Origin of the sequence: Shimia sp. NS0008-38b (assembly GCF_040370365.1) — a bacterium.
Classification (GTDB): Bacteria; Pseudomonadota; Alphaproteobacteria; order Rhodobacterales; family Rhodobacteraceae; genus Shimia.
Genome location: NZ_BAABWQ010000002.1, coordinates 737,803 through 793,981, shown reverse-complemented (window position 1 = coordinate 793,981; position 56,179 = coordinate 737,803). Strand labels below are relative to the sequence as shown.

The 56,179-nt window shown below is 56.7% G+C and carries 58 protein-coding genes (2 of these 58 running past the window's edge); 31 read left to right on the top strand and 27 right to left on the bottom strand.

Translation table 11 applies throughout. The annotated features are described in order from the left end of the window. The 8 genes from msrA to ABWV47_RS09920 form a co-directional block, all read right to left on the bottom strand. A protein-coding gene (gene msrA, locus ABWV47_RS09955; protein ID WP_353311270.1) for a peptide-methionine (S)-S-oxide reductase MsrA crosses the window boundary here: on the bottom strand, positions 1-237 show its 5' end (the start). Its footprint begins 264 nt before the window's first position; only the first 237 of its 501 coding nucleotides appear in the window; its start codon is at positions 235-237; its stop codon lies beyond the left edge, outside the window. Further along, entirely contained in the window at positions 234-686 is a 453-nt protein-coding gene (gene msrB, locus ABWV47_RS09950) for a peptide-methionine (R)-S-oxide reductase MsrB (RefSeq protein ID WP_353311268.1), read from the bottom strand. Before msrB ends, msrA begins: the two co-directional genes overlap by 4 nt. A 160-nt stretch (positions 687-846) precedes the next feature. Beyond that, positions 847-1,254, bottom strand: a complete 408-nt coding sequence (locus ABWV47_RS09945; RefSeq protein WP_353311266.1) for a thioredoxin family protein — start codon at positions 1,252-1,254, stop codon at positions 847-849. A gap of 17 nt (positions 1,255-1,271) precedes the next feature. Continuing rightward, on the bottom strand, positions 1,272-1,985 hold the full coding sequence (locus tag ABWV47_RS09940; protein WP_353311264.1) for a cytochrome c biogenesis CcdA family protein: 714 nt from the start codon (positions 1,983-1,985) through the stop codon (positions 1,272-1,274). Positions 1,986-2,044: 59 nt separating this feature from the next. Next, entirely contained in the window at positions 2,045-2,917 is an 873-nt protein-coding gene (locus tag ABWV47_RS09935; protein WP_353311262.1) for a DMT family transporter, read from the bottom strand. Positions 2,918-2,988: 71 nt separating this feature from the next. Further along, on the bottom strand, positions 2,989-4,074 hold the full coding sequence (locus tag ABWV47_RS09930; RefSeq protein WP_353311260.1) for a DUF2955 domain-containing protein: 1,086 nt from the start codon (positions 4,072-4,074) through the stop codon (positions 2,989-2,991). Continuing rightward, on the bottom strand, positions 4,064-5,128 hold the full coding sequence (locus ABWV47_RS09925; protein WP_353311258.1) for an HlyD family secretion protein: 1,065 nt from the start codon (positions 5,126-5,128) through the stop codon (positions 4,064-4,066). Before ABWV47_RS09925 ends, ABWV47_RS09930 begins: the two co-directional genes overlap by 11 nt. Then, positions 5,125-6,207, bottom strand: a complete 1,083-nt coding sequence (locus tag ABWV47_RS09920) for an AI-2E family transporter (protein WP_353311256.1) — start codon at positions 6,205-6,207, stop codon at positions 5,125-5,127. The genes ABWV47_RS09925 and ABWV47_RS09920 overlap by 4 nt, the downstream gene beginning before the upstream one ends. 125 nt (positions 6,208-6,332) lie before the next feature. Here ABWV47_RS09920 and ABWV47_RS09915 point away from each other — a divergent pair, with 125 nt between their 5' ends. The 3 genes from ABWV47_RS09915 (at position 6,333) to ABWV47_RS09905 (ending at position 8,916) form a co-directional block, all read left to right on the top strand. Beyond that, positions 6,333-6,989 carry a potassium channel family protein gene (locus ABWV47_RS09915; RefSeq protein WP_353311254.1) on the top strand — a complete coding sequence of 219 codons (657 nt, stop codon included), beginning with the start codon at positions 6,333-6,335 and terminating at the stop codon, positions 6,987-6,989. Between the two features lie 149 nt (positions 6,990-7,138). Further along, positions 7,139-8,245: a chorismate synthase gene (gene aroC / locus ABWV47_RS09910; RefSeq protein ID WP_353311252.1), complete on the top strand. Its 1,107-nt coding sequence runs from the start codon at positions 7,139-7,141 to the stop codon at positions 8,243-8,245. Continuing rightward, entirely contained in the window at positions 8,245-8,916 is a 672-nt protein-coding gene (locus ABWV47_RS09905; protein WP_353311250.1) for an HD domain-containing protein, read from the top strand. Before aroC ends, ABWV47_RS09905 begins: the two co-directional genes overlap by 1 nt. Here ABWV47_RS09905 and ABWV47_RS09900 read toward each other — a convergent pair whose 3' ends face one another. Both ABWV47_RS09900 and ABWV47_RS09895 read right to left on the bottom strand, forming a co-directional pair. Beyond that, positions 8,917-9,840 (bottom strand): DMT family transporter, encoded by a 924-nt coding sequence (locus ABWV47_RS09900; RefSeq protein WP_353311248.1) that lies wholly within the window; start codon positions 9,838-9,840, stop codon positions 8,917-8,919. Between the two features lie 360 nt (positions 9,841-10,200). Then, positions 10,201-11,070: a branched-chain amino acid aminotransferase gene (locus ABWV47_RS09895; protein WP_353311246.1), complete on the bottom strand. Its 870-nt coding sequence runs from the start codon at positions 11,068-11,070 to the stop codon at positions 10,201-10,203. Positions 11,071-11,248: 178 nt separating this feature from the next. Here ABWV47_RS09895 and ABWV47_RS09890 point away from each other — a divergent pair, with 178 nt between their 5' ends. Genes ABWV47_RS09890 through dxs form a run of 7 tightly spaced genes read left to right on the top strand, consistent with a single transcriptional unit; the run spans position 11,249 to position 17,083 of the window. Next, complete coding sequence (locus ABWV47_RS09890; RefSeq protein ID WP_353311244.1) at positions 11,249-11,746, top strand: MarR family winged helix-turn-helix transcriptional regulator; 498 nt, start codon at positions 11,249-11,251, stop codon at positions 11,744-11,746. A 24-nt stretch (positions 11,747-11,770) separates the two neighbouring features. Next, positions 11,771-12,472, top strand: coding sequence for a response regulator (locus tag ABWV47_RS09885; RefSeq protein ID WP_353311242.1), 702 nt, complete (start codon positions 11,771-11,773; stop codon positions 12,470-12,472). A gap of 54 nt (positions 12,473-12,526) precedes the next feature. Next, positions 12,527-13,024 (top strand): hypothetical protein, encoded by a 498-nt coding sequence (locus ABWV47_RS09880; RefSeq protein ID WP_353311240.1) that lies wholly within the window; start codon positions 12,527-12,529, stop codon positions 13,022-13,024. A gap of 55 nt (positions 13,025-13,079) precedes the next feature. Then, complete coding sequence (locus ABWV47_RS09875; protein ID WP_353311238.1) at positions 13,080-14,015, top strand: histone deacetylase family protein; 936 nt, start codon at positions 13,080-13,082, stop codon at positions 14,013-14,015. Beyond that, entirely contained in the window at positions 14,012-14,254 is a 243-nt protein-coding gene (locus ABWV47_RS09870; RefSeq protein WP_353311236.1) for an exodeoxyribonuclease VII small subunit, read from the top strand. Before ABWV47_RS09875 ends, ABWV47_RS09870 begins: the two co-directional genes overlap by 4 nt. 15 nt (positions 14,255-14,269) lie before the next feature. Next, positions 14,270-15,139, top strand: coding sequence for a polyprenyl synthetase family protein (locus ABWV47_RS09865; RefSeq protein WP_353311234.1), 870 nt, complete (start codon positions 14,270-14,272; stop codon positions 15,137-15,139). Positions 15,140-15,154: 15 nt separating this feature from the next. Then, complete coding sequence (dxs, locus tag ABWV47_RS09860; protein WP_353311232.1) at positions 15,155-17,083, top strand: 1-deoxy-D-xylulose-5-phosphate synthase; 1,929 nt, start codon at positions 15,155-15,157, stop codon at positions 17,081-17,083. Between the two features lie 54 nt (positions 17,084-17,137). On the opposite strand, the gene ABWV47_RS09855 is transcribed toward dxs, so the two are convergent. From ABWV47_RS09855 to ABWV47_RS09835, 5 genes are all read right to left on the bottom strand, one after another. After that, positions 17,138-17,992 carry an SDR family oxidoreductase gene (locus ABWV47_RS09855; RefSeq protein ID WP_353311230.1) on the bottom strand — a complete coding sequence of 285 codons (855 nt, stop codon included), beginning with the start codon at positions 17,990-17,992 and terminating at the stop codon, positions 17,138-17,140. A gap of 46 nt (positions 17,993-18,038) precedes the next feature. After that, on the bottom strand, positions 18,039-18,824 hold the full coding sequence (locus tag ABWV47_RS09850) for a carnitinyl-CoA dehydratase (protein ID WP_353311228.1): 786 nt from the start codon (positions 18,822-18,824) through the stop codon (positions 18,039-18,041). Next, a complete protein-coding gene (locus ABWV47_RS09845) occupies positions 18,821-20,848 on the bottom strand; it encodes an acetate--CoA ligase family protein (RefSeq protein ID WP_353311226.1) in 2,028 nt (675 codons plus the stop codon). Before ABWV47_RS09845 ends, ABWV47_RS09850 begins: the two co-directional genes overlap by 4 nt. A 54-nt stretch (positions 20,849-20,902) precedes the next feature. Next, positions 20,903-21,178: an Rdx family protein gene (locus ABWV47_RS09840; protein WP_353311224.1), complete on the bottom strand. Its 276-nt coding sequence runs from the start codon at positions 21,176-21,178 to the stop codon at positions 20,903-20,905. Positions 21,179-21,274: 96 nt separating this feature from the next. Then, a complete protein-coding gene (locus tag ABWV47_RS09835; protein WP_353311222.1) occupies positions 21,275-22,435 on the bottom strand; it encodes an acyl-CoA dehydrogenase family protein in 1,161 nt (386 codons plus the stop codon). 77 nt (positions 22,436-22,512) lie between these two features. Here ABWV47_RS09835 and ABWV47_RS09830 point away from each other — a divergent pair, with 77 nt between their 5' ends. After that, positions 22,513-23,454 (top strand): GlxA family transcriptional regulator, encoded by a 942-nt coding sequence (locus ABWV47_RS09830; RefSeq protein WP_353311220.1) that lies wholly within the window; start codon positions 22,513-22,515, stop codon positions 23,452-23,454. Between the two features lie 40 nt (positions 23,455-23,494). On the opposite strand, the gene ABWV47_RS09825 is transcribed toward ABWV47_RS09830, so the two are convergent. Then, positions 23,495-24,244 carry a class II aldolase and adducin N-terminal domain-containing protein gene (locus tag ABWV47_RS09825; protein WP_502959693.1) on the bottom strand — a complete coding sequence of 250 codons (750 nt, stop codon included), beginning with the start codon at positions 24,242-24,244 and terminating at the stop codon, positions 23,495-23,497. Between the two features lie 85 nt (positions 24,245-24,329). Next, the gene (locus ABWV47_RS09820; protein ID WP_353311216.1) at positions 24,330-24,761 is read right to left on the bottom strand and encodes a VOC family protein; all 432 of its coding nucleotides are present in this window, start codon (positions 24,759-24,761) and stop codon (positions 24,330-24,332) included. Between the two features lie 72 nt (positions 24,762-24,833). On the opposite strand from ABWV47_RS09820, the gene ade reads away from it, so the two are divergent. From ade to ABWV47_RS09805, 3 genes are all read left to right on the top strand, one after another. Beyond that, entirely contained in the window at positions 24,834-26,642 is a 1,809-nt protein-coding gene (gene ade, locus ABWV47_RS09815; protein WP_353312076.1) for an adenine deaminase, read from the top strand. After that, positions 26,639-28,117: an AMP nucleosidase gene (locus ABWV47_RS09810; protein ID WP_353311214.1), complete on the top strand. Its 1,479-nt coding sequence runs from the start codon at positions 26,639-26,641 to the stop codon at positions 28,115-28,117. Before ade ends, ABWV47_RS09810 begins: the two co-directional genes overlap by 4 nt. Before the next feature lie 131 nt (positions 28,118-28,248). Further along, on the top strand, positions 28,249-28,536 hold the full coding sequence (locus ABWV47_RS09805) for an HU family DNA-binding protein (protein WP_353311212.1): 288 nt from the start codon (positions 28,249-28,251) through the stop codon (positions 28,534-28,536). Positions 28,537-28,606: 70 nt separating this feature from the next. Here the strand turns inward: ABWV47_RS09805 and cysK are convergent, their stop codons facing one another. Further along, entirely contained in the window at positions 28,607-29,671 is a 1,065-nt protein-coding gene (gene cysK, locus ABWV47_RS09800) for a cysteine synthase A (RefSeq protein ID WP_353311210.1), read from the bottom strand. A gap of 397 nt (positions 29,672-30,068) precedes the next feature. On the opposite strand from cysK, the gene ABWV47_RS09795 reads away from it, so the two are divergent. The 3 genes from ABWV47_RS09795 to ABWV47_RS09785 are packed head-to-tail and all read left to right on the top strand — an operon-like array spanning position 30,069 to position 32,295. Further along, entirely contained in the window at positions 30,069-30,773 is a 705-nt protein-coding gene (locus ABWV47_RS09795; protein ID WP_353311208.1) for an ABC transporter permease, read from the top strand. Further along, the gene (locus tag ABWV47_RS09790; RefSeq protein ID WP_353311206.1) at positions 30,767-31,486 is read left to right on the top strand and encodes an ATP-binding cassette domain-containing protein; all 720 of its coding nucleotides are present in this window, start codon (positions 30,767-30,769) and stop codon (positions 31,484-31,486) included. Before ABWV47_RS09795 ends, ABWV47_RS09790 begins: the two co-directional genes overlap by 7 nt. Further along, complete coding sequence (locus ABWV47_RS09785; protein ID WP_353311204.1) at positions 31,483-32,295, top strand: ABC transporter substrate-binding protein; 813 nt, start codon at positions 31,483-31,485, stop codon at positions 32,293-32,295. The genes ABWV47_RS09790 and ABWV47_RS09785 overlap by 4 nt, the downstream gene beginning before the upstream one ends. A gap of 42 nt (positions 32,296-32,337) precedes the next feature. Here ABWV47_RS09785 and ABWV47_RS09780 read toward each other — a convergent pair whose 3' ends face one another. From ABWV47_RS09780 to ABWV47_RS09765, 4 genes are read right to left on the bottom strand one after another with little or no spacing between them, the layout of a single operon-like run. Then, positions 32,338-32,817 carry a DUF6505 family protein gene (locus ABWV47_RS09780; protein ID WP_353311202.1) on the bottom strand — a complete coding sequence of 160 codons (480 nt, stop codon included), beginning with the start codon at positions 32,815-32,817 and terminating at the stop codon, positions 32,338-32,340. Then, positions 32,817-33,542, bottom strand: a complete 726-nt coding sequence (locus ABWV47_RS09775; RefSeq protein ID WP_353311200.1) for a biotin/lipoate--protein ligase family protein — start codon at positions 33,540-33,542, stop codon at positions 32,817-32,819. Before ABWV47_RS09775 ends, ABWV47_RS09780 begins: the two co-directional genes overlap by 1 nt. Next, a complete protein-coding gene (gene apbC / locus ABWV47_RS09770) occupies positions 33,539-34,603 on the bottom strand; it encodes an iron-sulfur cluster carrier protein ApbC (RefSeq protein WP_353311198.1) in 1,065 nt (354 codons plus the stop codon). The genes ABWV47_RS09775 and apbC overlap by 4 nt, the downstream gene beginning before the upstream one ends. Further along, on the bottom strand, positions 34,604-34,804 hold the full coding sequence (locus tag ABWV47_RS09765) for a DUF6494 family protein (RefSeq protein WP_353311196.1): 201 nt from the start codon (positions 34,802-34,804) through the stop codon (positions 34,604-34,606). A 79-nt stretch (positions 34,805-34,883) separates the two neighbouring features. On the opposite strand from ABWV47_RS09765, the gene ABWV47_RS09760 reads away from it, so the two are divergent. Next, positions 34,884-35,648, top strand: a complete 765-nt coding sequence (locus ABWV47_RS09760) for a hypothetical protein (protein WP_353311194.1) — start codon at positions 34,884-34,886, stop codon at positions 35,646-35,648. On the opposite strand, the gene ABWV47_RS09755 is transcribed toward ABWV47_RS09760, so the two are convergent. After that, positions 35,642-37,612, bottom strand: a complete 1,971-nt coding sequence (locus tag ABWV47_RS09755; protein ID WP_353311192.1) for a 4Fe-4S binding protein — start codon at positions 37,610-37,612, stop codon at positions 35,642-35,644. The genes ABWV47_RS09760 and ABWV47_RS09755 overlap by 7 nt on opposite strands. Before the next feature lie 320 nt (positions 37,613-37,932). Here ABWV47_RS09755 and ABWV47_RS09750 point away from each other — a divergent pair, with 320 nt between their 5' ends. The 13 genes from ABWV47_RS09750 (at position 37,933) to ABWV47_RS09690 (ending at position 52,369) form a co-directional block, all read left to right on the top strand. Further along, complete coding sequence (locus tag ABWV47_RS09750) at positions 37,933-38,484, top strand: DUF3305 domain-containing protein (protein WP_353311190.1); 552 nt, start codon at positions 37,933-37,935, stop codon at positions 38,482-38,484. Beyond that, the gene (locus tag ABWV47_RS09745) at positions 38,481-39,128 is read left to right on the top strand and encodes a DUF3306 domain-containing protein (protein ID WP_353311188.1); all 648 of its coding nucleotides are present in this window, start codon (positions 38,481-38,483) and stop codon (positions 39,126-39,128) included. Before ABWV47_RS09750 ends, ABWV47_RS09745 begins: the two co-directional genes overlap by 4 nt. Further along, the gene (locus ABWV47_RS09740) at positions 39,125-39,733 is read left to right on the top strand and encodes a TorD/DmsD family molecular chaperone (protein WP_353311186.1); all 609 of its coding nucleotides are present in this window, start codon (positions 39,125-39,127) and stop codon (positions 39,731-39,733) included. Before ABWV47_RS09745 ends, ABWV47_RS09740 begins: the two co-directional genes overlap by 4 nt. A gap of 50 nt (positions 39,734-39,783) precedes the next feature. After that, positions 39,784-39,975, top strand: coding sequence for a ubiquinol-cytochrome c reductase iron-sulfur subunit N-terminal domain-containing protein (locus tag ABWV47_RS09735; RefSeq protein WP_353311184.1), 192 nt, complete (start codon positions 39,784-39,786; stop codon positions 39,973-39,975). Positions 39,976-40,082: 107 nt separating this feature from the next. Further along, a complete protein-coding gene (locus ABWV47_RS09730; protein WP_353311182.1) occupies positions 40,083-42,977 on the top strand; it encodes a formate dehydrogenase subunit alpha in 2,895 nt (964 codons plus the stop codon). Positions 42,978-42,989: 12 nt separating this feature from the next. After that, entirely contained in the window at positions 42,990-43,583 is a 594-nt protein-coding gene (gene fdh3B, locus ABWV47_RS09725) for a formate dehydrogenase FDH3 subunit beta (RefSeq protein WP_353311180.1), read from the top strand. A 131-nt stretch (positions 43,584-43,714) separates the two neighbouring features. Next, complete coding sequence (locus ABWV47_RS09720) at positions 43,715-44,905, top strand: formate dehydrogenase subunit gamma (protein ID WP_353311178.1); 1,191 nt, start codon at positions 43,715-43,717, stop codon at positions 44,903-44,905. A gap of 2 nt (positions 44,906-44,907) precedes the next feature. Then, positions 44,908-46,206 carry a c-type cytochrome gene (locus tag ABWV47_RS09715; protein ID WP_353311176.1) on the top strand — a complete coding sequence of 433 codons (1,299 nt, stop codon included), beginning with the start codon at positions 44,908-44,910 and terminating at the stop codon, positions 46,204-46,206. 1 nt (position 46,207) lies between these two features. Further along, a complete protein-coding gene (locus ABWV47_RS09710) occupies positions 46,208-46,333 on the top strand; it encodes a hypothetical protein (RefSeq protein ID WP_353311174.1) in 126 nt (41 codons plus the stop codon). Positions 46,334-46,335: 2 nt separating this feature from the next. Next, the gene (locus tag ABWV47_RS09705) at positions 46,336-47,718 is read left to right on the top strand and encodes a sigma-54-dependent transcriptional regulator (RefSeq protein WP_353311172.1); all 1,383 of its coding nucleotides are present in this window, start codon (positions 46,336-46,338) and stop codon (positions 47,716-47,718) included. Further along, positions 47,711-49,726, top strand: a complete 2,016-nt coding sequence (locus tag ABWV47_RS09700; RefSeq protein ID WP_353311170.1) for a sensor histidine kinase — start codon at positions 47,711-47,713, stop codon at positions 49,724-49,726. The genes ABWV47_RS09705 and ABWV47_RS09700 overlap by 8 nt, the downstream gene beginning before the upstream one ends. Before the next feature lie 146 nt (positions 49,727-49,872). Beyond that, positions 49,873-51,585 (top strand): cyclic peptide export ABC transporter, encoded by a 1,713-nt coding sequence (locus ABWV47_RS09695; protein ID WP_353311168.1) that lies wholly within the window; start codon positions 49,873-49,875, stop codon positions 51,583-51,585. Then, positions 51,578-52,369: a hypothetical protein gene (locus ABWV47_RS09690; RefSeq protein WP_353311166.1), complete on the top strand. Its 792-nt coding sequence runs from the start codon at positions 51,578-51,580 to the stop codon at positions 52,367-52,369. The genes ABWV47_RS09695 and ABWV47_RS09690 overlap by 8 nt, the downstream gene beginning before the upstream one ends. On the opposite strand, the gene ABWV47_RS09685 is transcribed toward ABWV47_RS09690, so the two are convergent. The 4 genes from ABWV47_RS09685 to ABWV47_RS09670 all read right to left on the bottom strand — a co-directional run. Further along, positions 52,336-52,956: a CDP-alcohol phosphatidyltransferase family protein gene (locus ABWV47_RS09685; RefSeq protein WP_353311164.1), complete on the bottom strand. Its 621-nt coding sequence runs from the start codon at positions 52,954-52,956 to the stop codon at positions 52,336-52,338. The genes ABWV47_RS09690 and ABWV47_RS09685 overlap by 34 nt on opposite strands. Before the next feature lie 24 nt (positions 52,957-52,980). Then, complete coding sequence (locus tag ABWV47_RS09680; protein WP_353311162.1) at positions 52,981-54,507, bottom strand: xylulokinase; 1,527 nt, start codon at positions 54,505-54,507, stop codon at positions 52,981-52,983. A gap of 94 nt (positions 54,508-54,601) precedes the next feature. Beyond that, a complete protein-coding gene (locus ABWV47_RS09675; RefSeq protein ID WP_353311160.1) occupies positions 54,602-55,735 on the bottom strand; it encodes a glycosyltransferase family 4 protein in 1,134 nt (377 codons plus the stop codon). Further along, positions 55,732-56,179: the final stretch of an LptF/LptG family permease gene (locus ABWV47_RS09670; protein WP_353311158.1), read on the bottom strand. It continues 698 nt past the right edge of the window; 448 of the gene's 1,146 nt are visible here — the last part of the coding sequence; the start codon falls outside the window, past its right edge; it ends in the stop codon at positions 55,732-55,734. Before ABWV47_RS09670 ends, ABWV47_RS09675 begins: the two co-directional genes overlap by 4 nt.

The window sequence follows — 56,179 nt, the reverse complement described above, 5'->3', positions numbered from 1 at the left end:
GGGTGTGGTGGGATCGTGGATCTGAAAAAAGAACTCCAACAGCGTGCGATAGGAGGTTTTCGCCGGATCAAAGGTGATCTCGATGGCCTCGGCATGGGTGCCGTGGTTTTCATAGGTTGCGTTGGGGACGTCGCCGCCGGTGTAGCCCACGCGTGTGGCCAAAACGCCGTCCATTTTGCGGATCAGATCTTCCATGCCCCAAAAACAGCCGCCTGCCAGCACCGCACGTTCGCTCATTGGTCGATTTCCTCTACTTGATCGAGATAGGCGCCATAGCCCTCAGATTCCATATCGGCGCGCGGCACAAACCGCAACGAAGCGGAGTTGATGCAATAGCGCAGCCCCCCGCGGTCTTGTGGACCATCAGGAAAGACATGGCCCAAGTGACTGTCGCCATGCTTTGAGCGCACCTCGGTTCGGATCATGCCAAGCGTGGTGTCACTCAGTTCAGTGACATGTGTGTTTTCAATAGGTTTGGTGAAGCTGGGCCAGCCACAGCCAGATTCATATTTGTCAGAGCTGGCAAACAACGGCTCGCCGGAGACAACATCGACATAGATGCCAACCTCTTTGTTATAGAGCAGTTTACCGGAGCCGGGGCGTTCGGTGCCGCTTTCCTGTGTGACCCAAAACTGTTCGTCGGTCAGCGTGGCGATCACGTCTGGGTCTCGTTTGTAGGTGGTCATGCGCGTCTCCTTGCCTTCGCCCGGTTGGGGCGGGTGGTTTCTTAAAAGGAATATGGGAGCTTACGCGGGTTTGCAAAGGGCAGATCACGCCAGCGTGTGCAATGCAGCGCTGGCGTGTAAAATTCAGTCTCATCTTGGTGTGATCAGAAGATTGAGGTGATTACGATGTGGCTGCGGTCAGCGCCGTGTCCATCAGCCCCTTGATTGTAGATTTGGATGTGCCTGCCACGATGCGGCCAAGCTCTTCGTTGCCTTTGAGCACCACAAGTGTGGAACGTCGTGGGATCTTGAGGTTCCGGGCCAATTCAGATTGGCGGTGCTTGTCCCAATCCACATTGATGAATGTGATGGCGTCGTTGTAGGCAGGGTTTTCTTGTCTCAAGGCGTCGATGACGCGTTCTTGTGCGGCGCAGGTGCCACACCAATCTGCTTTGAAATCAAGGAAGATCGTGTCACCTGCGGCGAGGTGTTTTTTCACAAGGCCCGGGGTGTAGTCGGTGGCGGCGCGTGCGGCAATTGGCGCGATAAGCGTTGCAGCTGCGGCAGTCAGGAATGTTCGGCGGTGCATGTGGGAGCTCCTTTGAGTCACAAAGATACAGACAAATCGACGAGCCAAGCGGGTAAGGCTGTGACCAGCCAGGCTTCGATGATGTGGTGCAGGTTGAAGAAGAGCGCGAGGCCAGTGGCGAGGAACACCACGCCCATGATGGGGCGCGATTTTGCGGCGATGGTGCGCATGGTGGCTTGGTGGCGGCCGATGGCTGAGCGGGCACCGTAGCCAAGGCCAAGGATCAGCGTTGATACACCAGCGGCAAAGGCCACCATGATCAGCGCGGCGAAAGTGAGGTTTTCGCCTTGGCTGGCCAGAGATATGGCTCCGCCAAGGGTTGGGCCAATGCAGGGGGACCAGACGGCGCCAAGCAGCAACCCGCCAAGGAACTGGCCTTGCAAAGTGGAGCGGTCCACCGCGTCAAGCCCGGTGTCTGCTCTGGCCGCGACACCCGCGGTGGCTGTGGAGAAGGCCATCGAAAAGCGCGGGACCAACAGGATTGCGCCAAAGGCGATCATCAGCACCGCCCCCGCTTGAGACAGAGATTCCGGTGTGAGGCCAATGGCATAGCCAAAGGTGGTCACTGCCATACCCAAAATGACAAAGCTGATGCTCATGCCAAGCGCCAGAACGGCCGGACCATGTTTGGAGGCCTGCAGCGCTGTGGCCAATACGATTGGCAACACCGGGACAACGCAGGGGTTGATCAGGGTCAGCAGGCCCGCGCCATATGCAAAGATAAATTCCATGCCCCTTTGTGCCAAATCAGGGGCAGCCTGTCATTTCACACTGCAGTGACAGCGGATCACTAGGCTGTGTTGGATTGTTTCGAAAGCTGAACCGCGAGGATGCCTGCACAGATCACAGCAACGCCAATGATATCGGTCAAACGCAGGGCTTCCCCGAGGATCAAAGCGGCGATGGCGACACCAAAGAACGGGTTCAAAAAGTGGAACGTGGCAGCTTTGACAGCGCCAATACGGCCCACCAGAGAGAACCAGATCCATGTGGCAAACAGGCCGGGGATCAGAATGGTATATGCGAAGGCTGAGAGCATGATGGGGTTCCAGTTGAACACCCATGTCTCAAGCAGAAAAGAGGCCACAAACAGCACGGCTGAGCCGACAAACATCTGCAACCCTACGATCATCAGCACGTTGCCACCAGAGGAGGCATTTCGCACGGTGAGGGTGGCGATGGCGAGGGCGGAGGCGGCAATGATGCAAAGAATCAAGCCAAACAGGTCGACGCCTTCGCCCAGACGCCCTGCCATGATCAGCACCACACCACCAAAGCCAACCACCAGTCCCAGTGCGGCGAGTCTAGAGAGCTTTTCCCCCAACGCGACCCACCCCAAAAGCGCAACAATCAACGGCATGGTGGAGGCGATGATCGAGGCCAGCGAGGCCTCGATGGTGGTCATCGCCATGAAGTTTAAGCCAAGGTAAAGTGCATTTTGGCAGAGGCCGAAAATGAGTACGGCGCGCCATTGTGTGCGGGTGAGGTGCCAACTTTGTCCAAGCATGCGCGCGATGGCGACACCGATAAGGCCCGCCAGAAGAAAGCGCAGCGCAGAGATCGCCAGCGGCGGAGCGTCTGCAACAATGATACGGGCAGAAGTGAAGGCCGAGGACCAGATCAGGGCAAACAGCAGCCCCATGCCAATTGCGCGAATATCCATGAGGGGCCTTTGATGTCGTGGAAGAAGAACCCGCGGATGTAAACGTAGAAACAGATGGGCCGCAACCCGGGTTATTGCGCCATTTCGGCTTTGGGTAGGGACTTTCGGAACAGTCGGCGCCGGCGCTTGGATTTGGGGTCTGGCGAGAGGGGGAAAAAGGCGTCGACCACCACGTATGCAATCAGAACAAATATCAGTGCGTTGCCGATCTGCACCAAACGGTCGATCATTTCTACGTCAGCGTCTTGGCCGAATGGCGCAATTGAGCCGCCGAAAAGGATCACGGTTGTGGTGAGCGCCGTGCCCGCCTGGGCTGCGTCTGGGCGGTTTGAGGTCAGCCATCGGGCCAAAATGATCGCAGCGGTGGCAAACGCAAGCACTGCCGTCAGCATCAAGGGGGCAATGACGGTGAGCTCATAGCAAACAAGTGCGACGATACCGCCTACGAAGTTGGCCCTGAGCATGGTTTTGGCAACGGTTGGTCCGGCGGCGGTTGCTGCGGAGAGCTGCTGTGATAGGATCGCGACAAACAACAGCGTGACCAGGGCACCGCTGCCAACGAGGTAGAAGTAGATCGCAAATGGGATGGTCACCAACGACATGCGCAGAACAAGCCGTGTGGGGTCATGATGCGGTGGGGTGGGTTTTGCGGCTGCGGCTGCGCCCATGGGCGTGGGCGGAAAGAGCCGGAACATGAGAACGGTCCAGAGCCACGCCAGCACAAGATTGATGGGCAGCCAAATCACCAGAATGAGTGCAAGTTTCTGAGATGTCAGAACAAGCGTTGGCAGCATCAAAGATGCCATAAGCGCCAGCACAACCGAGAGCATGCCAGCGCCTTTGGTGGACCAATAAAAGCTCATGCCCACTGCCAGCGCCAAGGCCAGAAGAAAGGCCACAGGATAGTTTGCAAGCGAGATCGAGATGGCCCAGCTGGTACAGAGGAACACCACGGCTTGCATGAACAGCATTCGGATGGCCTTTGGCGGCATTGGCCCGGGGGCCTGCAGGAAAAGCACCACAAACACTGTGCAAATCGTAGCAAGTTGCCAGCCGATCAGGATGGCGAGCGCAAAATGTACGCTCACCCCGGTGGCGAGGCGCAGGCCACGTCTGTTGGCGGCCAGTGCAGCCGCCATTTCTGCCTCAGTAGGCATAGGAGAACAGCGCGACGATCTTGATGTAGAGGCCGCCGACCACGTTCAAAAACCCGCGTTCGCGGGTGTAGACAATGACATCAGCCTGTCCGTTTACGTTGAAACGGATATCGTCGGTTTCGTCACCTTCGGTATAGCCCGGCAAGATGATGCGCAACGCAAACCGTTGTGGATCACGCAGCCAGCCTGCGGCACGTGGGATCGCTGTGGGTTCGCCAGCTTTTGTGTTGGTGCCATCAGAGCTGGCCACACTGAGACTGGCCACTTCGCCGCGCCAAACTTTGCCCGGATGCATATCCAGAACAATATCCACCGGGTCGCCGCGTTTGATATTGCCCAGATTGTTTTCAGTCATATAGGCCTCGACCCATACGTTGGAGGCATCCACAAAGGTCATCAGGTTTTGGCCTGCCTTTGCATAGTTGCCCTCCGCAATGTCCAAATCTGAGAGCACGCCACGGGCGGGGGCCTCTAGACTTGTCCATGTCAGCTTCAGTTCTGCATCTGCCAATTTGGCCAAGGCTGCTTGAATGCGCGGGTTGTCTTCTCCCGTGCTGCCAAGGGCTTTCTGTTCGCTTTCCAAATCGGCTTGGGCTTGTTCAAGCTCTGATTCAGCATCTGCAAGACGTCGACGGGATTCATCCGCTTTGGCCACAGCGATGAGGCCTTTTTCTTCCAATTCAAACACGCGTGCGGATTGCAGACGCTCGGTTTCCAAATCGGTTTGCGCACGGGTGACTCTGGTTTGCGCGCTGCTGACATCTGCAGAATCTGCGCCGACATCTTGCGTCGCACGGGCCAGTTCAGCCTCGGCGCTCTGTTTTTGGATTTCAAACTGGCGCGGGTCGATGCGGGCCAGAACGGTGCCCGCTTCGACAATTTCGCCATTGCCCGCGCTGATGTCGATCACGGTCCCAGACACTTGAGGTGTGATCGGCGTGAGAATGGCTTTGACGCGCGCATTGGACGTGAATGGGGTCACGCGGTCGGCGGCGACGTACCACGACACGAGGACGAACAAGAGGGCAATAGTGGTCCAGAAAGTGCGTTTCATTCAGCTACACTTTCTTGGTCTGCCTCAGCCTCGATCTCTTTGGCGATATCAGCGTCCATCCACGCCACCACCAGATCGTAGAACACTGACAGAATAACCGGACCAATAAAGATGCCAATCAGGCCAGAGGACAGAACCCCACCAATGACACCCACCAGAATGACAAGGATCGGTGTGGTTAGACCTTTGGCGATGAAAATTGGACGCAATATGTTGTCCATCAACGCAAGTGGCATCATCAACGCAGTCAGCAACAGCGCGGCACCAAATGCCATGGAGCCCCATGCCCATATGAGCAGGGGGATGACAACCAGCATTGGGCCCACTTGTATGATGCCCAAAATCAGGATCACCACCGCCAATGGTCCGGCAGCTTTGATGCCAAAGAGCACCATAACGATGCCCATCAGACCCGCTTGCAGGGCCGCGACACCCAGCACGCCACGCGACACGTTTCGAATGGTGGCAGTGGCCATTTTGATAAAATCACCGCCTTTGGGAGCAAAAACGCGATTGCCAAAGGTCTCCGCCATCTCGCCAAGCTTTGGGCCGGGAGACAACATCATCCCCATGACGATCACCGAGAGTGCGAGGGCCAGAAGTTGGAAGCCAATACCGGCCACCGCGCCGCCGATGACGCCCGCAAATTCCAAAATGACGGATCCATACCGTTCAAGCGCAACAGTCAGGTTGGAATTGAACAGCGTCCAGGCTTCGATTATTTTTGGGCCTGCAACAGGAACATCGTTTAGGCGTTCGGGAGGCTGTGGCAGGTTGAGGGTGCCGCTTTGAACTTTGTCAGCCAGGCTGGAAACATGTTCGGCCAGACCGCCAATAGACGCCCATAGTGGACCGATGGTGAGTGCGAGACCCAGCAGGGTGATTAATGTGGCCGACAGACCGCGCCGTCCCCCCAGTTTGACCTGTAACCAGTCAAACAGAGGGTAAATCGCCACGGCAAGAATGATCGCCCAGACGACGATCCCGGCCAAAGGCAAGATGATATTGAACGCCGCAAAGGCGAATACCCCGAGAAACAGCAACCTCACGCCGAGGTCAATCAAGCGTCTTTCGTCCATTCCGTTCATTTGAAACAACTTCCCTTGTCGATAAAAAACCGCGTAGGCTTATGCCAAGAATTATGGCGTGCGCGGAAGATATGGATATACCTTTGCACGAACCAGTTGCATTTGAGGATAAAAAATTGAGCGGAACCAAAGAGATTGACGCACCCTATGGTTTTTTTCAGACACATCGTTGGTCGATCTTGTTGGCGGTGCTGTCGACATTGATCTTGTTGGATGGGTTTGATGATCGGTTCCAGTGGGCGGACACCATTGCGCTTTGGGGTCTAAGTTTTCTGTTTCTGGGTGTGGTAGGCGCCACTGAGCGCAAGACGGCCTGGCGGGTTGTGATGGCGGTGCCGGTGTTCGCTTGGTTTGTGATGATCTTGGTCAGTGAAATCTGGGGAGCAAAGGTGGATGGCAGTCTGGCAGTGGTGGCTGCGGTGTTGCTGTTCGGCTCCATGTTGATCAGCTTTCGCCAATTGATTGGACCGGTGCATTCGGAATATGAGCGGCTGTCCAGCGGGATTTTTGGCTATCTGTTGATCGCGATGATCTGGGGGCTGATTTATTGGCGCATTGAGGTGGCCAATCCCGGCGCGTTTAATCTGCCGGATGACGTGGGTCAGCAACGAGCGCCCTTTGTGTATTTCTCGATGATCACAATGACCACTGTGGGGTATGGAGAAATGACGCCAGCAGCGAGCCTGCCACGGATTTTGACCGGGATGCAGGCGATTGTTGGCACGATGTTCGTCGCGATTTTCATTGGGCGTATTGTGGGACGTTTGAAATAGGCGTGCTGCGGTACTTTCAGTGCGGCCAGAGGTGGATTTTGTGCTTGTGGGCATGGTGTCGCGGCGACAGACCACAGGGTTTTGCCGGACACTGACTTCCACATGGCGATCAATCCGGATAAAGGTGCCTCAAACGAGGAGCCGCCCCCATGTCGATGAACAGTTTTGGACACCTTTTCCGCGTCACCACTTGGGGCGAAAGCCACGGGCCTGCGTTGGGCGCTACGGTAGATGGTTGCCCTCCCGGTGTGCCAGTGACAGAGGCGATGCTGCAGCACTGGTTGGACAAACGTCGTCCTGGCCAGAACAAAAACACCACCCAGCGCAATGAGCCGGATGCGGTTAAGATCCTGTCGGGTGTGTTTGAGGGGAAAACGACAGGGACGTCGATCCAACTGATGATCGAGAACACCGATCAACGCAGCCGAGACTATGGTGAGATCAGTCAGACGTTTCGTCCCGGGCACGCGGATATCACATATCACCTGAAGTACGGCAATCGCGACTACCGTGGTGGCGGGCGCAGTTCAGCGCGTGAAACGGCCGCTCGTGTGGCGGCTGGCGGGATTGCGCGTGAGGCAATCAAAGCCCTGGTGCCCGATCTTGAGGTCAAAGGCTACATGACCAAAATGGGTGCGATGGAGATTGATCGCGAACAGTTCCAATGGGATGCGATTGACCGCAACGATTTTTGGATTCCCCAACGTTCCGAAGTGGCGCAAGAGTGGGAAAACTACCTGCAGGCCTTGCGCAAAGAACATGACAGCGTGGGTGGCGTGGTCGAAGTGGTGGCACGCAATGTGCCCGCTGGGATTGGCGCGCCGGTCTATAGCAAGTTGGACACCGATCTGGCCGCCGCGATGATGTCCATCAACGCTGTGAAAGGTGTTGAGATCGGTGAAGGCATGGCCGCAGCAGGGCTCAAAGGTTCAGAGAATGCTGATGAGATTTTCATGGGCAATGACGGCCAGCCAGTGTTCTCGTCCAATCATTCCGGTGGTATTCTCGGCGGCATTTCGACCGGGCAGGATGTTGTGGTGCGCTTTGCGGTGAAACCCACCAGCTCGATCCTCACCCCGCGCAAGTCGATCCGCATTGACGGCAGCCCAACTGAGGTGATCACCAAGGGACGTCATGATCCCTGTGTGGGCATTCGTGCGGTGCCTGTGGGCGAAGCGATGATGGCCTGTGTGATCTTGGATCATTTGCTGCTGCATCGTGGGCAAGTGGGTAAAAATCAAGGTACGATCGGTTGATGCAGGATGGCGACGAGCTGAACGCATTGCGGGCGGCGCTGCGGCAAGTGGCAGCTGATCGCATGGCGCAGGACAGCGCTCATGACCTGAGGCATCTGGACCGGGTTTGGACCTCTGTTCAGCAATTGGCCCAGATAGAAGGGGGCGCAGATCTCAAAGTGCTTTTGGGGTCCGCCTATCTGCATGATCTGGTGAATGTGCCCAAAGATCACCCAAACCGCAGTCGTGCCAGTACATTGGCTGCTGCCGCAGCGGCACCCATCCTGCGTGAAAACGGGTTTGACAACCATCAGGTGGCGGCGGCGCAACACGCGATTGCCGCCCATAGTTTTTCTGCGGGTCTGGTTCCCAAATCTCAAGAGGCGCGCATCTTGCGTGACGCAGATCGTCTGGATGCTTTGGGGGCGATTGGCATTGCGCGAACCTTTGCTGTGAGCGGGGCGCTGGGTCGGGCAATTTACGATGAAGCTGATCCCTTTGCGGAGCAGAGAGATCTGGATGATGGGGCTTTTGCACTGGACCATTGGCCACTGAAACTGTTTCGCCTGCCAGAGGATATGCTCACCGAGGCAGGCTGCGCGATGGCGCATGCCCGTGTGGCTGATATGCGGCTGTTTGCGCGGCGGTTGGCCCAAGAGCTCGGCCGCGCGCTTCCGGACGATTGGGCCTGATCACCCCTGTGGGGTGATGCCTGGGCGTGCTTTGCCACGCTGAAGGCCCAGCTGACGCTCGCGCCAGATGATCAAGATGCCCGCTGAAATCACAATCGACGCCCCAATCAACATTTGAGACGTTGGCACCTCAGAGAACCAGACATAGCCGATTAAGATGGCAAAGAGGATGGCGACATAGTCAAACGGGGCCACCACAGAGGCAGGCGCAAACCGGTAACAGGATGTCAGCAAAATCTGCGCGACACCGCCAATCAGGCCTGAGGCAATCAGCAATACCGTCTGTTCCCATGTTGGCACCACCCAGCCAAACGGCAAGGTCAACAGAGACAAGCCGGATGCTGTGAGCGAAAAGTAGAACACAATTGCAGAGGTCTGATCTGTTTGCACCAGCTTGCGGATGTGAATTTGGGCCAATGCGCGAAACACAGCAGAGCCGAGTACCAACATGACACCCAGCGTGGCCAAGGCTGAGGCCTGATCCGCGTCAAAGAGCGTCAGGCGTGGCCATAGCACAACAGTCACCCCAACCAGACCAATTGCAACCGCCGTGAGACGGAACGCTCTGACTTCTTCTCCCAGAAACATCGCGGCAAACATCACCGTTAGAAGCGGTGCCGCGAAGCCGATCGCGGTGACCTCAGGGAGAGGCAGCAGACCAAGTGCAGCAAAGTTCATCGCCATGGACGTGGTGCCGATGACACCGCGCCACACATGTCCCATCGCGTTTTGAACCCGCAGGCCTTGGGGCAATTCCCCACGCTGCACCAGCCATGCGAAAATCACAAAGAGTGCAAAGAAGGATCGAAAGAACACCGCCTGACCGGCTGGCACAGTATCAGAAGTGGCTTTGATCAACGCGGCCATCACAGAAAACAGCGCAATGGCGGTGATCTTGTAGGCGATACCTTTGAGGGGGTGCATGGGGTGTGTCCAAAAATGGGAACGTGTGTCGGACTGTGGCGCAGAGAGGTGGCTTTGACAAGGCGGGCCAGGTGGATCTTTCGCGGTCTGGTTTGATCCTGAGGTGAGTTAGACACCGCCGCCGACCGGCAGGTAGGTCGTGGAAATCCAAATCCGTCTGGGACAGGAGGCAGGACATCCTTCACCCGATTTTCGCAACAAAGCCTCATTCCAGCTCGGAATAGCGATCCCGGTCAGCGCTGAAACGGCAGGAGAATTCGCGCAGCATTTCGCAGGGAACATATGCTGCGCTTTTTGATTGATCGAGCCGGGGGCAATGCCCCCGGAAGTATCAGCGCAGGCACAACCTGCACCGAAACATTATGCGCGCACGAGTTGTTCGTAAGCTTCGGAAATCTCGCGGGTGAGATCGCCCACTTCAAACATGTAGTCGCCGATTTGACCAACGGGGGTCACCTCTGCGGCTGTGCCGGTCAACCAGCATTGTTCAAAATCCGCCAGCTCTTCGGGCATGATGTGGCGTTCATGTACGGTGACACCACGGTCTTTGAGCATGCCAATCACCGTTTGACGGGTGATGCCGTTCAGAAAGCTGTCCGGCAGCGGGGTATGTACTTCGCCGTCTTTCACAAAGAAGATATTGGCACCGGTCGCCTCAGCTACATATCCACGGTAGTCCATGAACAAGGCATCCGAACAGCCTTTGGCCTCAGCTTTGTGTTTGGAGATCGTGCAGATCATATACAGGCCCGCCGCCTTGGCGTGGACCGGGATGGTTTCCGGACTTGGGCGTTTCCACTCTGCGATGTCGAGTTTTGCACCTTGCATCTTGGCATCGCCATAATAGGCGCCCCATGGCCACACCGCGATGGCGACACGTACGGGGTTGGCCGCAGATGCGACACCCATGTCTTCGCCTGAGCCGCGCCACACAACCACACGCACATAAGCGTCCTGCAGGCCGGATCGCTTCAGGGTCTCTTGTTTGGCTGCTTCCAGCTCGTCCAGAGAGATGGGCATCGGCATGTCAAGCGATTCAGCACTTTTGAACAGCCGTTCGTTGTGTTCAATGCTCTTAAAAATCTTGCCGTTGTAGGCGCGCTCGCCTTCAAAGACAGAGCTTGCATAATGCAGGGCGTGGCTCAGGACGTGAACCTTGGCCTCGCGCCAGTCAACAAATTCGCCATCCATCCAGATGACGCCGTCACGATCGTCATATGCACCAGCCATGGTCGTTCCTTTCGCCTTTCAAAGGGTCGTCAATTTTCCATTTATTGCGCACCATATGGCCGATCCGATCATAATGTTGCGCAAATCCTGCGATTCGCTATCAGTTTGGACTTGGAGTGTCAACAAAGCTGACGTATTGTGACGGGCAAACCGGGCAAATGTGATCTTTGGAGGTATCATGGGCGAAGGCATGAGAAGCGAAAGCCTGTTATATCTGACAGATGAGCAGCTGCGCCAAGGCATAGAGGCAATGTATTTTGCCTACCGTGGTTTCACCGCAGATCCGGATCGCATTTTGGAATCGATGGCTTATGGACGGGCCCACCACCGCGCCATCCACTTTATCAACCGTGCGCCGGGGACCACGGTGACAAACTTGTTGGCGATTCTCGGTGTTACCAAACAATCGTTGAATCGGGTGCTGCGCACATTGATCGAAGATGGATTGGTCGAAAGCCGGGTTGGCACCTCTGATCGTCGTGAGCGCAATCTGTATTTAACCGAAGCCGGTGTAACGTTGGAACATCGCCTGTCTGACTCGCAGCGCGAACGTATGCGCAAGGCGTTTCGGGACGCTGGACCGGACGCGGTGTCTGGGTTTCGTCGGGTGCTTGAGGCAATGATGGATGGTGAGCTACATCGACAATACTTGTCTTTGCGCGACACAGGTCAGTAGATAGGGGCAATAAGGACTTGATGAATGAATGATATTGCCCCGCATCTATTGATCGTCGATGACGACGAGCGCATTCGTGATTTGCTGCGCAAATTTTTGATACGAAATGGGTTCTTGGTGACCGCGGCGCGGGATGCCGCCCATGCGCGGCGGGTGTTGTCGGGCTTGGATTTTGATCTGATTGTGCTGGATGTGATGATGCCGGGCGAAGACGGTGTGACATTGACCAAAGGCATCCGAGAGACTTCGCAAACCCCAGTTCTGCTGCTGACCGCCAAAGGTGAGACCGAGGATCGGATTGCAGGTCTTGAGGCGGGTGCAGATGATTATCTGGCCAAACCGTTTGAACCTAAAGAGCTGTTGTTGCGCATCAACGCAATCTTGCGGCGCATGCCTGAGGTTGATGAGGCCTCCACGGTGCCCAAAGTGCTACATCTGGGCGGCATTCGCTATGACATTGATCGTGGTGAGATGTGGCAGGGAGAGGCGCCTGTGCGGCTGACGGCCACCGAGAGCCAGCTGATGAAGATTTTTTCGAAGACCCCAGGGGAGCCTGTGAGTCGCGGCAAATTGGTTGAAGAGCTGGGGCGCGATAAGGGGCAAGCCCAAGAACGCGCGGTGGATGTTCAAATTACGCGGTTGCGGCGCAAGCTTGAAGAGGATCCCAAGCAGCCAAGGTATTTACAGACTGTGCGCGGCTCTGGATATATGCTGGCCCCAGACTGACCGCAAAGACAGGTGTGATATCTGCCGGGTTGGTCATACAACTGGGGGAGACACATGCTTTCATATTTTAGAAACTGCGCAGTCTGCGCGTCGATTGCTTTGGCCGGAACTGCGCTGGCGGCACAAGAGCTTGAGCCTTGGGGCACAGCTGGCGGTTGGGACGTGTTGATCGATCCGACACTCGGTGACGGATGTTTGATCCAAGCGGAGTACAGTGACGGGTCACTGGTGCGCATCGGCTTTGATCGCAATGCGGGCAGTGGATACATCACTGCGTTTAATGACGCTTGGGGCTCGATTGACGAAGGCGCGATCTATCCGATCTTATTTGATTTGGACGGGGACGAATACGAAGGCGAAGCCGAAGGTATCTACCTTTACGATGTGCCCGGAGCTGACATCTATTTCGACAATCCAGATTTCTTGTTTGATATCGCGGCCAAGTACACAATGACGCTCTACAATAGCGAAGGCTTGGTGATGCAGATTGATCTAGGGGGCACAATGGTGGGCTTAGAAGCCGCCCTGGAATGTCAGGATGAAATGGGCTGAGACAGAGCTGCTTGTTGGCTTGCGTGCGGCAAAGCCCGGCTTGTAGAGTGCGGTTATGAGCACCGCGTTTTTGACCCACCCCGATTGCACAAATCATATCACTCCAAATGGTCACCCCGAACAGGTGGCGCGCTTGGAGCACATATATCGCGCCTTGTCAGCGCCCGGATTTGCGACCTTGGATCGTCGCGAGGCGCCGGAATGTGAAGATGCTGATATTCTGCTGTGTCATCCTCAAAGCCATCTGAATGCGATCACAGCGGCGGTGCCGTCACAGGCCGTGGTGGCATTGGATGGGGACACACATATGTCGCCGGGATCATTGCAGGCGGCGCGACGTGCGGTTGGCGGCTGTATCGCCGCAGTGGATGCCGTGATGGCGGGCGAGGTGGGAAATGCCTTTGTGGCCTGCCGGCCGCCGGGGCACCATGCGGAACAGAGCACGCCAATGGGATTTTGTCTGTTTGGCAACGCAGCCATCGCGGCACGCCACGCCATGGAACGCCATGGGCTGAGCCGCGTGGCTGTGGTGGATTTTGACGTACACCACGGCAACGGAACGCAGGCGCTTTTGTGGGACGAACCCCGGAGTTTGTTCATTGGCAGTCATCAGAATCCGTTGTGGCCCGGGACCGGCATGCCTGAGGAAACTGGGGCGCACAACAATGTCCAAAACTGGCCTTTGCCGCCGCACAGCGATGGCCGACTAATGCGCGCGACCTATGAGGCGGAGGTGTTGCCCGCACTTGAGCGCTTTGAGCCAGAGCTTTTGATCGTCTCTGCCGGGTTTGATGCGCATGCGGATGACCCTTTGGCACAACTTGAGTGGACTGAGTCGGATTTTGTTTGGCTGACCGAGCGGCTTTGTGATGTGGCGCAGAGACATTGTGCGGGGCGCGTGGTCTCGACTTTGGAAGGTGGATATGATCTGAACGCCTTGGCGGCCTCCGTGGCTGCACATGTCAAGGTTTTGATGGAGCGAGCCGGATGAGTGACACACCCGTAGACGAGATGAGCTTTGAAGCTGCGATGCGCGAGCTGGAGCAGGTTGTGGGCCAGTTGGAGCGTGGTGACGTGGAGCTGGAAAAGTCCATTGCCCTTTATGAGCGTGGTGCGGCGTTGAAGGCTCGGTGTGAGGCCAAACTGAAAGAAGCGGAAGAAAAGGTTGCTGCGATCACATTGGATGGCAGTGGCGCCCCAGCTGGCTTAACGCCAGTTGAAGGCATGTAAACGCATCTGTCCGTGATGTTTGATACCCGATTGAAGGATGCGGCCCGGCAAGTCGAGGCCCACTTGCGTGAGGTGACGTCGACGCTTGGTGATTTGCCCGTGGTTGAGGCCATGCGATACGCCAGTGCGGGTGGCAAACGCTTGCGTGCGTTTCTGGTTTTGGAGAGTGCACGGCTACACGGGGTTGATCCCGTCCATGCGATCTGGCCCGCAACAGCAATCGAGGCGATTCACGCCTATTCGCTTGTGCATGATGATCTACCTTGCATGGATGATGACGACCTGCGGCGCGGATTGCCGACAACACACATCAAGTGGGATGAGTGTACCGCTGTTTTGGCGGGGGATGCGCTGCAGACGCTTGGATTTGAGTGCGTAAGTCGTGAAGAGTGTCATCCAGACGCCGCTGTACGGGCTGATTTGACTGTATCATTGGCGCGCGCCGCGGGCGCGCAGGGCATGGTGTTAGGACAGGCTTTGGATATCGCGGCGGAGACCGCGCAAACCCCGCTGTCTTTGGAAGAGATCACCCGTCTGCAGGCGGGAAAAACTGGCGCGTTGATCGCCTGGTCTGCGACCGCCGGAGCCGTGATGGCCAGAGCCGATTTGACACCGCTGATGCGCTACTCGATGGACTTGGGTCTCGCATTTCAGATTGCGGATGACATTTTGGATGTCGAAGGTGACGCCTCGAAGGTCGGCAAGGCCGTCGGAAAAGATGCGGATGCCGGCAAGGCTACCTTTGTGTCGCATCTGGGTTTGGACGGCGCCAAGCAACGGGCCCGCGACCTTGTGACGGATGCCTGTGACGCGCTTTCCCCCTATGGTGGGGATGCGGATACCTTGCGAGAGGCGGCGCGGTTCGTTATCTCGCGAGACAGCTAACCGGAAGGCGTGTCTATGTCAGCGAAACCTCATACCCCACTGTTGGATCAGGTACATTTGCCCGAGGACCTGAAACGGTTTTCAGACAGCGAACTGACACAATTGGCGCATGAGCTGCGCTCAGAGACGATTTCGGCGGTCAGTGAGACCGGTGGGCATTTGGGCGCTGGCCTTGGCGTGGTTGAATTGACCGTGGCGTTGCATGCGGTGTTTGACATGCCGCGCGACAAATTGGTGTGGGACGTTGGGCATCAATGTTACCCGCACAAGATTTTGACCGGACGGCGGGACCGCATTCGGACATTGCGCACCGAAGGTGGATTGTCCGGGTTTACCAAACGCAGCGAGAGCGTGTTTGATCCGTTTGGCGCGGCGCATTCGTCAACTTCGATTTCTGCGGCGCTGGGCTTTGCAGTGGCGCGCGATTTGGGCGGCCAATGTGACGGTGGTCTGGGGGATGCGATTGCGGTGATTGGCGATGGGTCGATCACAGCGGGCATGGCCTATGAGGCGATGAACAACGCAGGCCATTTGGGCAAGCGGATGTTTGTGATCCTCAATGACAACGATATGTCGATTGCCCCACCTGTGGGGGCGATGAGCGAGTATCTGTCGCGCCTTTATGCAGGCGAGCCGTTCCAAGAGCTGAAATCCGCCGCCAAAGGCGCGGTAAGCCTGTTGCCTGAGCCATTCCGTGAAGGGGCAAAGCGGGCCAAGGACATGCTCAAGGGGATGGCGGTCGGCGGCACCCTGTTTGAGCAGCTGGGCTTTTCCTACGTTGGGCCGATTGATGGTCACGACATGAGCCAGCTTTTGCCGCTGTTGCGCACCTTGCATCAGCGTGCAACCGGCCCGGTGCTGCTGCATGTGATCACCAAAAAAGGTAAAGGATATGCCCCAGCGGAGTCTGCGCGTGACAAAGGTCATGCGACGGCGAAGTTTGATGTGGTGACGGGCAAACAGCACAAAGCGCCTTCTAACGCGCCAAGCTACACGTCGGTGTTTGGTCAGGCGTTGGTGGAGGCGGCGGCTGAGGACAGCCGGATTTGTGCAGTCACAGCGGCGATGCCGGATGGCACCGGGCTCAATCTGTTTGCTGAACGTTTCCCGAGTCGATGTTTTGACGTGGCCATTGCCGAGCAACATGGTGTGACCTTTTCGGCGGCTTTGGCGGCGGGCGGCATGAAGCCGTTTTGCGCGATTTACTCAACGTTTTTGCAGCGCGGTTACGATCAGGTTGTGCATGATGTTGCGATCCAGCGTTTGCCCGTGCGTTTTGCGATTGACCGCGCAGGATTGGTTGGCGCGGATGGGGCGACCCATGCGGGCAGTTTTGACATCGCGTTTATGGCCAACCTACCGGGCATGGTGGTGATGGCGGCGGCGGATGAGGCCGAGCTCAAACATATGGTGGCAACGGCGGCGGCCTATGATGACGGGCCGATTGCCTTCCGCTACCCACGTGGTGAAGGCGTGGGTGTGGAATTGCCGGAAAAAGGCGAGCTTTTGGAGATCGGCAAAGGGCGCATGGTGCAGGATGGCAGCCGTGTTGCGTTGTTGTCTTTTGGCACACGATTGGACGAGGTGCGCAAGGCCGCAGAGGTCTTGGCAGCGAAAGGCATTACGCCAACGATTGCAGATGCGCGGTTTGCCAAGCCTCTGGATATGGCGATGATCCTTGATCTGGCTGCCAATCACGAGGCGCTGATCACCATTGAAGAAGGTGCCGTGGGTGGCTTTGGCAGCCATGTGGCGCAGCTTCTTGCGGAAGAGGGCGTGTTTGACAGCGGGCTGAAGTACCGGTCGATGGTGCTGCCAGACACTTTCATTGATCAGGCGAGCCCAAAGACCATGTATGACGTAGCGGCGATGAACGCGGAGCACATCGAAGCCAAGGTGTTGGATGTGCTGGGTGTTGCGTCGCTGGACAGCAAGCGGGCCTAAAGTCTGTTCGCAAAGCGTAAGCCCCTGACCAGGCGGCCCACAAATGTGAGGTGGTCAGGTGGTCTCCTGTTCCAACATGGATTTGAGCGCGTCGCGGTAGTTTGGGTATTTTAGAACCACGCCAAGCTCCTCTTTGATGCGCGTGTTGCGCACCCGTTTGCTGTCAGAATAAAAGCTGCGCGCCATCGGGCTCATGTCGGCGTCTTCAAAGGCGACTTCGGGGGGCGGGTCTATCCCCAATAGCTCTGCTGCATAGGAGAGAATGTCTTGGGGTGGGGCTGGACTGTCATCGCAAACGTTATAAATGCGGCCCGGGTTGGGGGCATGCATCGAAGCCTCCAAAATTTGTGCAATATCGTCCACATGCGCGCGCGAGAAGACTTGGTTCTTTTTGATGATGCGGCGCGCGGTGCCGCGGCGCAGTTTGGCGAATGGGCCACGCCCAGGGCCGTAGATGCCCGCGAGGCGGAAGATGTGGAGCGGCAGACCGTCGATGGCGTGCCACTCAGCCTCCGCCTTCACGCGCATTTTCCCACGTATGCCGCCCGGATCAGGTGGCGTGTCTTCGTCCACCCAGCCGCCGTCCATGTCCCCGTAGACCCCGGTGGTGGAGAGGTAGCCCACCCAAGTTAGGTTGGGGGCTGCTGCTTGCAGAGCGGTGCGGCCCGCACGAAGAACTGGGTCGCCATCATCGTCAGGGCGGATTGAACTCAGGACGTGGGTGACACCGTTCAGCGCTTCGCTGACGTCGATTGGCCACTGAAGTGGCACGACGCCTTGGCTGCGCAACATGTCTGCGTGATCGGCGTGGCGGTGGGTGCCCAGCACTGTCCAGCCTTGCGGGATCAAACGTTTGGCGAGGGCCTGTGCAGTGTAGCCATGGCCAAGGGAAAGCAAGGTTTTACTCATGTCGGCACATTGCCCCACGGTCGTGTAAGGGACAAGGGACGTGCGGCTATTTTCCGCGCCAAACCGGGTCACGTTTTTCAGAAAAGGCCCGTGCGCCTTCCAATTGATCTTCGCTGTCATAGAGCACATCAACAGAGCGCAGTTGGCGCTGGGTGATGCGGTTCATGGCGTCCTGAAATTTGGCGTCTTCGGCGTCGCGCACGATCTCTTTGATGGCGGCGTAGACGAGCGGTGGGCCGGAGGCGAGGAGCCGGGCCTGCTCCCAAGCACGATCCATCAACATGTCGGCGGGGGTAATTTCATTGATCAATCCCCAGCGGTGCGCTTCTTGGGCATCAAACCAACGGCCAGTGAGCAGAAGCTCCATGGCGATATGGTAAGGGATGCGTTTGGGCAGTTTCACGGAAGCGGCATCAGCCACTGTGCCCGACCGGATTTCTGGCAGCGCAAATGTCGCATGATCTGCGGAAATCAAAATGTCGGCAGAAAGCGCCAATTCCAAGCCGCCGCCACAGGCGATTCCATTGATAGCTGCAATCACTGGCTTGTTCATGTCGCGCAACTCTTGCAGGCCACCAAAGCCGCCAACGCCATAGTCGCCATCAACCGCGTCCCCATCTGCGGCGGCTTTGAGATCCCAGCCAGGACAGAAGAACTTTTCACCACCCCCGGTGACAATCGCGACGCGCAGATCAGCGTCGTCACGGAAGTCGCGAAACACCTCCCCCATGATCCGGCTGGTTGCCAGATCAATTGCATTTGCTTTGGGGCGGTCCAAAGTGACTTCGAGAATGGCACCTTCGCGCCGGGTTTTGATGGGGCTGTCACTCATGACATTTCCTTTCGTATCAGCGCATCGGCGGCCACCGCGCGGGTGGGCGTGCACATCAGCGGGTTGATCTCAACCTCTTCCAAGGTGGCGGTGTTGGCAAGAACGTATGACTGCAGCGCATCGACAGCATCAAGAATAGCGTCAATGTTGGCCGCGGGCGCGCCGCGATAGCCGGCGAGCAGTTTGGTACACTTGAGTTTTGAAAGCGCCATCTTCACGTCAACGCGGCTGCTCGGCACCAAGAGCGAGGTGCTGTCTTCCAGCAGTTCTGCCAGAACGCCTCCTGCGGCCAAGGTCAGAACAAAGCCATGGGCGGCGTCACGCGTGACCCCCAGCAAGAGCTCGGCAACCGCGCCCTGAACCATTTCCTCAATTAGAAAGCTGTCTGTGGGCATGGCCGCTGCAGCACTTTCTAGGTCTTCTTTGTTGAGGTTTAGACGCACCGCGCCTTCTTCGGTTTTGTGGGCAATACCTTGGCCTTTTAGAACGAGAGGCGCTTGAAGACTTTGCGCGGCTTCAGACAAACTGAGTGGTGATCTTCGGCCCACCGTGCGGCTTTGGGGAGTATCTAATCCGGCAGCACGCAGGGCCTGTTTTGCGTCTGCTTCCGTAAGAACGGTGGGCGCTGTTGGGTGCCCCGGGATCGCCAAGGGCGGGTCCTGCGGTGCGGTGAGTTCTGTGGCTGCGGCGGTGGCCTCGACAGCATCGCGCAGACCGTAGAGTGGGATCACACCGCCATCAATCAACTGTCGCGCCACGTCGTCTGGCATCAGTTCTGGAAGACTTGAAACCACTGAAAAGGCGCGGCCAGTCTGTGCGCGCGCTGTGATCGCAGCCTCCGTGGCGCATGCCCAATCGCTGCGGTTTTCGTGCGGATAGTCTACAATCGAGAACGTCATGGCGACATCAGGTGCCATCATTGCAGACCAAGCCTTGGCCATAGTGTCAGCGTCGCGCCAAATGTATGTGTGATAGTCCAGCGGATTGGCCAATGCGACCATTGGGCCGAGCACATTGCGCAGGTCTGCTTCCTGTGCAGAGGTCAGAGGTGGAAACGTTAGCCTGGTGTGAAACGCGGTGTCAGCCATCAGGCTGGCTTCTCCCCCGGAACAGCTTATCGAGGCGATGTTTTTCGAGGGCAAAGGACCCTGCATATGGAGCAGTTTGAGGGTTTCTAGGAACACGGACAATTCGGAAACACGCGCAAATCCAAGCCGTTGGATCAGCGCATGTGCGCCAGCGTCGCTGCCTGCGAGGGACGCGGTGTGGGAAATTGTGGCGGCCTGTGCTTCGCCACTTGTACCCACTTTCAAGGCTACAACCGGGACATTGTTTTGATAAGCTTTGGCAGCAAACTGTTCCCAAGCGCGCAGGTCTGTGAAGCCCTCAATGTGCAGCCCGATGGCGGTGACCCGGGGATCGTCCAAAAAGGCAGAGGCGATTTGCGCCTGATTGAGCTGCGCCATGTTTCCGCAGGTGGCCACATAGGCGATGGGCAGGCCGCGTTTCTGATTTGTGAGGTTGATGGCAATGTTGGAGCTTTGCGTGAGGATCGCGACGCCGGACTCGACGCGACTGCAGCCATGCTGATCAGGCCAGATGGCGATGCCGTCCAAAGCGTTGATCAAGCCATAGCAATTTGGACCCAGGATCGGCATTTTTGCTGCGGCCTCAATCAAAGCCGTCTGTAACTCCGCACCGTGGATGTCCTCGCCAATTGCTTCTGTAAAGCCTGAGGCAAAGCATACCGCGCCACCTGCGTTCATTTTTGCAAGTTGGCCGACGACATCGATAGTGGCGTACCGATTGATGCCGACAAAGGCAGCATCCGGGCTTGAGGGAAGGTCGTCCAGCGATTGGTAGGCTGTGCGTCCCTCCAATGTCCCGCCTTTGGGATGCACAGGCCATAAATCTCCGCCAAACCCAATTTTTTCGGATTGGCGGATCACTTCGGCACACCATGCACCCCCACCGATCACGGCGATTGATTTGGGGCGTAGCAGTCGTGAGAGGTCAGCTGCCATGACGCGCGCCTCGACAACTGTTTTGTGTGTTTTGCAGCCTTGGGTCTGACGAACTTAGCTGTCGGAGTGTCCCAGATCGCGGTCCGGAGCAATCACGTCGCGTAGGCGCTGTTTCAACTCTTTGGCCTCGGGGAAGCCGCCGTCGCGTTTGCGATCCCATAAGAGTGTTCCGTCCACTGCAATCTTGAACGTGCCGGGTACTTCGGCTGGTGCAATGGTCACACCTGCCAATGTGTCGCCAAAGGTTTGCAACAGCTCTTGAGCCATCCAGCCGGCCCGCAGAAGCCATTTGCAGCCCACACAATAGCTGATTGTCACTGTTGGTTTCATGGAGCACTCCTAAGCTGGCCTCAAACGGTGTGCTGTCTGAGTGCCGCAAATGAGGCAGATCGGCAATGGGTTCCGGCAGGTTCAGCACAGTGCGGCTCATGCGCCAAGCGGGCGCAAAAGATCGCGACTTATGATGTGGCGCTGGATTTCACTGGTGCCATCCCAGATACGTTCGACACGTGCGTCCCGCCAAAACCGCTCGATTGGGAAATCATCCATCAGCCCCATGCCGCCAAAGATCTGCAAGGTTGTGTCGGTGACCCGCGCCAACATCTCGGAGGCATAGAGTTTGGCAGAAGCGATTTCGCGGTTGGACGGGAGAGCATTGTCCAACCGCCACGCCGCGGACAAAGTGAGCAGGTCAGCGGAATCAATCTCGGTGATCATGTCGGCGATTTGGAAGCCGACGCCTTGGAATTTCCCGATGGGCTGGCCGAACTGTTTGCGCTCGGCGGCGTAGTTCAGCGCATAGTCAAAACAGCGCCGCGCGCGACCAACGGAAAAGGCTGCAACGGTCAGGCGGGTGGCGTAGAGCCATTCGTTCATCACCGCAAAGCCGCCATCTACCTCACCAAGGACTTGTGCGTCCGGAAGTCGGCAGTCATCGAATGACAGGATGTAGTTCTTATAGCCTTTGTGGCTGACCGAATTGTAGCCGTCGCGCACGTCAAACCCGGGTGTGGCTCGGTCCACTAGGAAAGTGGTGATGCGCTTCTTGGGGCCTTTGGGGGTGTCGTCTTCGCCTGTGGCAATGAACACAATGAAGAAATCGGCATGTTCCGCTCCAGAGATGAAGTGTTTGGAGCCATTGATAACCCAATCTCCGCCGTCGCGTTGTGCCTGACATTTCATGCCACGCACATCTGACCCTGCATCAGGTTCTGTCATCGCCAATGCATCCATTTTTTCGCCACGTACAGCGGGCAAAAGATATCGTTCACGCTGCTCGCCGTTGCAGGCCATCAGGATATTCTGGGGGCGGCCAAAGAAATGGGTGAGGGCCATGGAGCCGCGCCCAAGTTCGCGTTCCACCAGCGTGAAATCCAAATGTGAAAGGCCAGCACCGCCCACCTCTTCTGGGAAGTTACAGGCATAAAACCCCAGATCTATGCATTTCTGTTTGATGGCCTCACCAAGTTCGTGCGGAACTTGGCCCGTACGTTCGACCTCTGCTTCGTGGGGATAAATTTCGTTCTCAACAAAGCTGCGGACAGTGGAGACAATCATCTCCTGTTCTTCGGTCAGGCCAAAATGCATGGGACACTCCATTCGCGTGATTGCGACTAGGCTCGTCCGGGTTGACGGGATATAATGTGCAGGAATACTCCTTTATCATGCAGATTTGGCTAAATTCACACGCTGCACCGCAGAAGGTCGGGGTTCTTCTCTTTGAGGGGTTTTCCAACCATTGCCTTGCCAACACCGTTGAACCTATGCGGGCGGTCAATACGCTTTCGGGGCGGGACCTTTATGACTGGCAATTTTTGTCCTTGGATGGCGCGGCCGTGACGAGTTCTTCGGGGTTATCGGTGGCGCCACATGGGCGCGTGTCGGAGGCGCGTGGAGATACTCTTGTCGTTATGCCGTCTTATGGGTTTCGGGATCATGGAGGATGGGCGACCCAAGCCGCCTTGAGGGCGTCAGTGCGGCGGTTTTCGCAACTGATGGCCATGGACACAGGCAGTTGGTTGTTGGCGGAAGCCGGGTTGCTCAATGGGTATCGGGCGACAATTCATTGGGAAGAGCTCACCCCGTTTGAAGAACGGTTTCCGGAGGTTGCGGTTGTAAGAGAGCGCTTCGTGGTGGATCGAGATCGTATCACGTGTTCTGGCGCCATGGCGGCCTTTGATCTTGTGCTGCATCTCATTGGGCGTGACCACGGGCAAGCCTTGGCGATGGAAGTGGCGCAACTGTTCATGACACGGGATAGTGCACGTTCACACAGTGGGGGCGCGACCCCGGCTGGGCGTTTGGTGAATCGCGCCTTGGCCATCATGCAAGAAAACCTCGAAGCGCCTTTGAGCATTGTGGATGTTGCCGCCAAAGCGGGGGCAACACAAAAGACCTTGGAGCATCGTATGCGCGCAGAATTGGGGGCTGTCCCGGCCACTGTTTACCGACGCATCAGATTAAATTTGGCGCGTAAATTGGTGTCAGAAACGGACCTATCGATCGCGGAAATCACGCTGCGTGTCGGGTATTCTAGTCCCGCATCGATGACACGGGCCTTTCGTGAGACATTTGGCATGGCGCCGAGGGAGCTACGAAAAGCCTAGTGCGCAGATGTTGTGACAGCAGGTGTGAGACAGCGGTGTCTCAGGACGCGAATGTATCTCCCTCTGACTCCAAAATGGCTTTCAATTCTTCGAGGTGACGCACATCTTGGTCTGGGTACTCTTCGAGTTCTTTCGCGGTCTTTTCGGCAATGTCATCTGGCAAAACGCGTAGGGGTTGGCCGGTCTGCAAAGCGCGAATGTAAGTCTCAGCTGCGCGTTCAAAATAGTACAGACGGTTGAAGGTGTCCGCGACGGTGTCGCCAATGATGAGTACGCCATGGTTTCCCATGATCATGACTTTCTTTTTCGGGTCGGTCAGAAGGGCTGCGCAGCGGTCGCCTTCATCTTCAAAGGCCAGGCCTCCGTATCCGTCATCAATAACGTATCGGTTGAAGAACGTTGCACAGTTTTGATCAATGGGGAGGAGCCGTGAATCTGCCAAGCTTGCCAATACGGTTGCGAAAATAGAATGCACATGCATCACGCACCGCGCGTGCGGGCAAGCTCGATGGATGCCGCCGTGCAGACCCCAAGCGGTGGGGTCTGGCGCATTTGGGCCCTCCAAAGTCTCGGGATTGTTTGCGTCAATCTCGATCAGGTCACTGGCTTTGATGCGGGCGAAGTGCATCTGATTGGGGTTCATCAAGAACCGTGTCCCATCTGGATTGGTCGCAAGGCTGAAGTGGTTGGCCACACCTTCGTGGAGATTCAGGCGTGCCGTCCAGCGAAAGGCTGCCGCCATATCCACACGGGCCTGCCAGTGATCGATGTTCAGTCGAGGGTCGGACATGGTCATTTGAAATCCTTTATACTCGGGGGCAGCTGAGCACGGTTGCTAAGGGAAGTTCTGTTCGGTTTGCGACGTCGCAAATTGATCAGTCATTTTCGGACAAGGGGCGGCTTGGCACCCAAGCATAACCGTTTTTGCAAAGTAAGTAACATTCGCGCAAGCCGTGGGGTTTGTTGGTGGGAGGTTGGAGTATTGTCATACCCTGCGCTTCAGCTTTTGCGTGGGCCGCATCTGGGTCCGTGTCATATAAGCGAATTTCAATGCCTGCGCCGCGCGCACCAGCTTCGGGCAACAAACTTGGCAACGGGTGGCTGTGATAGGTGGCATCACTGTGCAATTGAAACACGTCTGTTCCAGACACCAAGATGGCAAAATCGGAGCTGATGCGGTGGGCTGTCATGTCAAAAACGTCGACCAAGGTCGCGCACAGTCCGGGAACGTCCCGCACCAAGAGGTTTAGCCCTATGCCGCGCAAGCTTGCCCCGAACTTTTCAGCGCTTACGGTTTCAAAATCCATGAGAAACACCTTTCGCAAAAGCTTCAAACGGCGAGAGCTTGAACACCGCCAATGCTCATGTCAACGTGGGTCATGGAACACACGCATTTTCAAAGCTGGGCCGATGTTGCCCCACAGCTTGTCGCCGTGGCAGCGGGCCGATCCCCTGCCGATCTTGTTATTCGCAAAGGTCAGTGGGTGAACGTGCACACCCGTGAGGTGTTGCCAGATCACGATATAGCCGTGATCTCTGGCCGCATTGCCTATGTCGGGCCGGATGCCAGCCATTGTATCGGCGAAACGACAGAGATCATTGAGGCAGACGGGCGGTTCATGGTGCCCGGTCTGTGCGACGGGCATATGCACATTGAGAGCGGGATGCTGACGCCGGCAGAGTTTGCGCGTGCTGTCATTGGTCACGGCACCACGACCATGTTCACGGATCCGCATGAGATTGCCAACGTTTTGGGTTTGGAAGGCGTGCGGATGATGCACGATGAAGCTTTGATGCAGCCCATCAACATTTTTACGCAGATGCCAAGCTGTGCCCCATCCGCGCCGGGTTTGGAGACAACAGGATATGAAATCGGGCCAGACGATGTGGCGCAGGCGATGTCGTGGCCGGGTATTATTGGACTTGGGGAAATGATGAACTTTCCCGGTGTGATCAACGGTAGCCAACAGATGTTGGCAGAAATTGCCGCCACCCAAAACGCCGGTAAAACTGTTGGCGGGCACTATGCCAGCCCAGACTTGGGCAAAAACTTCCACGCTTATGCAGCAGGTGGTCCGGCGGATGATCACGAAGGCACCTGTGAAGCAGATGCAATCGCGCGCGTGCGACAGGGCATGCGCATGATGATGCGGTTGGGGTCGGCATGGTATGATGTGGAAACGCAGATCACGGCGATCACGGAAAAGGGCCTTGATCCACGCAGCTTCATCCTGTGCACGGATGATTGCCACTCGGGCACTTTGGTGAATGACGGACACATGAACCGGGTGGTCCGCCATGCGATCGCCTGCGGGTGTGATCCGTTGGTGGCGCTGCAGATGGCGACGATCAACACAGCCACCCACTTTGGGCTTGAGCGCGATCTGGGGTCGATCGCGCCGGGGCGGCGTGCCGATGTGATCTTGACCCGTGATTTGAAGACTTTGCCGATTGAGCATGTGATTGCGCGCGGTGTGACTGTGGCCAAAGACGGAGAGGTGTTGGTTGCGTGTCCGCACTACGATTGGCCAGAACATGCCCGTCAGACCGTCAACCTTGGTCGCACTCGAGTGGCGACGGATTTTGAGGTGCCAGCCCCGGCCGGGGCAACGCAGGTTACGGCGAATGTCATTGGGGTCATCGAAAACCAAGCCCCGACGAAAGCTATGACGGCGGATTTGGCAGTGGCCGCAGGTGTGGTTGGCGGAGATTTGGAACAGGACGTTTGCCAAATTGCGCTGGTGGAGCGTCATCAAGGCACGGGTGGTGTCACAAATGGGTTTGTGTCCGGCTTTGGATACAAAGGAAAAATGGCCATGGCCTCAACGGTGGCACATGACAGCCACCATATGATTGTGGTCGGTACGGATCGTGAGATGATGGCGCAAGCCGCCAATCGGTTGGGTGAAGTTGGCGGCGGCGTCACTGTCATCAAAGATGGTGAAGAGATCGCGCTGGTGGAGCTGCCGATTGCCGGGTTGATGTCGGATGCGCCCGCAATTGATGTTGCCGCCAAGGCGCAAACTATGGTGGAGGCCATGGAGACTTGCGGCTGCACCCTAAACAACGCTTATATGCAACACTCGCTTTTGGCGCTTGTCGTTATCCCGGAGTTGCGGATTTCTGATTTGGGGCTTGTAGATGTGACGAAATTTGAAATGACTGATGTGATTAAGGCGGCTCAATGACACCTCAAACAATCCCTGTTCATTCTCCGGCGGTCCCTGCACCTGAGGCATTCACCGATGCGGCGGCAGCTGTGGCGCGATTGGAAGAACTGTATCAGCTGGCCACAGCCTATCTTTCCGGTCAGTTCCGGCGCGCGCTGCGCAAGGGCCCGGATGGACATCGTATTCGTGCTTTCTATCCCGAAATTCGGATCACGACGACCAGTTTCGCTCAAATAGACAGTCGGTTGAGTTTTGGGCATGTGGCAGAGCCCGGTGTGCATGCTGCCACGATCACGCGGCCAGATTTGTTTCGCAATTACCTTAAGCAGCAGATCTCGCTCTTGTTGGAAAATCATAAGGTGGCTGTTTGGGTTGGCGCATCGACGACACCCATTCCGGTTCATTTTGCCGTTGCAGCGCAGACAGATCTAACCGTGCCGCAAGAAGGCGCGGCGGATTTCACCCTGCGCGATATCTTTGACGTTCCTGATCTCTCTAATACCAACGATGATATCGTAAACGGCACGGCCAGTTTGGATCGTGACGGGGTTGGGGCCTTGGCGCCGTTTACCGCACAACGCGTGGATTATTCGCTTGCGCGTTTGAGCCACTACACCGCCACTGATCCTGAGCATTTCCAAAACCATGTTTTGTTCACCAACTACCAGTTCTACGTCACCGAGTTTGAAGCTTACGCACGGGAGATGTTGGCAGATGAGGCAAGTGGCTACACAAGCTTTGTCAGCACGGGAAACGTTGAAATCACCGACGCAGAAACGCCGATTGCGCCGGTAGACAAGCAACCGCAGATGCCGACATATCACCTAAAACGCGCTGATGGCTCTGGAATAACATTGGTCAACATTGGCGTTGGGCCCTCTAACGCCAAAACGGCGACAGATCACATCGCGGTCTTGCGGCCTCATGCCTGGATTATGGTGGGCCACTGCGCGGGATTGCGCAATTCCCAAAGTCTTGGAGATTTTGTGCTCGCGCATGCGTATTTGCGCGAAGATCATGTGCTGGATGACGATTTGCCGGTGTGGGTGCCGATCCCCGCTCTTGCGGAAGTTCAGACCTCGCTTGAAGAGGCTGTGGCCACAGTGACCGAGCTGTCCGGGTTCGAGCTTAAGCGTGTGATGCGCACAGGGACGGTCGCGACAATTGACAATCGCAATTGGGAACTGCGCGAACACACCGGCCCAGTACAGCGCCTAAGCCAATCTCGCGCCATTGCACTGGACATGGAGAGTGCGACCATCGCTGCCAATGGATACCGGTTTCGGGTGCCCTATGGGACGCTTTTGTGCGTGAGCGACAAACCGCTGCATGGCGAATTGAAGCTTCCCGGTATGGCGAGTGACTTCTATAAAACACAGGTCGCGCGGCATTTGTTGATCGGAATTCGAGCGATGGAGCGACTTCGTGAAATGCCGCTTGAACGGCTTCATTCGCGGAAATTGCGCTCTTTTGATGAGACTGCCTTCCTCTGACCCTACGGAAACCTGTGGAAAACCCATAAAAAATAGGATTTTTGGCATACAATTTATTGTGTTCACCCACAACATCCCGTTAAATGCCGGGCACGAGGCCCAATATTCGGGCAGACTAATGGAGACCTGAAATGGCAAAACCGATGACCAAGACCCAACTCGTTGCCGCTCTGGCCGAAGAAATGGGCTCTGACAAAAAATCCGCAGGCGCTGCTTTGGAAGCAGTTTGTGCCTTGATCACAAGCGAAGTGTCCGGCGGTGGCGCAGTGACCCTGCCAGGCGTTGGCAAAATCTATTGCCGTGAGCGCCCTGAGCGTATGGTTCGCAACCCAGCGACTGGCGAGCAGATCAAGAAAGACGCAGACAAGGTTGTGAAAATGACCATTGCAAAAGCGTTGAAAGACAGCGTGAACGGTTGATCTTCTTGATCACTGATTGCGAAAAGGGTCGCTCGTTTGAGTGGCCCTTTTTTGTTGTGGGATCGATGCGCTAAAGCTGTGCGCTCGGCGTCGACAGAGAGATAGTCGTTTCTTCTTCATTCATGTCCTCAGCCACACCTTCAAACAGCGGTGTAGAGAGATACCGTTCGCCGGTGTCAGGCAGCATCACAAGAATGTTCGCCCCATCCCGCGCGTCTTTGGCCACCTCGATGGCGGCCGCCAAGGTCGCCCCGGCAGAAATGCCGACAAAGATACCCTCTTCAGCGGCCAAGCGGCGTGACCACGCGATTCCGTCCGGTCCCGGCGTTTTGATCAGTTGATCATAGCCGTTTTTGTCTAGTGCCTCCTGAAGCACCCATGGGATGAAATCCGGCGTCCAGCCCTGAATGGGGTGTGGCTCAAAGCTGGGGTGGCTTTCAGTGGCTTGATGCGCATTGTTGCGGGAGTTCACATAGCCGGAGTCCACCAATGCTGCGTTGGCAGGCTCAGCCAGGATGATCTTTGTCTCAGGACTCTTTTTGCGAAGTGTACGTGACACGCCGGACAGAGTGCCTCCGGTCCCGTACCCCGTCACCCAATAATCCAAAGGCTCGCCAGCAAAATCGGCGAGGATTTCGCGCGCGGTTGTATTTTCATGGATGTTCGCATTGTCGGCGGTCTCAAACTGACTCGCGAGGAACCAGCCGTTGGCCTCAGACAGTTCTTTGGCCTTATTGTACATGCCAAAGCCTTTTTGCGCTTTTGGGGTTAGCACAACTTTTGCACCCAAAAACCGCATCAGGCGACGGCGTTCCACTGAGAAAGCCTCAGACATGGTGATCACCAGCGGATATCCTTTGGCGGCGCAGACCATGGCCAGGCCAATGCCCGTGTTGCCGGAGGTGGCCTCCACCACGGTTTGGCCCGGCTTGAGCCGTCCGTCTTTCTCGGCAGATTCAATGATGTTAAGCGCCAGCCGGTCTTTGACAGACCCCGCGGGATTGGCGGCTTCAAACTTCACAAACATATTCACATGGGGTGGCGCGATGCGGTTCAAGCGCACCACAGGCGTGTTACCAATGGTGTCCAAAATACTATTGTAACGGCGGCCGCGCCCTTCGGTATGTCGGGTCATTTTAGCATCCTTGGGAAAATTACTCATTGAAAATAAGGTAGTGAGGTTGGTTCGCGGCGGGTAGGCCTCTGCCTCTGACTTTGAGAATTAAGAACGCAGGACGGTGCTGTGGCAAAAATCTATCAATGTCGTCCTGAGGCCGGGGAGATTTTGGAACAAGCACAGCCAACCGGATTTGAATGGCAGACCTCTTTTCTCGGTCTTCTGGCGGATTTGAGGGACAGAATGACGTGTCCCAGAGATCACTCGGGGACATTTTGGGCCAATTTTCATCCCGAAAAGGGGTGTGGCGCTTTTTCTTTAGGGGTTTGCTTGCCAAGCCTTAGAATTACAACAATGAAGTCACGACTCCTTACCAGGCGACAAGGAGCACCACGGAGGCACGGCAGTATAATACATGAATGAGATTCTGGCAGGGCTGCTTCAGGCAGGCCAAATGATCATAACGCTGGATTCAGATCTCATCGAGATTTCGCTGAGATCGTTGCGGGTGACGTTAACTGCGGTGTTTGTGGCCTCGGCCATTGGATTGCCATTGGGGTGTTGGTTGGCTGTGCGGCGCTTTCGGTATCGCCGCTTTGTGATTGCCACCCTCAACGCGCTGATGGGCCTGCCGCCGGTTGTGGTTGGATTGATTGTCTATTTGCTGCTATCGCGCTCAGGCCCGTTTGGCGTGTTTGGTCTGCTGTTTACTCCTACGGCGATGATCATTGCCCAAGTGGTGATTTTGACTCCGCTCATCGCCTCGATTGCCCATCAGGCCATTCGCGAACTGTGGGCAGAATATCATGATCTGCTGATTTCCCTGAACACGTCGCGACGACAGCGCATTGGGACGCTCTTGTGGGATGGGCGGCGTGCTTTGTTGACGGCCTCGCTTGCCGGGTTTGGACGTGGGATCGGTGAGGTCGGCGCAATTATGATTGTTGGGGGCAATATTGATCATGCAACACGGGTGCTGACGACAGCCATTTCATTGGAAACCGGTAAGGGGAATTTTGCTCTGGCACTGGCGCTTGGCTTTGTATTGATCGGTCTTGCTGTGGCGGTGAATTTGATCATCCACATGCTGTCTAGAACGGAGGTGAGCGGACGATGGTAAGCGCTATTCTTCCTTTGAGTGTGGAAAACGCTTTTGTCAGACGTCGTGGCAAAACCTTGGTTGGCCCGATTTCTACAACAGTATCCGAGACTGGATTGACGATTGTGATGGGCCCCAATGGGGCCGGTAAAACCACCCTGCTGCGGATGTTGCATGGTATGGAGCGGTTGGCGCGTGGCGGGAAGTTGTCGTGGCAGTTGCCAGAGCCGGAAACGCGGGCATATCAGGCTTTTGTGTTTCAGGCCCCGATCATGATGCGGCGCACCGCACTCGAGAATGTGGCGTACCCGCTGATCACACATGGAGTGTCGCGCAAAGAGGCGCGGATGCGGGCAGAGCAGTGGTTGGCCCGTGTTGGGTTGAGCGAGAGTGCTGACAAGCAAGGCACGGTCTTGTCAGGTGGCGAACGCCAGAAACTGGCGTTGGCGCGGGCGTTGATCCGTGATCCGCAGATTTTGTTCTTAGATGAGCCCTGCGCCAACCTGGATGGCAGTGCGACTCGGGAATTCGAAGAGATTCTACGAGAGGCATTTCAGGCCGGAACACGGGTGGTGATGTCGACCCACGACGTCGGGCAGGCCCGGCGACTGGCACAGGATGTGTGGTTTATCCATCACGGGCGAATACTTGAACAGACGCCTGCAGATACGTTTTTTGAAACCCCAAGATGTCAGGAAGCGCGCGCGTTCCTGAACGGAGATATTGTCGAATGAAAATTGGTGCGGTTTTGGCTGTCTTGTCGCTGGTTGCAAGCACTGCGATGGCGCAAGCGGAGAGTTTGAAAGTGGCGGTGACGACGTCGTTTCATAACTCTGGCCTTGCGGATGTTTTGCTACCCGAGATCCAGAAGGATCTGGGTCTCACAGTACAGTTGCTGGTGGTGGGCACTGGACAGGCCTTGCGGTTGGGCGCGGCAGGTGATGTGGATGCGATTCTGGTGCATTCTAAAGCGTCGGAGGAAAAGTTTATCGCGGACGGCCACGGCACCCATCGGCGCGAGATCATGTTCAATGACTTTGTGATTGTTGGCCCATCAGGTGATCCGGCACTGGTGAGCGCGGCGGAGACCGCGGATGAAGCCTTGGTGGCGATTGCGCAAACGCAGTCAGCGTTTGTGAGCCGTGGCGATGACAGCGGCACGCATAAGAAAGAGCTTGCGTTGTGGGCTGGGGCCGGAGTGGACGCAGAGGCGCGCGCCGCTGTTTGGTATAAGGAGGCTGGGGCTGGCATGGGGGCTGCGCTGAACACAGCGTCAGGGCTAAACGCTTACATCATGAGTGACAGAGCCAGTTGGCTGAAATTTGGCAACAAAGGGGATTTGGCTTTGCTCTATGCCGGTGACCCTGCGTTGTTCAATCAATATGCCTACCTTCCAGTCAATCCTGTGACCCATCCTCATGTGCAAGCCGAGTTGGCCGAGAAACTGGAAGCTTGGTTGATAAGTGATCGCGCGCGCGCGCTCATTGACGGGTACACGTTGGAAGGTGGACGGCTGTTCATTTTCAACGCCCAGAAACATTAGAACCTCTACGTTTTGGCGCTGCATAGGCAGCGCCAATTTCAATCAACTGTCTGGGGTCGCGTGAATGGCGAATTGCTCAAGCTCTGCTTCGGCGGAGTCGATGGCACGGAATTGCTCACGTACACCAGCTTCGGTGAGTTCGCGCGACACAGTCAAAAGTGTGTTGGGGTCGTGATCTGCGCAGAGTTCGGCCATATGGGTGAGCTCTTCAGTGGCAACGGGCCGCGCAGCCTCCATCGAAGGCGCGCCGTAGATTTCCACAAAGTGTCGCGCCAAAGATTCTTTCAGATTTTCCAACTCTGCCGGTTCGATTGAGGTGACGGCCACAAATGTCACTCGGCCAAATGTTTCGATTCCAAGCCAACCATTGGCAAACGCTTGCCGGGCTTTGCCGGTCAGATCCGCCTCTGACCAGTTGGAGAATTCAAATCCCCCGCTGATCGCCCATTCGCCGGTACGGGCTGGATTGAAGTAGACCCTTTGGTCGCTTTCATCAAAATGAATGGCTCTGGCCAACAGCATTAGTGGTCTCCTTCCAAAAGAGCGGTGAGAGGCAAAAGACGGGTTGTGTCTTCGCTGCGCACAAGCGCGCCGAAGCGTTCATCGGTCCCCACAAAGGTGCCCGTCTCTGTTGCGCCTAACAGAGTCCAGTCGATCTCTTCACCTAAGTTTTGCGCCAGACCGCGCCATTCGGCATTGAGCGGCTTGAGCCCTTCGGCTTCCATACGGTTGATCCAAACCAGCGTGTGGCGGACCCATGCGCTTAGCAAGTCATCTGGTGCAATATCGACGCAGCCTTCCTCATACAGAGCTGTTTCATCCGGGGTGGCACCGGGCATGTCGGGATTCCCAGGAATCAGCGGCAGTTCCAGCCCGACAACAATCCAATCCGGCATGGTGTCAGCCTCGTTGTGAGCAGCTGCAACGCGCAAACGCCCACAGCGGGCCCCGTTTATGCGGATGCCGCCGGGCCATTCCAAATGCACGGCCACTTCAGGCGGGGCAAGCGCGCCAAGCGCATTCTGAAAGCCGATTGCGCAACAGATCAGAACTGGCATCGCATCGGACAGGGGAACCTCCGGCGCAAACACAATGGCCGCGCGGAGGTGGTCTGCTGCGAGATTGTGCACCACAAGCCCGGCGTCGCAGCCCAACGTTGCTTGCATTTGCGCCTTGGCAAACGGGTCCGCCGCACCTGACAGTGCGAGGCCCTCAAACAACGGTGGGAACTGCGGCTGTGTGCTCATGCGGAGCCACTTTCAATCAGTTGGCGCGCAAGCGCGCGGAAGGTTTGCGCTTGTGGCGAGTCAGGCTCTGAGACCACAATCGGCGCGCCTCCGTCTGCTGCGACGCGGATGTTGAGGGACAGGGGGATTTCTGCCAGCAACGGGACGTTGAGTTTCGCTGCTTCTGCCGCCACGCCGCCATGGCCAAAGACGTGCTCTTCGTGACCACATTGGGAACAGACGTGTGTGCTCATGTTCTCGATCATGCCCACGATGGGGGTGCCCAGTTTTTCAAACATATTGATCCCTTTGCGGGCATCTAAAAGGGCGATGTCTTGTGGTGTGGAGACAATCACCGCACCCGTCAACTCAGCTTTCTGGGCAAGAGTCATTTGCACGTCCCCAGTGCCCGGCGGAAGGTCGACAATCAACACATCCAACGCGCCCCACTGGACCTGATTGAGCATCTGCTGAAGCGCGCCCATCAGCATTGGCCCCCGCCATACAACCGCTTCTTCTTCGCGTGTCATTAGGCCAATCGACATCATAGTGACGCCATGGTTGCGCATCGGCAGGATGGTTTTGCCATCTGGACTGGCAGGGCGACCGGAGACGCCCAACATGCGCGGTTGCGACGGGCCGTAGACGTCCGCATCCAGAAGGCCGACGCGGCGTCCCTCAGCGGCCAAAGCAGCAGCAAGATTGGCAGAGACTGTAGATTTTCCCACACCACCTTTCCCTGAGGCCACAGCCAGTATGCGGTCGATTCCCGGAATTTTTTGTGGCCCCTGTGGCTCGGCAGGGCGGGAGCCCTTCAAGTCAGGTGGCGGTTTGCTCGCAGCATGGGCCGTCATCACAACGGAGACCTTCTCAATGCCATCCAAAGCATTGAGCTTGTCTTCGAGTTCAACCTTCATTGGCTGCATGGCCTGCGCACGCGCAGGATCGATTTCCAGAACAAAACGTATTTCGCTACCTTCAACGGACAGCGCGCGGACCATGCCGCTTGCAACCAAATCATTGCCCGACGCGGGATCGGTGAACTCTTTGATAATATTTAGTACTGCGTCGCGAGATGCCATTCAGCTACGTCCTTTGATTTGTCCGGTCACCACATGTTCCATGTCGATGCCATCGATGGTCAGAACCATTTTTGCTTCATAGGTCTGACCCGAGGTGGCGTCTGATCCAGCGGTGCGCATTGCGTCCTCTATGGCTTGCTGGCTGGTCACTCCAACCTGCTTGAGAAACTTGCGCATGCTCATGTTAAAATCGTCGCTCATTGCTCTGTTCCTTGTTTCACTGACGGGCCGCTTTGGGCGTATGTTGACGTAAGGCGGCGTGCGCGCCTAGGTTTGATATATGGATCTTCGAGTTATTTTGCGGTGTGTCACCACGTTGGTCGCTGTGGTTCTGAGCCCAGGTTCTGTGGCTTCGGCGCAGGGCAAGGCCACCACGTTGCGTGTTGCCGCCGAAGTGAATGATACCGGTGTCGTGAAATACATGATGCCGCGGTTTACGTTGAAACACGGGGTGCGTGTTACGATTGTTGGGGAGGGCGAGGCCGCAGCTGCGCAGTTGGGTCCCGAGGGCGATACGCCGGTATTTTCGCGCAATGGTGTAACCTTCGGTCTTACGGTCGAGAACGTCGATGATCCGCATATGGCGACCTTTGCCAACTGGTTGACGGGCGAGGTGGGCCAACGCACGGTGCTGAGCTTCAAGCAAGATGGCGAAGCGGTCTTTGAATTGCCGATCGCTGCCGAAACTATCGAAGACTCTGTTGAGCTGGATGGTGATGCAAAACGCGGGGCGGACTTGGCTCTGCAGGCCTGCGGGCGATGTCACGTGGTTGGCGAAATCAACCGTATGGCAGGAATCGGATCCACGCCAAGCTTTGCCGTATTGCGCAGCATGGAGGATTGGATGGAGCGCTTTACGGCATTTTACGCGCTGAATCCGCATCCCGCGTTTACCGTGATCCCCGATGTGACAATGCCGTTTGACGACACACGCCCGTCCCCGATCAGTCCGCTGACGCTGACCTTGGAGGAGCTGGAAAACATCGTGGCTTATACCGCGACGGTCGCACCCGCAGATTTGGGAGCTCCGATTGCGCATCAGTGATCCTTGCGTTTGCTGAAGTAGTCTTCGCTTGTGCGTACGGCTGGGCGCTCTCCAGCCGTAAAAGGATTGTCTTGCTGATGAAACTGCGCGTTGACCCTGCAATCATCACACATGCGGATCATCCGCGCTGCTTCTGAGGTGGCAAACATCGGGTGTTTGCCTTCAAGCTTTTCAATAATGCGATCAATGGTCGATTTTACACCAAATAGCTTACCGCATTCCACGCAAGCAAAGGGGTCTTCTTCGTGAACGATTTGTTGAGACAGTGCTGTATCAGCGGTATTGAGTTGCGGCACCAAAGAGATAGCGTTTTCCGGACACACATTGGTGCAGAGGCCACATTGCAAACAGGCGTCTTCCTGAAAGCGCAGTTGCGGAGTGTCTGGATTGTCTCCAAGTGCGCCAGATGGACAGAGCGAGGCGCAGGATAAACATAAGGTGCAGGCTTCCTTGTCGACCAACACCGCCCCGTAGGGCGCGGTTTCTGGAAGAGGAATCGGTTCTGCGACATCGTGCAGAGCTTTGGCGGCCAAGCGGGTGACTTGGCGACGGCTGCCCAGCGGCAGAATGGGTGTCGTGACTGTGAGGGGCGCAGGGCTCAGGTAGAGCGCGTCACACAGGTCTGACGGTTGCTCGGGCGCAAGCAAGCGCAGCGCGTCTTGCGATCCAGCGAGGGCGCTGGCGAGGTCCAGTTCGCTGTCAAGTGCGCCGCGATCCGTGGTGGGGGACACCAGCACGTCAACACCGACAAAGCCGCTTGCCAAGGCTGCCAGCATCTCGGCGTGTCCAAAGCCGCTGACCCGTTCCAGATCCAAAGGGATAACGGCGGCTGGCAACCCACGATCATATCGCGCCGCGAGCGAGATCAGTTCGGCGCCAAAGACGCGGTCATGCACCAATAGGCGTGGCGCCAAACCACCGGCGGCGCGGTAGGCCTCTGAAAGACCATGGATGCGGGCAAAGAGCGCACTGACAGGCGGGTCGTCGTATGTGATAGCGCCGGAGGGGCAAAGTGCCGCGCAAGAACCACACCCGGCACAGATATTTGGATCGATATCGACGTGGTCGCCAGCTGAGTGGATGGCCGAGGTTGGGCAGACATCCAAACATTTGGTGCAGGCGGTTTGTTCTGCACGAGAATGGGCGCAAACGGTTGGGTCCAAAGCAAGATAAAGAGGCTTCTCAAAGGTGCCAACCAAGTGCGAGGCCTCTAGGACAGCGGCGGAGACAGCCGGTAGGCTCTTAGGGTCCGCCTTAAGATAGCCTTCGCGTTTCTCAGGCGCGGGCACAAGCGCTTGGGTGCCACGCAGATCTAGAATGACATCGCATACTGTCACAGCTCCATTTTGGGCGGGGCCAAATTGGAGAGCGCCGCGGCCAGAGGGATCCAACTGTTGCAGTGAGTCAACTTTGACTTGGAAATTGCCGAGCGCGCCGGTGACCGATCTGACATCTCCAGCAATCACGTCACAATTGCGCTCGGTCGGGGCGTCTGACCCGGCAGGGAGCAACACCGTGACACTCAAATAGTCTTGTAATTGCGCTGCTGCCTTGAGTGCAATCTCGGCATTGCCAAGAATGAGGCATTGTCCTTCGGACGTCACATCGAAGGTTTTGGTCTCAGGCGCGGCGCGCGCAGCATCCGCGAGAAGAGCCGCCATTTTGGGTGCAGAGGCCGCCCCTTCGTCGGACCATCCAGCGCGGTCACGCAGGTCGACAAATTGAGGGGACGGGGCCTCCAGATCAGCGGCCAGATCGACGAAAAAATCCTGTTCTTGCTGGCAGGCGATCACGATTGGCTGACCTGTCGACTCGCCGCGCATCACGTCTGCGGCTGACTGCGCTTGGGTGGTGCAAAGCCCGGTGTGAATTTGAGAGCATGTGAAAACACCAGAAGAAGAGAGGGTGTCGGAATCTAAGGAGAAGCTATCTGAACAATTGCATATTATCAGCTGCTTAGTCATATTTTTCCTCCCCAGGATAATCGCACATCCGGCGATCAAGTCGGGCCAGAAATGCACGAATTTCGCCATTCGTAAAGCCCCATGGCTCGCGCGATCAAGGCTGGGTGACCAAGCGTCAAAACCTAGTGATTCTCTTGGTCTTTGTCCAAGCTGGACATTCTGTCCGGGCTGCGCGCAAAGCGGTGTCCTTACGGATCAAAATGTCCAGATTTTCAGGCAGATGAAGATGTTTTGGCGAATTCCTTTGGCAAACGCACAAGTTGCGCGGATCATAAATACACCCGCAAAAAAAATGTGGGTTTGGGAGGAATAGTAACTTTATGCGTCAAGCGCCGGTCTCATTGCCATTGGGCATCGTGATCCGCCGGACACCCTCGGCCAGCCGATGGGTGCCGTTTGCGTGGAAGGTGGTGGCCGTGCTGCCCGGAGCCGCGCAGGCCGATTGGCAAGTTCTGCGCAAAGAAGGCGAGGCGGTGGAGTTTCACGCTAAGACAGTGCCGCTTGAGTTGTGGCATACAGACACCGAGGCGTATTTGACCACCTTGTCGTCGCGTGTGCCGTCGGTCGGAGTGGTGATGCGGGAAACGGAAACCGGTAAGCACCCCTATGATGTGCTCTTGGCAACGGCGTCGGCTTATGAGTTTCAGGATTACGCTGACAGTGGTGAAGAGCTGCTTGAGCTGGTGCCGATGCCGGAAGGGTTGATCGCGTTTTTGCGTGATTTTGTTCAAACGCACCACGAAGAAGAAATCTTTGTGAAGCGCCGCCGTGACAAGAAGCGCACCGATTTGGTGGAAGATGGCCGCGGGGACGCGCGGATATCTCAGTTGACGGATGTGTATCGTGCCCCGCGCACTGGGAGGCCAAATTGAGTCGAGATGGGGATTTCTGGGCGCGCCGTAAGGCGGCCGTTGCGGCGGAGGCCACGGCTGAGGTGCAGGCTGAAGAGCAGGCCGTATTGGCCGCCGCGCACGCCGAGCTTGAGGAGAAGCCGGATTCTGAGATTTTAGCAGAATTGGAATTGCCTGATCCTGATACGCTGAAGCAGGGAGATGACTTCACCGTATTTCTTGCAAAGGCTGTTCCTGAGCGTATTCGGCGGCGAGCGCTGCGTAAGCTTTGGCTGAGCAATCCGGTGTTGGCCAATGTGGATGCACTTGTGGACTACGGAGAAGATTTTACCGATAGCGCGCTGGTCGTGGATGGCCTGCAGACCGCCTATCAGGTGGGCAAAGGCATGCTCAAACATGTGGAAGAAATGGCACGCCAAGCTGAGGCCAAAGCGGCTGCTGAGGATGCTATCGTTTCTGACATAGATGAGGAAGACGACACGCTTTCGCTGGCCGAAGACGAGGAAGTGACCGAAGCGGTGGAACCCTTGGAAGAACAAGCAATCCATACGCTGGAAGTTGAAGTAGACCCAGACGTCGACACGCCTGCAGCCGTGCCCGTGCGGCGTCGGTTGCGGTTTGAGTTCGCCGCATCTGACACCCCAGATCAGAGAGACCCCCTATGAGCCAAGCTGTGACCGAATTTGAAATTGCCGAGGAAGATCTGCTGCGCGCTGATCTATACGATTTTCTGGCAGCACTTTTGGCCAATCCTGCTGAAAAGACCCTATTGGACCGCGCCGCCGGTCTGAGTGGGGATGACAGCGATTTGGGGCAAGCGATCCGGACGATGGCGCGGGTTGCAAAGGTGACCAATACAAAAGCTGTCGAGCGGGAGTTCAATGCGCTGTTCATTGGACTTGGGCGCGGAGAGCTGATGCCGTTTGCGTCGTATTATCTGACCGGGTTTCTTAACGAAAAACCTTTGGCGTCGCTCAGGGCAGATATGGCGGGGCTGCGCATCACGCGCGCTCCAAATGTGTATGAGCCGGAAGACAATATTGCGAGCCTTTTGGAGATGATGGCCGGGATGATCCGAGGCCGTTTCGGAGAGCCGGTGGCCGTTGGTCGTCAGAAAGACTTCTTCTTCAAGCACATCGCACCTTGGGCTGAACATTTTTTTACAGATTTGGAGGGCGCGCAGAACTCTGTGTTTTACGCCCCTGTCGGCACTGTCGGCAAAGCCTTCCTTGAAATTGAAACACAGGCGTTCCGCATGGGGGCGGACTAAACGTCAATTGCAATTATCGGACCCCAACCGACGTGACAAAGGAGCACATTATGAGCCAGCAAGATGAAAAAGGCGCCAGCCGGCGTGATTTTCTCAAGCTCGCAACAGCGGCAGCTCCGGCTGCAGCCGCGGTCGTAGCGCTTTCGCCCGATACGGCGGAGGCTCAGCCAGCTGACCTGTCCAGCGACAAAATGCAGGACACGGTGCACACTCGCGCCTACCTCGACAGCGCCCGGTTCTAACCGGACGTTTTCATCCCGCCCCCGACCACCGGTTGCGTGACGCCCACCGGTCGGGATCTCAGAAATACCTAGCCAGTCTCACTTAAGAGACAGCAAGGGAGGAAGAAATGCTTAGGAAAAAGACCAACGGGGTTGCGCGACGCCCCCAGCGGACAAGTATCCTGTCTGTTGCAGCTGAAAAAGCTGTGGACCGCCGTACGTTTTTGCGTGGTTCAGGCCTCGCCATTGGCGGGCTGGCAGCGATTGGGGCCACTGGTGGCACCGTCACTCAGGCGCAAGCGCAAGACGCTGCGAACACTGCCGTTCAAACTATTAAATCCGTCTGCACCCACTGTTCGGTGGGCTGTACGGTTGTGGCCGAAGTGCAGAGCGGTGTTTGGGTCGGGCAAGAGCCCGGTTGGGACAGTCCGTTTAACCTTGGTGCACATTGTGCAAAAGGCGCCTCAGTTCGGGAGCACGCCCATGGCGAGCGCCGTCTGAAGTATCCGATGAAAAAAGAAGGTGGTGAGTGGAAACGCATCAGCTGGGAACAGGCGATCAATGAGATCGGCGACGGCATGATGCAGATCCGCGAAGAAAGCGGCCCAGACAGTGTGTATTGGTTGGGCTCAGCGAAGCACAACAATGAACAGGCGTATCTGTTCCGCAAGTTTGCCGCCTATTGGGGCACAAACAACGTGGATCACCAGGCGCGTATCTGTCACTCCACCACAGTTGCCGGTGTTGCGAACACATGGGGCTACGGCGCCATGACCAACTCCTACAACGACATTCACAATTCCAAAGCCATCTTCATCATTGGCGGCAACCCTGCCGAAGCCCACCCGGTGTCACTGTTGCATGTGCTGCGGGCGAAAGAGCGCAACAACGCACCGTTGATCGTATGTGATCCGCGCTTCACCCGCACAGCCGCCCATGCGGATGAATATGTGCGCTTCCGTCCCGGCACCGATGTGGCGCTGGTTTGGGGTATTCTGTGGCACATCTTCGAGAACGGCTGGGAAGACAAAGAGTTCATCCGCACGCGTGTGTGGGGTATGGACCAGATCCGCGAAGAAGTACGACAGTGGGATCCTGAAGAAGTTGAACGTGTGACAGGGGCTCCGGGCGAACAGTTGCGCCGTGTGGCCCGTCAGATGGTGAACAACCGCCCCGGCACCGTGATTTGGTGTATGGGTGGCACACAGCACACCAACGGCAACAACAACACCCGTGCCTACTGCATCCTACAATTGGCTCTTGGCAACATGGGCACATCTGGCGGCGGTACGAACATTTTCCGTGGCCACGACAACGTACAAGGTGCCACTGACCTTGGCGTGCTCAGCCACACGCTGCCAGGTTACTATGGCCTGTCCAAAGGCGCCTGGGCGCACTGGGCCCGTGTGTGGGAAGAAGACGGCGAATGGTTGGGCAATCAGTTTGCCAAAACAACAGGCGCTGACGGCAAGGAAAAATCGCTTCAAAACCTCACTGGTATTCCAGTGTCGCGTTGGATCGATGGTGTTCTTGAAGACCCTGAAAACATGGACAACCCGGATAAAGTGCGGGCCATGGTACTTTGGGGGCATGCACCAAACAGCCAGACCCGTGGTAAGGAAATGAAAACGGCAATGGAAAAGCTGGACATGCTGGTCGTTGTTGACCCGTATCCCACCGTTTCCGCCGTGATGCAGGACCGCACGGATGGTGTTTATCTTCTGCCTGCCTGTACGCAGTTTGAAACACGTGGCTCTGTCACGGCATCAAACCGCAGTTTTCAGTGGCGCGACGAAGTGGTGGCACCGCTCTTTGAGAGCAAGCCGGACCACGAAATCATCGGCATGTTCGCCAACAAGTTTGGCTGGGCAGATCGCTTCTTCCGCAATATCGAGATGGAAGATGAAAACACACCGAACGTTGAAAGCGTCACACGTGAGTTCAACAAAGGTTTGTGGACGATCGGCTACACTGGGCAATCTCCTGAGCGTCTGAAGATGCACATGGCAAACCAGCACACCTTTGACCGCACAACGCTGCGGGCCAACGGTGGACCAGCTGATGGGGACTATTATGGTCTGCCTTGGCCATGCTGGGGCACTGCCGAGATGAACCATCCGGGCACGCCAAACCTTTATGACATGTCTAAGCGTGTGTCTGAGGGCGGTTTGACGTTCCGCGCCCGTTTTGGCGTGGAGCGCGATGGTGACAATCTGTTGGCCGAAGGGGTCGCAAGCGTCGATTCCGAAATCCAAGATGGCTACCCCGAGTTCACCATGCAAATGCTGATGGACCTTGGATGGGATGGTGATTTGACGGATGAGGAACGTGCGTCGATTGACGCCGTGGCTGGTCCTAAAACCAACTGGAAAACCGACCTATCTGGCGGCATCCAGCGGGTGGCGATCAAACATGAGTGCGCACCCTTTGGTAACGCCAAAGCCCGTGCAGTTGTGTGGACCTTCCCAGATCCAGTGCCGGTGCATCGCGAACCACTGTACACCAACCGCCGTGATCTGGTTGCGGATTATCCAACCTATGAGGATCGGAAGTTCTATCGTTTGCCCACCATGTATGCCTCCATTCAGAAACAGGACTTCAGCAAAGACTATCCGCTGATCCTGACCTCTGGACGTCTGGTGGAATACGAGGGCGGCGGGGATGAAACCCGTTCCAACCCGTGGCTGGCCGAACTTCAGCAAGACATGTTCATCGAGATCAATCCGCGTGACGCGAACAATCTCGGTGTGCGTGATCGTGCGCAGGTCTGGGTCGAAGGTGCGGAGGGGGCCAAGGTCAAAGTGATGGCCATGGTGACCAACCGTGTCGGCGAAGGTGTGGTGTTCATGCCGTTCCACTTTGGCGGCCACTTCGAAGGAGAAGACTTGCGGAGCAAATACCCTGCAGGTGCGGATCCATATGTGTTGGGTGAAGCCACCAACACTGCACAAACCTATGGCTATGACAGCGTGACCCAGATGCAGGAGACCAAAGCGACTCTCTGCAAGATCTGGGCAGCATAAGGAGGAAGAGAAATGGCTAGAGCGAAATTCCTCTGCGACGCGGAACGCTGCATTGAATGCAACGCCTGCGTCACGGCCTGTAAGAACGAACACGAGGTGCCTTGGGGCATCAACCGGCGTCGCGTTGTGACGATCAACGACGGCAGTCCCGGTGAACGTTCGATCTCAGTGGCCTGCATGCACTGTTCAGACGCGCCATGTATGGCCGTCTGTCCGGTGGATTGCTTCTATCAGAACGAAGAAGGTGTTGTTCTGCACTCCAAAGACCTCTGCATTGGCTGCGGTTATTGCTTCTACGCGTGTCCGTTTGGCGCGCCGCAATATCCACAGGCAGGCAACTTTGGCAGCCGCGGCAAGATGGACAAATGCACCTTCTGTGCAGGCGGTCCTGAGGAGAACCATTCCAACGCGGAATTCTCTAAATATGGCCGCAACCGGATTGCTGAGGGCAAACTGCCACTCTGCGCTGAAATGTGTTCCACCAAAGCGTTGTTGGCAGGTGACGGGGACGTTGTCTCTGGAATCTACCGCGAGCGTGTTGTGGCACGCGGCTTTGGTTCCGGTGCATGGGGTTGGGGTACCGCCTACGAACAGAAAGGCGGCTGAGGCCGCTTTGATAGCTGGCGGCGGTTTGAGCCGCCGCCAGACTCAAACTTTGACGTGAATTTCCAATATGCATCGCTGTCGAACTCCGCTGGCAGCTTGAGTGCATGTTATGCAAACAACATGAGGATGTTATGCGAGCGCTTCTCTGGATAGCCCTTTCGTTTTTGCTGGCTTTGCCCGCCTTGGCCCAAGACGCTGCGCCCGACCGGTCTGTGACTGGCGGCGCTCAAACGCTGGAGGACATTATGGCCCGCCAGCGTGGCGAAAAACTTGATGACAGCTTCCGGCGTGACGTAACCGGTCAAGGCAATGTCGAAGCTCTGACCGGGCAGCTTGGCACACGCGGCGTGGCCTCAGATTCCGATGTCTTTCGCGCATTGCGGTATGGCAGTGCAAACACCACGACATCGGCAAGTGGACCAACGGCGGGGCTGTTGATTCAAGACAGCGGAATGGCGTGGCTGACTTTCCGCGAGGGGCCGCTGCTAACCTACGGACTGTACATTTTGGCGGGAATGACACTGGTGATCGCCTTGTTCTGGGCGATCCGTGGCAAGATCATGATTGAAGGCGAAAAGACCGGCCGCAACATTGTGCGCTTTCTCTCCATCGAACGGTTCGCACATTGGGTGATGGCGGTTTCCTTTGTGCTTTTGGGGCTGACGGGCCTGTTTTTGATCGCGGGTCGTAAATTCCTTCTGCCGTGGATGGGGCATGAGGCCTATGCCTCTGTCGCCTTGGTCGGAAAATGGGTGCACAACAACGTCTCGTGGGCGTTTATGTTGGCGCTGGTGATGGTGTTCGTTTTGTGGGTTCACCACAACATACCGGATCGAACCGACATCAAGTGGATGGCCAAAGCAGGGGGTCTGTTTAAGAAAGGTGTTCACCCGCCCGCAAAGAAGTTTAATGCCGGTCAAAAGATCATCTTCTGGGCCGTCATTTTATTGGGTGTATCGATCTCTCTCTCTGGTTTGGCATTGCTTTTCCCCTTTGAAATCTCAGTCTTTGCCAAGACATTTAAGATCATAAACGCGACCGGGTTGCCGCAGTTGGTATCTGGCGCCTCGTTGCCAGAGGTGCTGTCGCCGTATGAAGAGATACAGCTCAGCCAGCTGTGGCACGGCATTGTGGCTTTTGTATTTATCGCCATCATCATTGCACACATCTATCTGGGCAGCGTCGGTATGGAGGGTGCGATCGATACTATGGGCACCGGTGAGGTTGATGAGCAATGGGCCAAGGAGCACCATTCGCTGTGGTATGAGGAAGAGATGGAGAAGGCCAAAATCGCGCCCAAATCAGCCACACCCGCAGATTAGTGATGCGGCGTTTCTGTCTATGGCTTGCTTTGGTCCTGTGGCCGGTGTTGGCCACATCAGAGGGGTTCTTTCAGTTGGAAGGACATGGAGGTCCGATCAAAGGGATTGCTGTTTCCCCCGATGGTGAGGGTATCCTCACAGCCAGCTTTGACAATTCGGTTGGGTATTGGCGCGATCGCGTGCCGCAGTGGCTGGATGGCCATGAAGCTGCGGTCAATGCGGTGGCTTTTGTCAGCAATTCTGAGGCTGTGTCGGCAGGAGACGATTTTTCGGTGAGACATTGGGATCTCACCACCGGAACGTCGCGTGTGTTAGGGCGCCATCTTGGTAAGGTGATGTCTGTGCTGGTTTCCCCCAGCGGGCAGCACGTCGTAAGCGGAAGTTGGGATGGCACAATTGGAATCTGGCAGCTTAACGGAGGCGATCCGCGGTTTATCCAAGTCGGGACCAACGTAAATGGCTTGGCCTTCGCGCAAGCCGGTTCCTTGTTGTTTGCAGGGTCTTCAGATGGGCGCATTCGGATCTATGACTTTGCCAGCGGCGCTTTGCGCGCGCAATTTCTATCCAATGGCTTTGGGGTGAATACACTGTCACTTCGAGAAGATGCGGGGTGGTTGGCCTTTGGTGCAGTGGATGGGGTGACCAAAATTGTGAATTTGGCAACAGGCGCATTGATCAAGGATATCACGTTGGACCGCCGACCAATTTTGGCCATGGATGTCAGCCGTGATGGGGACACCTTGGCAGTGGGTGATGGTGAAGGCTACATCTTGCTTATGAGGACCGCGGATTGGTCGATTGTCAGTGACATCAAAGCCACCCACAGGGGCCCCATTTGGGCGCTGACCTTTTCCGCAGATGGGCGCAACATTCTTGCGGGTGGGCTGGATGATGCGATTTTCAGTTGGCCATTGTCAGTTCCACGTGATGCGCCACGTATGCTCACCGAGGACAGAGCCTTTCTGAATGGTAATGATAGCACCTCCAACGGAGAACGGCAGTTTCAACGCAAATGCTCGATTTGCCATACGCTCACCGGAGACAGTGCTCGACGGGCCGGCCCGACGCTGAAAGATCTGTTTGGTCGACAAGCCGGGACGGTGGCGGACTACAGATATTCCCAAACACTTCAGGAAGCCGACATCGTGTGGAACAGGCAAACCATTGATGCACTTTTTGATCTGGGACCGGATGTGTATATTGAAGGTACAAAAATGCCCGTTCAACGCATCGCCCGCGCCAAAGATCGCGCAGATCTGATCTCATTTCTGCGCCGCTATAGCCAAACTGAGGACCGATAAGATGAAAACGTTTTTTCTTGCATGTGTGGCCGTTGTCGCGATTTCCGTGATTGCCTTTTTTGCGCTTCACGAAGCGGGGTTCTCCGCCAGTGAACAAGCCAGCGGGAGCTCGGTGAGATTGGACTGACCATGAACCAGATCGAACGTACGCGTCCTGTGAAAAAATCCGCTTCCGAATTTGGAATGGGCTTGTCCACAGCATCTGTATTGGTCGTGGACGACGAGCCGGGCATACGCAACTTTATCGTTAAGATCCTTGATCCTGTTGTGGGACGGATTGAGCAAGCTGCCAACACTGACGTGGCCAGCCGCCTGTTGGATGCCAATCACTTTGACATCGTGATTCTGGACAATGTGATGCCAGGTACCACAGGATTGGAATGGCTGAGCGAGCAGCGCAAACTTGGGTTCTTTGCTGATACCATCCTGATTACAGCCTTTGCAGATATGGATACCGCGATTGAAGCCATGCGCGCGGGCGCAGTGGACTTCGTGCTCAAGCCATTTAGATCAAACCAGATTCTGAATGCCGTGGCGCGTTGTGTAGATCGGGTAAACCTGCGGCGTGAGAACTACTTGCTGAAGTACGAACTGGCGTCTGGCAACGAGTTGTTGCGGGCGCGACTTTTGGGAAGTTCCCCTGAGATTGAACAAATCCGCGAAACTCTGGCCCGCGCGGCGCCTTTGCCCACGCCGGTGTTGTTAACCGGTGACACCGGGACGGGTAAGGAAGTGGCCGCGCGGGCATTGCATATGATGTCGGCGCGCGCGGATAAGCCCTTTGTCCCCATCAATTGCGCAACGATTGCTGGGGATATGATTGAGCAAGAGCTGTTTGGCTTTATTCGCCAAGATGCTCAGGGACGCACGGTGCGGCAGGATGGCGTCTTCATGAATGCCAATGGTGGCACCCTGTATCTGGACGAGATTGTAGAGCTACCGCTGCCGGTTCAGGCCTCACTTCTGCGGGTGATCGAGCATCTCAAAATTCGTCCGGTGGGATCGTCACGTGAGGTGCCACTGGACTTGCGGTTCTTGTTCGCGACCAATGCGGACCTTGAAGCAGCGGTGAAAGATGGGCGTTTCAGGCAGGACTTGTATCATAGAATCAATGTTTTACACATAGAGATGCCGCCACTTAGAACGCGAGACCAAGACTTGAAAGAACTGGCGCTCATGTTTTTGCAGCAAATCTCAAAATCGTTAGGTGTGCCGCCTCTCACCTTATCCGAAGGTGTCTTGTTGAATTTGGCGCGCTACGATTGGCCGGGCAATGTGCGTGAATTGCGCAACCTGATTGAGAGATCACTGATCATAGGGGAGTGGCCCGCGGAGTTTGCGGCCAATGGTCCAGATGTTGAAGTGGAAGCCGTGGACAGCCTCGCGGCGGTGGAGCGGCGGCATATTTTGACTGTCCTCACGGCATGTGATGGCAATCGGGCGGAGGCGGCGCGTCGGTTGGGAGTTTCACGCAAGACCATCGACCGAAAATGCGCCATGTGGAATGACTGACGGCGACGTGCGCGACATGGCGGTGCCTCACACGTCTGCGAGCACACGCAGACCTGCCTCTGTGCGTATGCGGTTGTTGGCGATTGCATTGTTGCCCACGTTGGTGATCATGCCGATCTTCTTCGTCATCACGGCGGTAAATTGGTCCTCAAGGTTTGACAACTTGTTGATTGCAAAGGTGAATGGAGAACTCACCATTGCGGACCAATATCTGGCGCAACTGTTGGAAAACAGCGATCTGAGGATGCAAGCCATTGCAGATTCTGCCGCATTTGTGGAGCGCGTTGCGGCGCAGGACAGCAACAGTATTTTGGCACTCTTGGAGGAACGACGCGCGGAGCTGGGTCTGGATTTTCTGTATTACATCACCGCGGAAGGGACCGTTCTTTCATCACCTCAGCTTGCAGACGAGCTCGGATTGACCAAATGGCCGGTGGTGTCGCAGGCTTTGGCAGGGCACGGCTCAGCACAGATTGATGTGTATTCGGAGTCTGATCTGCGACAAGTATCTGACGAGCTTGCAGAAACGGCGCGAATTCGGTTGGTGCCAACGCAAGCGGCTGTGCCGACTGACCGCACGGAGGAGACACGCGGCATGATGGTTCATGCTGCGACGCCCGTACAAGGCGCGAGTGGGCGCGGCGCTTTGGTCGGCGGTGTCTTGTTGAATCGAAACCTGACTTTTATCGATACAATCAATGACTTGGTCTACCCCACCGAGAGTCTGACCGAAGGCAGTCAGGGCACGGCGACGCTGTTTCTAGACGACGTACGGGTGTCGACAAATGTGCGCCTGTTTCAGAACGAAAGGGCGCTGGGCACTCGGGTGTCGGCGGTGGTGCGTGAAACGGTGTTAGATCGTGGTGACGTCTGGTTGGATCGGGCGTTTGTTGTAAACGATTGGTATATCTCAGCTTATGAGCCGATCACCGACAGTTTTGGCAACCGCGTGGGCATGCTCTATGTCGGGTTTCTGGATCAGCCGTTTCGCGACGCGAAGTTCTCAACCATTCTGACATTTGCCGTCGCGTTTGCTGTTATCGTATTGATCTCCGTACCTATTTTTCTGAGATGGGCGCAACAGATTTTTGCACCGTTGGAACGTATGATGCGGACCATCACCAAGGTGGAAAAGGGCAACCTTGGTGCGCGGACCGGAGTGGAGAATTCGGGGGGTGAAATTGGTCGCGTTGCGGCACAGATGGATCATCTTTTGGAGCAAATTCAGGAGCGAGACCGGGAACTTACACGACGGGTGGCTGAGCGGACACAGGATCTGGAGGAGGCCAATCGCAGGCTGGAGGCGACCTCGAAACAGTTGGTGGTTTCTGAAAAGTTGGCCGCTGTTGGAGAGATCGCGGCTGGGATTGCGCATGAGATCAACAACCCTGTGCAAGTGATCCAAGGCAATTTGGATGTTGTGCGCGTGCAGTTAGGTGAGGACGCGGATCAAATTCAGACGGAATTGCGGTTGATAGATGAGCAGACTCATTCAATTTTCCTAATTGTAAACAAGCTGTTGCAGTTCACCCGCCCTGATGAATACGCCGAAGGGAGCGAGCAACATCAACCTGCGGAGATTGTCAACGACACGTTGCCACTGGTGCAACACCTGCTCAGCAACGGGCATATCACGCTCGATCTGGAACTTGAGAGTGTTAAAGCGGTGTCTATCAACCGCACAGAGCTGCAACAAATTCTGATCAACCTGATGGTCAACGCCATCCACGCTATGCCAGATGGCGGCGCGTTGACCGTGTGTGTTGTGGACCAAAATCGGGACGAAAAGGCCGGTGTTTTGATCTCTGTTCGAGATACAGGTGTGGGGATGGAGCCGGATCATCTCAAACGTATATTCGATCCATTTTTTACCACAAAACAAGGGGAAGGCACCGGTCTGGGGCTCTCGATCACCCGCAAACTTGTTGAGCGCTACGATGGCGCCATCGATGCGGACAGCACGATAGGTGTCGGGACGGAGTTTCGCGTTTGGTTTCCAGCGAACTGAGCCCAAAGCGGCCTGAAACTTCGCCTCAAAGTGACCCCAAATTACAACGTCGGTATCGCATCGGTATCGCGGCTGTATTGCGTTGGTGCGCGTTTTGTTGCCTAAACCATTAACAAGACGACGCAAATGATCGATGTGGAGCCAATGTGAGCGCAGATAGTGACATCAGCAAAACCATTCCGAACGTGGAGATGGTTTCCGGTCTGCGTAACCGAGTTGTGGTGGCCCGATTTTTGCTGGATGCGGGGCTGGGTCTGCGCGATCCGATTGTTTTTCTGACTGTGCTGTCCGGGTTGAGCCGGGCGGGTATGATCTTTGCCATCAACGAGACCGCGCGCAGTCACGGGCAGGGCTTGGGCTGGTCTGCGGTGCTCTTGCTGATTTGTGCGGCCGTTATGGTGGCGAGTGGGTATTTGCAAAAGGTGCGGGCCTTCACGCTGATCACGCGGATCGAAGCACAGATGCGCAGTCGATTGTCGCGCCTGCTGCTGAGGGCCAATATTGATTTCTTGATCAGCGGGCGGCATGGCAAAGTGTACGGCGCGATGACGGCGGAGGTGAACCAGCTGGCGCAGGCGGTGATCCATTTGGTGGAGGCCATAGGCGCGGGCATCGTGTTGATCTTTGCCATTCCCTATCTGTTTTACGTGAGCTGGATTGCAGGTGTCGCAGCTGTGGCCGCGATTGCAGTGGGCGGCGTTGGGTTTGCCCTGATGGACGGTCCGGCGCGAGTTTGGGCGCTGAAAGCATCGGAGTCTTTTGCGGCCTATTGTGATCGGGTCAGTGACATGCTGGGCGGTTGGAAAGAGTTGCGGTTGCGGGCAAGCCGACGCCAGGCTCTTGAGGATGAGACCAAAGCGGTGATCGATGCGCAGGTGGCATATAAAATGCGCTCTGAGCGGCTGTTCGCGGCCAGTACCGGCGGTGGCCAGCTCGCCGTGGCGTTGTTGATGTGTTTTGTGGTGATCGTGCTGCCGTTGATGCAGGGTGGCGATGCAATTGTGATGTTTCAGGTGCTGACCATCATTTTTCTGGTGAATGGGCCCACAGAATTGGTGTTCAACACCTTGCCGGTGCTGAGCCGTGCGGAGAACAGTTTTTACAAGATCAAAGCGGTGGAAGCCGATTTGGCGGAGGCACAAAGTCAGGCGTTGATTGCCGCCCCAGACGTTCTGGATGGGTTTGGTGAAATTGCGCTTTGCGCGGTGGAAGCTGATGTGGGAGAGCCGCGCGCGGATGTGACGCCGTTTCATCTTGGGCCAATTGATCTGACGTTTCGGCCCGGCGAAACTGTTTTTATCTGCGGTGGCAATGGCTCTGGTAAGACCACGTTGTTGTCGTTGATCACAGGGATGCGCCACCCCAGCGGCGGTGAGATCACGTTGAATGGCACAGCATTGAGTGAGGAGACCACGGCCAGCTACCGCGAGTTGTTTTCAGCGGTGTTTGCGCAGTTTCATTTGTTTGATCATGCCTATGGGTTGCCAGACGCGGAGCTGGCGGAGCTTGAGACGCGGTTGTCTCAATTGGGGCTGTCAAAGCGTGTGCAGCTGTTGGGAGATCGGTTTTCAAACACCAGCTTGTCAGCAGGGCAAAGCCGTCGCCTCGCATTGGCGGTGGCATTGGCAGAGCAGCGCCCGATTATTGTGCTGGATGAATTTGCAGCAGATCAGGATCCGGCCAACCGGGCGTTTTTCTATGATGTTTTGATGCCAGAATTGTCAGCAAGCGGGCGGCTTGTTATCGCTGTGACACATGATGATCATCAATTCGGCAAGTGTGATCGGTTGATCAAGATGGACGCAGGGCGCATCGTGTCGGACGAGCGCATGCGCAAAGAGGTGAACGTGAATGACTGAACCGCAATGGATCCCGAGCCGGATGACGGGATTGGCGATGCTGGTGTCGCTGGTCACCACGGGATTTGTCACGTTGGTGGTGAATGCACAAATCTATTCCGCGCGGTGGCAGTTTGTTGGGTTCTACCCGGAAAAAACCGCTGAGCGGCCTTACACGATCAGTGAGTCGATTGGCGATCCGCGCATTGGGGAGCCTTTTGCAGAGTGGTTGTTGATTGCCGCACCGGTGTTGTTTGTTGGCGTGGCTTTGCTCACCTTGCCCACTTTGCGCGCGTTGCAGCACCATGGACCGGCCTCACGCCGGATTGCGATATTGACGTGGATTGTGGTGCTTCTGCAGCTGATGGCCTGCATTGGCATGGTGATTTTGAGCCAATATCGGTTCCCCCATTTTCGCGATCAGCATATGGCAGGCAGCTATTTGTTTTTCTTCTCGCAGGCCTTTGTGGTGGTGTTTGGGGAAGTATTGTCCCGATCCTATGCCAAACTTGGCCCTGCGGGGCAGGTTGTCGGGCGGGTGTGGTCACCCCGGTTTGCCGGATGGCGGCGCACTTATGTGTGGGTGCCGATTGGTCTCGGTGTCGCGTATTTGTGCCTGTTTCTGGGCAAAGGATACGCACCGGAGGCCCTCCGCTACGAAGTCTACTTGGCTTATGTCAGCACCGAGCTGTTTTTGCTGAGCTCGTTTTTGTTTTACGTGATGACCTATGCGCCCGACATGTGGTGTGCGTGGCGTGACAGCCGCAGCCGTTATGCGCCTGAGGCGTCGTCGGCAGCATCCTGAGCGCGCAGCATTTTGCTGGCGCGTAAAAACCGCTGTAGGGCTGTGAAATGGGCAAGAACGGCAAAGCCCACAAGACCCCATGTCACCACCCAGCCGCCCAGTGCCCCCGCGATGAGCAGCATGGCGCAGAGGTAAATCACGCGTTCCAGCCGTTCGAAAAAATCGGGCCAATCGGTGTTGGACACGGGCATTTCGATGGCGGTGCGTGCCTTGGCATACGAGGTGATAATGGACCCTGAGAAGCAGGCCAATGCGAGCGGCCAGGCGTCGTGCACAAAAGCCAGAGTGGCAAGCACAGCAAGCTCTTGGTAGCGGTCCACCATGGCGTCAAAATAGCCGCCCGCTTTGGTCGACATATTGCGGCGTCGCGCCACTGCCCCATCCAGCGAGTCAAAGGAGAAGGCCAGTATAAGGCACAGGCCATAGATCGCTGCCGATTGGTGCCATATATACGCAAGTGAGACCACGATGATCAGGACAACCCCGATCGATGTGACTTGATTGGGCGTGAGACGTGCCTTGACCAAAGGCGTGGCCATGGCATCCCACAAAGGGTCAATAGTGGATTTCATAAGCCCATCAATCATGGCGGTGTCCTTTTAGAATGGCGGCTAAGAATAGCTGCGGATCACGTGGCGGCGCAGCTTGGTCAACCGGTTGGCACGTTCGGTGAGGGCTGCGGCCCGGTCTGGGTTTGGGGTAAAGGTGGCGGAGCTGCGAGACTTCAAACGGGTGGCGGCCTCGGTGGATGACGCCGCCCAACCCATCAACGGGGCGGCCAAGGTTGCGGTGCCCAGCATGCCCGCGTGGCGCGCAGAGCAGACCCGGATGTCGCGGTTTAGCGCGTCAGACAAGGTTTGCGCGAACGTGGCGTTGGACGCCACCCCCCCGACGATGGACAAAGGCCCGGCAGTTTTTGCACCTTTTTCGCGCGCGACTTTGGACATGGCCCACCGCAGGTTCAAGGCAACACCTTCGATGGCGGCGCGGCGCAGGGCGTTGCTGTCGTGACGCAGGCTGAGGCCATGGAAGGTGCCGCGCAGGCTGTCGTTGTCCACCGGCACCCGCTCCCCCGCCAGCCAAGGCAGAAAAAACGGATCGTCCTTCTGAGGTGTGCCAATGTCGGCAAAGGCAGTTTCGGCGGGCGCACCGCCGGTGATGTTGCGCACCCAGTCCAGTGCGGAGCCAGCGTTCTCCTGACTTGCGATCAGCAAGGGGCGGAAATCAAGGCCGGAGGTCACAGTGGCGTAGGAGTGCGCCACGCTGATGCGGCGGTCGGGAAAGAAACCCGCGATCCAAGCAGACGTCGCCAAAGACACATGCAATGCGCCGTCTTCCACCTCGCCGGACCCCAGAGTGGAGGCCATAACATCTGATGTGCCACCTAAAACGCGCACGGTGGCGCGCAGCCCCAGATCAGAGGCGGCTTGTGCCGTCAGAGGTCCAACCACGTGATCAGCCTGAACAATTGGGGCCAGTTTCCGTTGATCAATTCCGGTCATGTGACAGAGCGCCTCTGACCAGCCCTCGCGTCCCAGACGGGTGTCCATGACCCAACTTAGGTTGGCGCTTTCAGGGCAGGTGGTCATTTCACCGGTGGCGCGGTGAACAAGCCAGTCTTTGACATCCACCATCCAGTGCGTTTTGGCGTAGATCTCTGGTTCATTTTCTTTGACCCAAAGCATTTTGGCGGTGGGGTCCATACCGTTTTTGGCGGGCGCGCCATTGGCGATGCGCAGCCATTTCAAGAGTCGGTGCGCTTTGTATCCGTGGACTTCAGGAAAACCGCCAACCAGTTTCTTGCCCAACGGTGCTGCGCGTTTGTCCAACCACGTCAAGCAGGGGCGCAGGGCCACGCCATTGGCGTCACAACAAACAACACCACAGAGCTGAGAGGAGAACACCAATGCCCCGGCGCGTTCAGAAAGGTCGGGAACCTCCAAATGCAGCGCAGCCACAGCTTTGGCCAGAGCGGCCCACCAATCCTCGGGTGCTTGTTCCGCAACCCCGCCGGTGGCCAATGTCAGCGGATAGCTCTCAGTCACCCGTGCCAGTATGGTCAAGGCGTGGTCAACAACCCCAACTTTGACGCCGGAGGTGCCAAAATCGGCAGAGATGACTAGATCGCCGTTGCTCACGAAATACGTTCCAAATTCATACGCTTAAATGTCGCCCTTTGCGGAGCTATCATTGGTCTGGCACGCTGCTTTGGCTTTGACAAGGGCGCAGAGGTCATGACGCTCCTGAGCAGGCGTCTTGCAGCAGCGCTTCATAGGCAGGGCCAACAGAAGTGACGTCGAAACGAGCAGCGTGTTGGGTGGCCCATGATCGGCAGGCGGTCAGATGTGCCGGATTCTGTGCCAGCTTCATGATCGTGTCTGCCAAGGCGTGTGTATCGCCGGGTGGGAACAGGAGCTCGGCGCCTTTGCCGGTCATCACGGTGGCAAATCCAGCGTTGTTTGCGGCCACGGGCACCGCCTGAGCGGCCATGGCTTCGATCAGCACCAAGCCAAAGCTCTCCCCGTGCAGGGCAGGCGCGGCAAAGACATCCGCAGAGGCCATTAAATTGCGGGCTTGTGCATTGCTGGGCGGCGGTTGGAATGTCACGTTTGTCAGGGCCGCAGCGCGGGCATATTCGCGCAATGTGGCCTCTTCTTCGCCGGAACCTGCGATGATCAGCTCAGCGTCCGGCAGCGCCGCCTGAAGCTGGCTCCAAGCCTTCAGCAAAACAGCCACGCCTTTGCGCGCTTCCAGTCGCCCCATGTACACCACACGGAACTGGTCTGGTGTGTCCGCGGCAATCGCCGCGTCTTTAGCTGTGCGCCATTGTGACAGGTCAATTGCTGGCGGAAGGATGGTGGGCAGCGGTGCGGCCGCAGCGGCGGCCCATTGGTCATAAGGGGCTTGAGAGGGCACTATGAGGTGGCTGATGTGACGATTGAAGTGATGGCCCACGCGGCGCAAAGCCCATGCGAGCGGGTCAAAGCCGTCGCCGTCTGGAAGGGTTGCGTGAAAAGTGGCGATGGTTGGGAGTTTCAACGCACGCCAGATTTGCCACGGGAGCAAAGGTGTCCATGGGGTGTGCAAATGCACTACATCAGCTCCCCAATCGCGCAACGCTGATACGGCGGCGCGGCGTTCGGAGCGGTTGGCATGGCTGATTTCAAATTGGGTGCCGTGAACGGATATGGGGCGTGCGCTGCCGACGGGCATCAGGCCGTCCTCGGCATATGTAGGAGCGCCCGGTGGGGCAATGATTTTGACCTCATGGCCTTGCCTGCGCAGCCACGCGGACAAATCGCGCACATGACTTTGCACGCCGCCGGGGCGATCCATGGCGTAAGGAGTCAGCTGTACGACTTTCATGAGGTGGTCCTTGGGACAGCCAAAGTGGGTGGGCGGCGCAGATGTCCAGATTGGATCAATTGTATTGTGACCGCCAGTAAGAGTGCACAGAGAGCAGGTACGGTTGCCGCAATGAGGGGGGATACAGTGCCGTGAATGCCAAGGGCCCAGAACACTTTGACCGAGACAACGCACAGGTACCCCACAGCGGCCAATGCCAGCAGCCGAAACGGCGACAGCCGCCGCCCGCGTGCCCCTAAGCTGGCCAATGACACGCCAAGCAGTGCAAAGATTGCAGGCAGGAAAAACGCCGTTTTGCGCACGGCCAAAGCTGTGGCGGCGTCGGCGGTGTTGGGGGCGTTGGGCTGTGCGGCGATGGTGCGCGCGGCGGCATTGGGCAGGTAGTAGGCATCCACGCCAAACCACCGCAGGCTGGCCGTGCTTATCGGCAGAGGTAGGTCCAGT

Coding starts and splice junctions, on each gene's coding strand:
- ABWV47_RS09850 (WP_353311228.1), bottom strand. CDS start 18,824: ATGAGTGACAGCCCCATCAAAACCCGGCGCGAAGGTGCCATTCTCGAA.
- ABWV47_RS09765 (WP_353311196.1), bottom strand. CDS start 34,804: ATGAGCGACGATTTTAACATGAGCATGCGCAAGTTTCTCAAGCAGGTT.
- ABWV47_RS09705 (WP_353311172.1), top strand. CDS start 46,336: ATGAACCAGATCGAACGTACGCGTCCTGTGAAAAAATCCGCTTCCGAA.
- ABWV47_RS09790 (WP_353311206.1), top strand. CDS start 30,767: ATGGTAAGCGCTATTCTTCCTTTGAGTGTGGAAAACGCTTTTGTCAGA.
- ABWV47_RS09750 (WP_353311190.1), top strand. CDS start 37,933: ATGCGTCAAGCGCCGGTCTCATTGCCATTGGGCATCGTGATCCGCCGG.
- ABWV47_RS09715 (WP_353311176.1), top strand. CDS start 44,908: ATGCGGCGTTTCTGTCTATGGCTTGCTTTGGTCCTGTGGCCGGTGTTG.
- ABWV47_RS09930 (WP_353311260.1), bottom strand. CDS start 4,074: ATGCCTACTGAGGCAGAAATGGCGGCTGCACTGGCCGCCAACAGACGT.
- ABWV47_RS09785 (WP_353311204.1), top strand. CDS start 31,483: ATGAAAATTGGTGCGGTTTTGGCTGTCTTGTCGCTGGTTGCAAGCACT.
- dxs (WP_353311232.1), top strand. CDS start 15,155: ATGTCAGCGAAACCTCATACCCCACTGTTGGATCAGGTACATTTGCCC.
- ABWV47_RS09760 (WP_353311194.1), top strand. CDS start 34,884: ATGGATCTTCGAGTTATTTTGCGGTGTGTCACCACGTTGGTCGCTGTG.
- ABWV47_RS09740 (WP_353311186.1), top strand. CDS start 39,125: ATGAGCCAAGCTGTGACCGAATTTGAAATTGCCGAGGAAGATCTGCTG.
- ABWV47_RS09920 (WP_353311256.1), bottom strand. CDS start 6,207: ATGGACGAAAGACGCTTGATTGACCTCGGCGTGAGGTTGCTGTTTCTC.
- ABWV47_RS09895 (WP_353311246.1), bottom strand. CDS start 11,070: ATGGCTGGTGCATATGACGATCGTGACGGCGTCATCTGGATGGATGGC.
- ABWV47_RS09890 (WP_353311244.1), top strand. CDS start 11,249: ATGGGCGAAGGCATGAGAAGCGAAAGCCTGTTATATCTGACAGATGAG.
- ABWV47_RS09845 (WP_353311226.1), bottom strand. CDS start 20,848: ATGGCAGCTGACCTCTCACGACTGCTACGCCCCAAATCAATCGCCGTG.
- ABWV47_RS09835 (WP_353311222.1), bottom strand. CDS start 22,435: ATGCATTTTGGCCTGACCGAAGAACAGGAGATGATTGTCTCCACTGTC.
- ABWV47_RS09710 (WP_353311174.1), top strand. CDS start 46,208: ATGAAAACGTTTTTTCTTGCATGTGTGGCCGTTGTCGCGATTTCCGTG.
- fdh3B (WP_353311180.1), top strand. CDS start 42,990: ATGGCTAGAGCGAAATTCCTCTGCGACGCGGAACGCTGCATTGAATGC.
- aroC (WP_353311252.1), top strand. CDS start 7,139: ATGTCGATGAACAGTTTTGGACACCTTTTCCGCGTCACCACTTGGGGC.
- apbC (WP_353311198.1), bottom strand. CDS start 34,603: ATGGCATCTCGCGACGCAGTACTAAATATTATCAAAGAGTTCACCGAT.
- ade (WP_353312076.1), top strand. CDS start 24,834: ATGGAACACACGCATTTTCAAAGCTGGGCCGATGTTGCCCCACAGCTT.
- ABWV47_RS09755 (WP_353311192.1), bottom strand. CDS start 37,612: ATGACTAAGCAGCTGATAATATGCAATTGTTCAGATAGCTTCTCCTTA.
- ABWV47_RS09905 (WP_353311250.1), top strand. CDS start 8,245: ATGCAGGATGGCGACGAGCTGAACGCATTGCGGGCGGCGCTGCGGCAA.
- ABWV47_RS09855 (WP_353311230.1), bottom strand. CDS start 17,992: ATGAGTAAAACCTTGCTTTCCCTTGGCCATGGCTACACTGCACAGGCC.
- ABWV47_RS09840 (WP_353311224.1), bottom strand. CDS start 21,178: ATGAAACCAACAGTGACAATCAGCTATTGTGTGGGCTGCAAATGGCTT.
- msrB (WP_353311268.1), bottom strand. CDS start 686: ATGACCACCTACAAACGAGACCCAGACGTGATCGCCACGCTGACCGAC.
- ABWV47_RS09735 (WP_353311184.1), top strand. CDS start 39,784: ATGAGCCAGCAAGATGAAAAAGGCGCCAGCCGGCGTGATTTTCTCAAG.
- ABWV47_RS09945 (WP_353311266.1), bottom strand. CDS start 1,254: ATGCACCGCCGAACATTCCTGACTGCCGCAGCTGCAACGCTTATCGCG.
- ABWV47_RS09875 (WP_353311238.1), top strand. CDS start 13,080: ATGAGCACCGCGTTTTTGACCCACCCCGATTGCACAAATCATATCACT.
- ABWV47_RS09880 (WP_353311240.1), top strand. CDS start 12,527: ATGCTTTCATATTTTAGAAACTGCGCAGTCTGCGCGTCGATTGCTTTG.
- ABWV47_RS09810 (WP_353311214.1), top strand. CDS start 26,639: ATGACACCTCAAACAATCCCTGTTCATTCTCCGGCGGTCCCTGCACCT.
- ABWV47_RS09720 (WP_353311178.1), top strand. CDS start 43,715: ATGCGAGCGCTTCTCTGGATAGCCCTTTCGTTTTTGCTGGCTTTGCCC.
- ABWV47_RS09820 (WP_353311216.1), bottom strand. CDS start 24,761: ATGGATTTTGAAACCGTAAGCGCTGAAAAGTTCGGGGCAAGCTTGCGC.
- ABWV47_RS09805 (WP_353311212.1), top strand. CDS start 28,249: ATGGCAAAACCGATGACCAAGACCCAACTCGTTGCCGCTCTGGCCGAA.
- ABWV47_RS09830 (WP_353311220.1), top strand. CDS start 22,513: ATGCAGATTTGGCTAAATTCACACGCTGCACCGCAGAAGGTCGGGGTT.
- ABWV47_RS09885 (WP_353311242.1), top strand. CDS start 11,771: ATGAATGATATTGCCCCGCATCTATTGATCGTCGATGACGACGAGCGC.
- ABWV47_RS09925 (WP_353311258.1), bottom strand. CDS start 5,128: ATGAAACGCACTTTCTGGACCACTATTGCCCTCTTGTTCGTCCTCGTG.
- ABWV47_RS09780 (WP_353311202.1), bottom strand. CDS start 32,817: ATGCTGTTGGCCAGAGCCATTCATTTTGATGAAAGCGACCAAAGGGTC.
- ABWV47_RS09700 (WP_353311170.1), top strand. CDS start 47,711: ATGACTGACGGCGACGTGCGCGACATGGCGGTGCCTCACACGTCTGCG.
- ABWV47_RS09900 (WP_353311248.1), bottom strand. CDS start 9,840: ATGCACCCCCTCAAAGGTATCGCCTACAAGATCACCGCCATTGCGCTG.
- ABWV47_RS09940 (WP_353311264.1), bottom strand. CDS start 1,985: ATGGAATTTATCTTTGCATATGGCGCGGGCCTGCTGACCCTGATCAAC.
- ABWV47_RS09775 (WP_353311200.1), bottom strand. CDS start 33,542: ATGAGCACACAGCCGCAGTTCCCACCGTTGTTTGAGGGCCTCGCACTG.
- ABWV47_RS09935 (WP_353311262.1), bottom strand. CDS start 2,917: ATGGATATTCGCGCAATTGGCATGGGGCTGCTGTTTGCCCTGATCTGG.
- cysK (WP_353311210.1), bottom strand. CDS start 29,671: ATGACCCGACATACCGAAGGGCGCGGCCGCCGTTACAATAGTATTTTG.
- ABWV47_RS09675 (WP_353311160.1), bottom strand. CDS start 55,735: ATGAAAGTCGTACAGCTGACTCCTTACGCCATGGATCGCCCCGGCGGC.
- ABWV47_RS09865 (WP_353311234.1), top strand. CDS start 14,270: ATGTTTGATACCCGATTGAAGGATGCGGCCCGGCAAGTCGAGGCCCAC.
- ABWV47_RS09870 (WP_353311236.1), top strand. CDS start 14,012: ATGAGTGACACACCCGTAGACGAGATGAGCTTTGAAGCTGCGATGCGC.
- ABWV47_RS09825 (WP_502959693.1), bottom strand. CDS start 24,244: ATGTCCGACCCTCGACTGAACATCGATCACTGGCAGGCCCGTGTGGAT.
- ABWV47_RS09690 (WP_353311166.1), top strand. CDS start 51,578: ATGACTGAACCGCAATGGATCCCGAGCCGGATGACGGGATTGGCGATG.
- ABWV47_RS09795 (WP_353311208.1), top strand. CDS start 30,069: ATGAATGAGATTCTGGCAGGGCTGCTTCAGGCAGGCCAAATGATCATA.
- ABWV47_RS09730 (WP_353311182.1), top strand. CDS start 40,083: ATGCTTAGGAAAAAGACCAACGGGGTTGCGCGACGCCCCCAGCGGACA.
- ABWV47_RS09685 (WP_353311164.1), bottom strand. CDS start 52,956: ATGATTGATGGGCTTATGAAATCCACTATTGACCCTTTGTGGGATGCC.